Annotated in this window: 39 protein-coding genes and 1 tRNA gene (1 of these 40 only partly in view); 14 read left to right on the forward strand and 26 right to left on the reverse strand. The window is 72.5% G+C overall.

The annotated features are described in order from the left end of the window. Positions 1–293, reverse strand: the 5' end (the start) of a protein-coding gene (locus tag AOM02_RS11460; protein WP_062299294.1) for a nucleotidyltransferase domain-containing protein. 358 nt of this gene lie to the left of the window's left edge; the window shows 293 of its 651 coding nt (coding positions 1–293); its start codon is at positions 291–293; its stop codon lies beyond the left edge, outside the window. Between the two features lie 40 nt (positions 294–333). On the opposite strand from AOM02_RS11460, the gene AOM02_RS11465 reads away from it, so the two are divergent. The 4 genes from AOM02_RS11465 (at position 334) to AOM02_RS11480 (ending at position 4,770) form a co-directional block, all read left to right on the forward strand. Further along, positions 334–1,086, forward strand: coding sequence for an IclR family transcriptional regulator (locus tag AOM02_RS11465; protein WP_062299333.1), 753 nt, complete (start codon positions 334–336; stop codon positions 1,084–1,086). Between the two features lie 89 nt (positions 1,087–1,175). Next, positions 1,176–2,348 (forward strand): 4-hydroxybenzoate 3-monooxygenase, encoded by a 1,173-nt coding sequence (locus AOM02_RS11470; protein WP_062299295.1) that lies wholly within the window; start codon positions 1,176–1,178, stop codon positions 2,346–2,348. A gap of 210 nt (positions 2,349–2,558) precedes the next feature. Then, on the forward strand, positions 2,559–3,692 hold the full coding sequence (locus AOM02_RS11475; RefSeq protein ID WP_062299296.1) for an FAD-dependent oxidoreductase: 1,134 nt from the start codon (positions 2,559–2,561) through the stop codon (positions 3,690–3,692). 79 nt (positions 3,693–3,771) lie between these two features. Next, positions 3,772–4,770, forward strand: coding sequence for a cyclase family protein (locus AOM02_RS11480; RefSeq protein ID WP_062299297.1), 999 nt, complete (start codon positions 3,772–3,774; stop codon positions 4,768–4,770). A gap of 70 nt (positions 4,771–4,840) precedes the next feature. On the opposite strand, the gene AOM02_RS11485 is transcribed toward AOM02_RS11480, so the two are convergent. From AOM02_RS11485 to AOM02_RS11500, 4 genes are all read right to left on the reverse strand, one after another. After that, complete coding sequence (locus tag AOM02_RS11485) at positions 4,841–5,185, reverse strand: carboxymuconolactone decarboxylase family protein (protein WP_042214126.1); 345 nt, start codon at positions 5,183–5,185, stop codon at positions 4,841–4,843. 114 nt (positions 5,186–5,299) lie between these two features. Continuing rightward, positions 5,300–6,289 (reverse strand): fumarylacetoacetate hydrolase family protein, encoded by a 990-nt coding sequence (locus AOM02_RS11490; RefSeq protein ID WP_062299298.1) that lies wholly within the window; start codon positions 6,287–6,289, stop codon positions 5,300–5,302. Beyond that, positions 6,286–7,278 carry an amidohydrolase family protein gene (locus AOM02_RS11495; RefSeq protein WP_062299299.1) on the reverse strand — a complete coding sequence of 331 codons (993 nt, stop codon included), beginning with the start codon at positions 7,276–7,278 and terminating at the stop codon, positions 6,286–6,288. Before AOM02_RS11495 ends, AOM02_RS11490 begins: the two co-directional genes overlap by 4 nt. Further along, entirely contained in the window at positions 7,275–8,201 is a 927-nt protein-coding gene (locus AOM02_RS11500; protein WP_062299300.1) for a VOC family protein, read from the reverse strand. The genes AOM02_RS11495 and AOM02_RS11500 overlap by 4 nt, the downstream gene beginning before the upstream one ends. Positions 8,202–8,381: 180 nt before the next feature. On the opposite strand from AOM02_RS11500, the gene AOM02_RS11505 reads away from it, so the two are divergent. From AOM02_RS11505 to AOM02_RS11520, 4 genes are all read left to right on the forward strand, one after another. Next, positions 8,382–9,326, forward strand: coding sequence for a LysR family transcriptional regulator (locus AOM02_RS11505; protein WP_062299301.1), 945 nt, complete (start codon positions 8,382–8,384; stop codon positions 9,324–9,326). Between the two features lie 136 nt (positions 9,327–9,462). Beyond that, positions 9,463–10,227: an alpha/beta fold hydrolase gene (locus tag AOM02_RS11510; RefSeq protein ID WP_062299302.1), complete on the forward strand. Its 765-nt coding sequence runs from the start codon at positions 9,463–9,465 to the stop codon at positions 10,225–10,227. 1 nt (position 10,228) lies between these two features. After that, complete coding sequence (locus tag AOM02_RS11515) at positions 10,229–10,510, forward strand: muconolactone Delta-isomerase (RefSeq protein WP_062299303.1); 282 nt, start codon at positions 10,229–10,231, stop codon at positions 10,508–10,510. Positions 10,511–10,644: 134 nt separating this feature from the next. Further along, a complete protein-coding gene (locus AOM02_RS11520) occupies positions 10,645–11,184 on the forward strand; it encodes a hypothetical protein (protein ID WP_062299304.1) in 540 nt (179 codons plus the stop codon). 48 nt (positions 11,185–11,232) lie between these two features. Here the strand turns inward: AOM02_RS11520 and AOM02_RS11525 are convergent, their stop codons facing one another. After that, positions 11,233–11,964 carry a CPBP family intramembrane glutamic endopeptidase gene (locus tag AOM02_RS11525; protein ID WP_062299305.1) on the reverse strand — a complete coding sequence of 244 codons (732 nt, stop codon included), beginning with the start codon at positions 11,962–11,964 and terminating at the stop codon, positions 11,233–11,235. A gap of 405 nt (positions 11,965–12,369) precedes the next feature. Between AOM02_RS11525 and AOM02_RS11530 the strand changes: the two genes are divergently transcribed. Both AOM02_RS11530 and AOM02_RS14760 read left to right on the forward strand, forming a co-directional pair. Then, positions 12,370–12,654 (forward strand): ribbon-helix-helix protein, CopG family, encoded by a 285-nt coding sequence (locus AOM02_RS11530; protein ID WP_062299306.1) that lies wholly within the window; start codon positions 12,370–12,372, stop codon positions 12,652–12,654. An 8-nt stretch (positions 12,655–12,662) separates the two neighbouring features. Further along, entirely contained in the window at positions 12,663–12,869 is a 207-nt protein-coding gene (locus AOM02_RS14760) for a toxin (protein ID WP_439645406.1), read from the forward strand. A gap of 154 nt (positions 12,870–13,023) precedes the next feature. Here the strand turns inward: AOM02_RS14760 and AOM02_RS11540 are convergent. The 4 genes from AOM02_RS11540 to tmk all read right to left on the reverse strand — a co-directional run bounded on the left by AOM02_RS11540 (position 13,024) and on the right by tmk (position 16,542). Next, positions 13,024–13,096, reverse strand: a tRNA-Thr gene (locus AOM02_RS11540). A 60-nt stretch (positions 13,097–13,156) separates the two neighbouring features. Continuing rightward, complete coding sequence (locus AOM02_RS11545; RefSeq protein ID WP_062299308.1) at positions 13,157–14,704, reverse strand: alpha/beta hydrolase; 1,548 nt, start codon at positions 14,702–14,704, stop codon at positions 13,157–13,159. Positions 14,705–14,713: 9 nt separating this feature from the next. Next, positions 14,714–15,862 carry a DNA polymerase III subunit delta' gene (locus tag AOM02_RS11550; RefSeq protein WP_062299334.1) on the reverse strand — a complete coding sequence of 383 codons (1,149 nt, stop codon included), beginning with the start codon at positions 15,860–15,862 and terminating at the stop codon, positions 14,714–14,716. Further along, positions 15,859–16,542, reverse strand: a complete 684-nt coding sequence (tmk, locus tag AOM02_RS11555; protein ID WP_062299309.1) for a dTMP kinase — start codon at positions 16,540–16,542, stop codon at positions 15,859–15,861. Before tmk ends, AOM02_RS11550 begins: the two co-directional genes overlap by 4 nt. Positions 16,543–16,719: 177 nt before the next feature. Between tmk and AOM02_RS11560 the strand changes: the two genes are divergently transcribed. After that, positions 16,720–17,466 (forward strand): hypothetical protein, encoded by a 747-nt coding sequence (locus tag AOM02_RS11560; protein ID WP_062299310.1) that lies wholly within the window; start codon positions 16,720–16,722, stop codon positions 17,464–17,466. A 57-nt stretch (positions 17,467–17,523) separates the two neighbouring features. Here the strand turns inward: AOM02_RS11560 and AOM02_RS11565 are convergent, their stop codons facing one another. The 9 genes from AOM02_RS11565 to topA all read right to left on the reverse strand — a co-directional run bounded on the left by AOM02_RS11565 (position 17,524) and on the right by topA (position 26,210). Continuing rightward, a complete protein-coding gene (locus tag AOM02_RS11565) occupies positions 17,524–18,519 on the reverse strand; it encodes a Gfo/Idh/MocA family protein (RefSeq protein WP_062299311.1) in 996 nt (331 codons plus the stop codon). A gap of 40 nt (positions 18,520–18,559) precedes the next feature. Next, the gene (locus AOM02_RS14375) at positions 18,560–19,210 is read right to left on the reverse strand and encodes an ankyrin repeat domain-containing protein (protein WP_156156207.1); all 651 of its coding nucleotides are present in this window, start codon (positions 19,208–19,210) and stop codon (positions 18,560–18,562) included. Then, positions 19,207–20,025: an ankyrin repeat domain-containing protein gene (locus AOM02_RS14380; RefSeq protein WP_062299313.1), complete on the reverse strand. Its 819-nt coding sequence runs from the start codon at positions 20,023–20,025 to the stop codon at positions 19,207–19,209. The genes AOM02_RS14375 and AOM02_RS14380 overlap by 4 nt, the downstream gene beginning before the upstream one ends. Beyond that, entirely contained in the window at positions 20,022–20,567 is a 546-nt protein-coding gene (locus AOM02_RS11580; protein WP_062299314.1) for an RNA polymerase sigma factor, read from the reverse strand. The genes AOM02_RS14380 and AOM02_RS11580 overlap by 4 nt, the downstream gene beginning before the upstream one ends. A gap of 182 nt (positions 20,568–20,749) precedes the next feature. Next, positions 20,750–21,601, reverse strand: a complete 852-nt coding sequence (locus AOM02_RS11585; RefSeq protein WP_062299315.1) for an ankyrin repeat domain-containing protein — start codon at positions 21,599–21,601, stop codon at positions 20,750–20,752. A gap of 14 nt (positions 21,602–21,615) precedes the next feature. Then, a complete protein-coding gene (locus AOM02_RS11590; RefSeq protein WP_169746631.1) occupies positions 21,616–22,113 on the reverse strand; it encodes an RNA polymerase sigma factor in 498 nt (165 codons plus the stop codon). 104 nt (positions 22,114–22,217) lie between these two features. Then, positions 22,218–23,090 (reverse strand): endonuclease domain-containing protein, encoded by an 873-nt coding sequence (locus AOM02_RS11595; protein WP_062299317.1) that lies wholly within the window; start codon positions 23,088–23,090, stop codon positions 22,218–22,220. Between the two features lie 235 nt (positions 23,091–23,325). Beyond that, positions 23,326–23,544, reverse strand: coding sequence for a hypothetical protein (locus AOM02_RS11600; RefSeq protein WP_062299318.1), 219 nt, complete (start codon positions 23,542–23,544; stop codon positions 23,326–23,328). 11 nt (positions 23,545–23,555) lie between these two features. After that, entirely contained in the window at positions 23,556–26,210 is a 2,655-nt protein-coding gene (topA, locus tag AOM02_RS11605; RefSeq protein WP_062299319.1) for a type I DNA topoisomerase, read from the reverse strand. Between the two features lie 177 nt (positions 26,211–26,387). Between topA and AOM02_RS11610 the strand changes: the two genes are divergently transcribed. Continuing rightward, positions 26,388–27,242, forward strand: coding sequence for an inositol monophosphatase family protein (locus AOM02_RS11610; protein ID WP_062299320.1), 855 nt, complete (start codon positions 26,388–26,390; stop codon positions 27,240–27,242). Positions 27,243–27,419: 177 nt separating this feature from the next. On the opposite strand, the gene AOM02_RS11615 is transcribed toward AOM02_RS11610, so the two are convergent. From AOM02_RS11615 to AOM02_RS11645, 7 genes are all read right to left on the reverse strand, one after another. Beyond that, on the reverse strand, positions 27,420–28,121 hold the full coding sequence (locus tag AOM02_RS11615) for a hypothetical protein (RefSeq protein ID WP_062299321.1): 702 nt from the start codon (positions 28,119–28,121) through the stop codon (positions 27,420–27,422). A 444-nt stretch (positions 28,122–28,565) separates the two neighbouring features. After that, complete coding sequence (locus AOM02_RS11620; protein ID WP_062299322.1) at positions 28,566–29,291, reverse strand: anaerobic ribonucleoside-triphosphate reductase activating protein; 726 nt, start codon at positions 29,289–29,291, stop codon at positions 28,566–28,568. A gap of 452 nt (positions 29,292–29,743) precedes the next feature. Then, positions 29,744–31,267: a DUF7059 domain-containing protein gene (locus AOM02_RS11625; protein ID WP_228373839.1), complete on the reverse strand. Its 1,524-nt coding sequence runs from the start codon at positions 31,265–31,267 to the stop codon at positions 29,744–29,746. A gap of 38 nt (positions 31,268–31,305) precedes the next feature. Further along, entirely contained in the window at positions 31,306–32,664 is a 1,359-nt protein-coding gene (locus tag AOM02_RS11630) for a M20/M25/M40 family metallo-hydrolase (protein ID WP_062299323.1), read from the reverse strand. Beyond that, on the reverse strand, positions 32,661–34,175 hold the full coding sequence (locus AOM02_RS11635; protein WP_082105072.1) for an MFS transporter: 1,515 nt from the start codon (positions 34,173–34,175) through the stop codon (positions 32,661–32,663). Before AOM02_RS11635 ends, AOM02_RS11630 begins: the two co-directional genes overlap by 4 nt. Positions 34,176–34,436: 261 nt before the next feature. Beyond that, positions 34,437–35,363 (reverse strand): 2-hydroxyacid dehydrogenase, encoded by a 927-nt coding sequence (locus tag AOM02_RS11640; protein ID WP_062299324.1) that lies wholly within the window; start codon positions 35,361–35,363, stop codon positions 34,437–34,439. A 106-nt stretch (positions 35,364–35,469) separates the two neighbouring features. Continuing rightward, complete coding sequence (locus AOM02_RS11645) at positions 35,470–37,845, reverse strand: sodium-translocating pyrophosphatase (RefSeq protein ID WP_062299325.1); 2,376 nt, start codon at positions 37,843–37,845, stop codon at positions 35,470–35,472. A gap of 161 nt (positions 37,846–38,006) precedes the next feature. On the opposite strand from AOM02_RS11645, the gene AOM02_RS11650 reads away from it, so the two are divergent. Next, positions 38,007–38,564, forward strand: a complete 558-nt coding sequence (locus AOM02_RS11650; protein WP_082105074.1) for a sigma-70 family RNA polymerase sigma factor — start codon at positions 38,007–38,009, stop codon at positions 38,562–38,564. A gap of 1 nt (position 38,565) precedes the next feature. Beyond that, positions 38,566–40,389, forward strand: coding sequence for a hypothetical protein (locus AOM02_RS11655; protein ID WP_062299326.1), 1,824 nt, complete (start codon positions 38,566–38,568; stop codon positions 40,387–40,389). Positions 40,390–40,828: the final 439 nt, after the last annotated feature.

The following is a 40,828-nucleotide window of genomic DNA, read 5'->3' on the forward strand; positions in this document are numbered from 1 at the left end:
ACGGGCTGCAGGTCGGCGTCCTCCGCGGCGTCGGCGATCGGCATCACCCCGTCGCCGTCCGCGACCCACGCGCTGCACGTCGGCGGCAGCGCGTCGAGCAGCGCGCCCAGGTCGGCAGCGGTCGTGCTGACGTCGATGTTCTCGCGCTCACGTATCGGGGAGCCGAGCCAGCGGTCGAGGGCCGCCCCGCCCGACAGCCACCACCGGGCTCCGCTCGACCCGAGGAGCCCCGCCACGGACTCGGCGGTGAGGGGGGCCCACGGGGAGGCGGAAGAGGGGGTCGCCGGCGACATGGTCCGAGGCTACTCCCGCACGCTGTGGCATCCTGCCGCCGTGGCGAACTCCCCCTCCGGCGACTCGGTGACCGAGCGCCTCGTGCGGGTCCTCGAGACGTTCACGCCCACGCGCACCGTGCAGACCGCGGCCGAGATCGGCCGGCGCGCCGGGCTGCCGTCGTCCACCGCGCACCGCGTGGTGGGCGAGCTCGTGGACGCGGGGCTGCTCGACCGCGACGGTGAGGGCCGCATCCGCGTGGGCGTGCGCTTGTGGGAGCTGGCCACGCGCTCGTCGCTGCCGCTCCGCGTCCGCCAGGCGGCGCTGCCCGCGATGGAGCGGGTGCAGGCGCGCGTGGGCGAGCACACGCAGCTCGCGATCCTCGAGCAGGACGAGGCGCTGTTCCTCGAGCGGCTCAGCAGCCCGGACGCCGGCGCGAACATCACCCGGGTCGCAGGGCGGCTGCCGCTCCACGCATCGTCCTCCGGCCTGGTGCTGCTCGCCTTCGCGGACCCCGCGCTGCAGGAGCGGGTGCTCGCACGGCCGCTGCGGCGGCTGACCGCATCGACGCCCACCGACCCGGTCGCGGTGCGCCGCAAGCTCGCGGAGGTGCGCCGGCTCGGGCACGCGATCGCGCCGGGCTTCATCGAGGAGGTCTCGACGGGCGTCGCCGTGCCCGTGCGCGACGCCAACGGGCGAGCGGCGGCGGCGCTGTCGGTGGTGCTGCCGCGCGATGCGGCTCCCGGACCCGCGCTCGAGGAGCTGCATCGCGCCGCCCGGGACGTCGAGCGGGCGCTCGCGCAGCACGGCTGACGCAAGTAGATTCCCATTCATCGGGAATCAGGGGCCGCGGGGCGGTCGCCCGCCGCACAATGGCGACGCATCTTGTCAAAGGAGACATCATGACCACGACCGTGCGCACCCAGGTCGCCATCGTCGGCGCGGGCCCCGCGGGCCTCGTCCTCTCGCACCTGCTCGCCTCGTCCGGGATCGACTCGGTCATCCTCGACCAGCGCTCGCGCGCGGACATCGAGCAGACCATCCGTGCCGGCATCCTCGAGCAGGGCACCGTCGACCTGCTCGCCACGATCCCCGGCTCGCGCGTGCACACCGTCGGGCAGCGTCACGACGGGATCGAGCTGCGCTTCGAGGGCGAGGGGCACCGCATCGACTTCCCGGGGCTCGCCGGCCGCTCGGTGTGGCTCTACCCGCAGCACGAGGCGCTCAAGGACCTGCTCGCCGCGCGCCTGGCCGCCGGCCAGGACCTCCGTTTCGGGGTGACCGCGACCGCGGTCGAGGGCGCCGACGGCGTCCGCCCGCGCATCGTCGCCGTGGACGATGCGGGGGAAGGGCTGGAGATCGAGGCGGACTTCGTCGTGGGCGCGGACGGGTCGCACTCCGTGGTCCGCAAGGCGATCAGCGGGTCGCACGGCGGGTTCTTCCGGGAGTACCCGTTCGCGTGGTTCGGCATCCTGTGCGAGGCGGCCCCGAGCGCCCACGAGCTCATCTACTCGAACTCCCCGGACGGCTTCGCGCTCATCAGCCAGCGCTCCGCGACGGTGCAGCGCATGTACTTCCAATGCGACCCGACCGCCGACGCGGGCGCGATGAGCGAGGCCGAGATCTGGGACACCCTGCAGCAGCGCGTGCCCGGCACCACGCTCGTCGAGGGGCCGATCTTCCAGCGCGACGTGCTGCGCTTCCGCTCCTTCGTCGCGCGGGACCTGCGCCACGGCCGGGTCGCGATCGTCGGCGACGCGGCCCACACGGTGCCGCCGACCGGAGCGAAGGGCATGAACCTCGCCGTCGCTGACGTGATCCTGCTCGCGCGGGCGCTCGAGGCGCTGCTGCTCCGGTCGGACGAGGCGCCCATCGACGGGTGGGCCGACGCTGCGCGCGACCGCATCTGGAAGGCGCAGCACTTCTCGTGGTGGATGACGAGCATGCTGCACGTCGCGCCCGACGCCTCCGACTTCGACCGGCTGCGCCAGCTGGGCGAGCTGCGGTCGGTGGTCGAGTCCGAGGCGGGGCGGACCTACCTCGCCGAGGGCTACACGGGGTGGCCGCTCGCCTGACGCGAGGGCCAGGCGCCCCGGGGCGCCGCATCGTGACGGCGCATGACCGGTATCGCGGACCGCTGTTTCCGCCCGGACCGCTCCCTTCATAGATTGACAGCGATCCGCAACGTCGCCGCATCGCACCCCGGGAGGCCCCGTGACACCCCTCGCTCTCATGGCAGCCGGAGGACCGCCGTCAGCGCTCCGGGGGCGACGGGAGCGCCTGGGATGACGGCGATCGAGTCCGCGGTCGTCGCCGGCGGCGGCATCTCGGGCCTCGCCCTGTCCTGCCTGCTCGCGGCGGAGGGCGTCAAGGTCGACCTGCTCGAGGCGTACCGCACCTCGGCCCCCGTCGGCTCGGGCATCAGCCTGCAGGGCAACGCGCTGCGGATGCTGGACCGGGTGGGCGTGTGGGAGGAGGTGCAGCGCCACGCCTCGGTGTTCGATGCCCTGGTCCTGCGCGCGCCGGACGACGCGGGAACGGAGCTCTTCCGCGTCGACACGCACCGCTCGGGCGGACCCGAGTACCCGGCCGCCGCGGGGATGTACCGGCCGGACCTCGCACGCGTCCTCCGTGCCCGCGCGGACGAGCTCGGGGTCGCCGTGCACGAGGGCACCCGCGTCGTGGGGATCTCGCAGGATGACGACCATGCCCGCGTCACCGCGTCCAGCGGGCTCACGAGGGAGGCCGAACTCGTGGTCGGCGCCGACGGCCTGCACTCGACGGTGCGGTCGCTGCTCAAGATCCGCACCCGGCCGGAGATGCTCGACTTCGGCGTGTGGCGGGCCTTCGTGCCGCTGGCCCGGGGCGTGACCTGCACCGAGCTCATCTACGGCGGAGCGGCGTACTACTCGGGCTACTCCCCCACCGGACCCGACACCATGTACGTCTACATCGTCGACGACTACCGCGACCGCTCGCATCTCAGCCCCGACGAGATGCTCGAGGAGATGCGCGCGCTCGCATCGCAGTACCACGGCCCGTGGGACGAGATCGTGACGACCCTGACGAGCGCGTCCTCGCTGAACTACACGCGCATGAGCGCGCTCTTCCTGCCCGGGGACTGGCACCGCGGACGCGTCGCGCTGATCGGCGACGCCGCGCACAGCTGCCCGCCGACGCTCGCGCAGGGCGCGGCCCAGGGCCTCGAGGACGCCGTCGTCCTCGCCGACCTCCTTGCGAGCCGGGACCGCCTCGACGAGGACCTCTGGGACGAGTTCTACGCGCGCCGCGTGCCGCGGGCGCAGGCCGTCGTGGAGAGCTCGCTGCAGATCGCCGAATGGCGGCGCGAGGCGGACAAGAACCGCGAGTCCGCCGAGCTCATGACCCACGTCAGCAAGCTGCTCGCGCAGCCCCTCTAGCCATGCCCCGGTCGTCCAGCCCGGCCGAGGGGGCCGGGCACGATGCGGCCCCACCCGACGATGCGCTCGAGGAGACCCCATGACCGCGCCCAGCGAGAACCCCGCCGACCTCGATCGCGCCGACCCCGAGGGCGAGATCGGCACGCGCGCCCTCGCCTACCGCAACTGGGGCCGCTGGGGCGCCGACGACGTGCTCGGCACGCTCAACCACATCGACGGTCCGGCGCGCGTCGCCGCCGCCGCGCTGGTGCGGACCGGGCGCGTCATCTCGCTCGCGCAGCGGTTCGACACCGACGGGCCGCAGAAGGGCTGGCGGCGGCGCACCAACCCGGTGCACACGATGACCGACACCGGAACCGATGCGGAGCGTGGGGCGCAGGGGTTCCCGCACGGCATCGGCGGGGCGGACGACGTCATCTCGATGCCGCTGCAGTGCTCGACACAGTGGGACGGCCTGGGTCACATCTTCGACCACGGCGTGGCGTGGAACGGGCGCCGGGCCGGCGACGTCGTCACGAGCGAAGGCGACCGTGTCACGGGGATCGAGCACGCCTCCGACGTCATCGTCGCGCGCGGTGTCCTGCTCGACGTGGGCCGCGCGCTCCGCCCGGACAGCGGCGAGCTCGAGGACGGCTACGCGATCACCGTCGCGGACCTCGAGCGGACGATCGCGGCCCAAGGCGGCTCGAGCATCGTCCGGCGTGGCGACATCGTCGTGGTGCGCACCGGGCAGTTCAGCCGCACGCGTCGCGAGGGCTGGGGCGACTACGCCGGCGGGCCGGCACCGGGACTCTCGCTCACGACCGCCGGATGGCTCCACCGCACCCGGATCGCCGCGATCGCGACCGACACCTGGGGTTTCGAGGTCCGTCCCAACGAGTTCGACGCGCCCTCGTTCCAGCCGCTCCACCAGGTCGTCATCCCCAACATGGGGCTGACGATCGGCGAGATGTGGAACCTCGACGAGCTCGCCGACGCCTGCGCGGCGGACGCGCGCTACGAGTTCCTCCTGTCCGCCGCCCCCTTGCCGATCACGGGGGCGGTGGGTTCGCCCATCAATCCGGTGGCGATCCTCTGACCGGCTGCTCTGCCCGCGGACACGACGAAGGCGGGGACCGGAGGGATCCCCGCCTTCGTGAAGGTGGTGCTTAGGCCGGGACGCCGGCGAAGGCCTCGACGGCCTTGCGGGCCTCGTTGCCGTAGACCGCCGAGGGGCCGCCGCCCATGAGGATCGCGACGCCGATGGTCTCGTAGACCTGCTCGGGCGTGGCGCCGGAGGCGAGGGCGTCCTTGACGTGGCAGGTGATGCAGCCGCCGCAGCGCACCGAGATCGCGATCGCGAGCGCCAGGAGCTCCTTGGTCGACTTGGGCAGCGCACCGTCGGCGAGGGCCGCGTGGTGGAGCGAGAAGAAGCTCTTGATGGTGCCGGGGATGTGCTCGCCGAGGGCGCCGATGCCGCACATCACGTCGTCGTAGTGCTCCTGGTGGTTCATCGTGGACCCATCCTTTCGGGGTATCGGAGCCGGCGGTCTCGCCGGCGTCGGGGTACGTGTCCACGGTAAGCAACAGATGTCAAGGAGTCTCGGGACCATCGTCCCCGCGTGCCCTCAGCGGGCGCGCAGGCGGGCGGCGCGACGCCGAGCGGACGGGATCGGAGGCTGGGTCGCGCGGGGCTCACCGACGACGTTGACCGTCTCGCCGATGCCGTCGACGGCGATCCGCACGGTGTCGCCCGGCCTCAAGGCAGGAGGGTCGATCTCGCCGGTGCGGCCCCACGCCTCCGCGAGGCAGCCCTGGCCCGCGGTCCCCGAGGCGAGCACGTCGCCCGGCGCGACGCGCGAGTCGCGCGACGCGTACGCGATGAGCTCCGGGAACGTCCAGGCCATCCGCGACAGGTTGTCGCTGCCGAAGGCCACGCCGTTGACCTCGACCGCCACGTCGACGTCGAGGAAGCCGTCGTCCGTGAGGCGGCCGGAGAACTCGTCCGCCGTCACGATCCAGGGCCCCAGCGTGGTGCCGAAGTCCTTGCCCTTGCACGGTCCGAGGTTGACCTTCATCTCGCGCGCCTGGAGATCGCGCGCGCTCCAGTCGTTGAAGATCGTGTAGCCGAAGATCTGGTCCGCCGCACGCTCGACGCTCATGTGCCGGCCGTCGCACTCCCGGGTCGCCCCGATCACCACCGCGACCTCGAGCTCGAAGTCCAGCCGCGACGTCCGCGGGGGCACGATCGGCTCGGTCGGGCCGATCAGGGTGTGCGGGTTGGTGAAGTAGAAGGTGGGGGCCTCGTACCACTCGTCGGAGACCGTCGCGTCGGGCGACGCCCCCTTGACCATGCCCTCGACGTGCTCCTCGAAGGTCACGAAGTCGCGGACGCTCCGTGGGACGAGCGGCGGCACGAGCCGCACGGTGTCGAGCGGCCTCCACTCCGAGCGGTCGGCCTCCTCGAGCACCTCGCGTCCGAACGCGAGCGTCGTCGGCAGGCCGGCCTGGATGAGGACGTCGACGGGCCTGCCCTCGGGCAGGGGCACGGCGTGGCCGTCGTGGATGAAGCCCGCCTCGATCGTGCCGTCGCGCCGCTGCCATCGTGCGATCCTCATGACCTTCCCTCCCCGTGCTCCGGGACGAGCTCGGGCGCGCGCAGCAGGACCCCTGCGTTCGCGACCACGCTCGCGGCGATCGTCTCGACCTCGGCCGTCGATCCCGAGTCCCACCCGCGGTAGTTCGTGCCGAACACCAGGCGGTCCGGGTTCGCGACCGCGCGCAGCAGCGCCAACGACTCCTCCGAGTTCACGTGCGTGTCGAACCACAGCCGCGAGAACTGCGCATCGAACTCCTCGACCGTGATCGGCGAGCGGGGCAGCGCCGCGAACGCCCGCAGCCGGCCGTGCTGGAACGCGAAGCTCCCGCCGCCGTGGCTGACGTACACGTCCAGACGCGGGTGACGGAGCAGCACCCTGCCGAAGAGCAGCGACGCGACCGCGAGGGTCTCCTCGTGCGGGTACCCGAGGGTCACGTGCCAGTCGAAGCGGTCGAGGCGGGGATCTCCCGGCGGCCCGTCGACGCCGGGCACCGTCGAGTGGACGAACAGCGGCACGTCGAGGTCGACGCAGGCCTGGTAGAGGTCGTCCAGGTCGGGGTGGTCCAGCGACGCCCGGGCGTCGGTGCCGATGTAGGCGCCCACGAGCCCCAGCTCGCGCACCGCGAACTCGAGCTCGCGGATGGCGGCGGCGACGTCCACGGTCGGCACCGCGGCGAAGCCCTTGAGCCGGTCCGGCTGCTGGGCGCACCAGTCCGCCATGAGGGTGTTCGCGGAGCGGAGGAACGGCTGTGCGACCTCGGTCGGGGTGTGCGTGAGCAGCCACAGCGGCGACAGCGACAGCACCTGGACGTCGATCCCGTCCTCGTCGAGCGAGTCGACCCGCTGGCGCGACGTCTCGGCGAGGCTCGACTTGGGTCCGATCGGCCAGCGGTAGCCGCCGACGACGATCTCGTGGCGTCCCTCCCCGACCTTGCGGATCTCCGGCCCGAGGGCTCCGGCCGTGCCCAGCAGCTCGTCGAAGAACAGGTGCGCGTGGACGTCGATCACTGGTGCGCCTCGGCGGGGTACGCGTGAACGGAGCTCTGGGGCGGCAAGGGTCGGAACTGGTGGCCCCAGATCTCGCTGCGGTTGCCCCAGCGCCGGTCGATGCGCCGCATGCTCCAGGCGTCGTCGTCGTCGATCACGAGCGAGTCGGCGCCGAACTCGAGGTCGAAGCCGCTCGGTGTGCGCGTGTAGAAGGACAGCTGCTCGTCGCCCGCGTGCCGCCCGAGGCTCGCGCTGATCTCGTAGTCGCTGCGCTGCGCCAGGTCGTAGGCGCGGCCCACATCGTCGATGTCGGTGCTCTCCACCATCACGTGGTTGAGCCCGAGGGAGCCGGGGATGCCCCAGATCGCCAGGCTGTGATGCCGTGGGTTGCAGCGGAGGAACGCCATGGGGCCGATGCCGACGTCGACGATGTCGCTGCACTTGAACCCGAGGGTGCCCTCGTAGAACTGGCTCGCGATCTCCAGGTCGGGGACGATGAGCACGGCGTGTCCGAGGCCCTGGTCGCCGGTGATGAACGATGACGTCGCGCGCTGGCCGCGGAACGTGCGGTCCATGTGGCCCGGGCCCCAGAAGAGCTCGTGACGCACCCCGAACGGGTCGCTGAACGACGCCAGCGCGCTCACGCGACGCTCGTCCGCGAGCTCGGCGGGCTCCTCGATCACCTCGACGCCCTTGCCGCGCAGGTCGTCGATGGCGGCGGCGAACTCGGTCCGGTTGGACGTCTCCCAGCCCAGGTGGAGCAGGCGGTCGTCGGGGCCCGGCACGATCCGCATGCGGTACATGCGGTCGTCCCAGCGCAGGTTGACGGCGCCGGACTCGTCCTGCTCGCTCTCGAGCCCGAACACCTCCGTGGCGAACCGTGGCCACTCGTCCGCGCGCGGCGACTGGAACGCCACGTAGCCGAGACTGTGGATGGGGGTCATCGAGGCCTCCTGCCGTCGGTCCATCGACGGCGCTGGTCGCCATCGACGTCGCTCATGCCCGCACGCCGAGGCGTTCCGGGTGCCACCACCGTAGGAAGCCGTGACGGGTGCGCGGAAATGGTTCTTCGCGATGCCCGCTATCACCGACTGCTACGCTCCCCGCACGACAAGGAGGACGCCGTGGTCGCCAGACTGGAATCGATCGATCTCAACCTTCTCGTCGCGCTCAACGCGCTGCTCGAGGAACGCCACGTCACCAACGCGGGCGCGCGGCTCCACATCGGCCAGTCCGCGATGAGCGGGATCCTGCGCCGCCTGCGCGGCTACTTCGGCGACGAGCTGCTGGTGAGGGTGGGCAACGAGCTGCAGCTCACCCCGTTCGCGGAGAGTCTGAGGCCGGCCGCGCGGGCCGCCTACGACGCCGCGAGCGAGCTGTTCTCGGGCGGCGTCGAGTTCGACCCGCTCGCCTCGGAGCGCGTGTTCAGCATCTGCGTCTCCGACTACTCGCTGTCCCGCCTCGGCCCCCCGCTGATGGAGATCCTGCGGGACGAGGCGCCGCACGTCGGCGTCTCGTTCGAGCCGACGCCCACCACGTTCATCCGGGATCCGGACGGCGCCCTGCTGCAGTGCGACGTGCTGGTGCTGCCGGTCGTGTACCTGCCGGCGTATGCGAGCGCGTCGATGCCGCTGTTCGACGACGACTTCGTGGTCGTGACCTCGAGCGCGCATCCGTTCGCGCAGCGTGCCGAGCTCACGATGGAGGACCTGCAGGGCTCCCCTCAGCTGCACGCGGAGCTCGGACCGCGCAGCCAGCTGCGGCCGCTGGCGGGCGTCGACGCGCACCTCGCGCTCGGCACCACCGGGCCGCATGCCTCGGTGCACTCCTACCTGGCGATGCCCTATCTGCTCCGTCGGAGCGCCCACTGGGCCCTGATGCCGCGATCGCTGGCGGCGAGCGCGTGCGACTCGGAGGACTTCGCGGTTGCCGAGACGCCGTTCGAGAGCGAGACGTTCACGGAGCACGCGTTCTGGCACCCCTCGCGCCAGCGCGATACCGGGCTCGCCTGGCTGAAGGGGATCCTCGGCCGTGTCGCCGAGTCGGAGGCCTCGCGCGCCCAGGCCTGACGGCCGCATCGACCGCCTCTCCGGCGAACGGACGGCCCCGTGCCCGGTCGATTCGGCGCGGGTCTCGACCCAGGGGCATCGGATCTGTTAACAATATTGTCGACAGAAGCGCCGGGGTCTCGATGGGGAGGTGCGCGTGGCGACGTTCGTCCTCGTCCATGGAGCGTGGCACGGCGGGTGGTGCTGGGACCGGGTCGCGGAGCGGCTCCGCCGGCAGGGCCATGAGGTCCACGCCCCCACGCTCACGGGCCTGTCCGAGAGAAGCCACCTGCTCTCCCCGGTCGTGGGGCTCGAGACGCACGTCGAGGACGTCATCCGGCTCATCGACATCCTCGGGCTGAAGGACATCGTGCTCGTCGGGCACAGCTATGCGGGCCAGGTCGTCAGCGGCGTGGCCGACCGGCGGCCCGACGCGATCGCGACCCGCGTGTACCTCGACGCCTTCGTCGCGCAGGACGGGGAGGCGGCACGGGAGCTCCTTCCCGAGACCGTCGCGCACCACTGGGCGGAATCGGCCGCGGAGCGGGGCTTCGGGTGGCTCGTCCCCGTGCGCGACCTGACCGTGCTCGGAGTCGACGACCCCGCCGATCGCGACTGGCTCCTGCCTCGCCTCACCGCCCATCCGTGGAAGACCTACACCGACGCGCTCCACCTCGGCCCCGACGTGGACCGGGTACCGGCAGCGTTCATCGAGTGCGTGAGCTGGATGCGCGTGTTCCGCGGCCAGGCCGACCGGGCACGCGCCCGCGGCTGGCCGGTGCACGAGCTCGAGACGGGGCACGAGGCGATGGTCACCGCGCCGCAGGCGCTGGCCGACGTGCTGATCGGGATCGCGTCCTCGTCGAACCCGCCCTCCGGCGCCGGCGACGCCGCGTCCGCCCAGACGAGCAGGGTGGGCTGACATGGAGTTCCTGGTGCGGTCTGAGAACCGCCTCCCGGCAGACACCCCGGCCGAGCGGCGCGAGGAGCTGAGGCGCGCCGAGCGCGCCCGCGCCCTCGAGCTGCGCGCGGAGGGCGTGCTGAAGAGGCTGTGGCGGGTCCCCGGCCGCAACGCGACGATCGGGTTGTACGAGGCGCCCGATGCGACGGCCCTGCACGCCGCGCTGATGTCGCTGCCGATGGCGCCGTGGCTCGACGTGACGGTGGAGGCGCTGGCGACCCACCCCCAGGAGCAGACGCCCTAAGCAGGGACGACATCCCGGCGGCACCGCTTCCGCGCCCGGCACTCCGCGTGCGAGCCTTGTCGTGCGGAACCCCGCCGACCTTCCGTTCCCCCCCTATGCCAGCCGCCCCGACGGCGGCGGGAAGCGAGTCCAGCATGGAGACGTACTCGACCATCCTCGTCCTCGTCATCGCGGTGCTGCTCGTGCGCGAGCTGAGGGCCGGCAACCAGATCGCGCAGTCCGACCCGAGCGTCCGGCTCGAGTCGGGCCAGCGGTTTCGAACGCTGCGCATGCAGGCCCTGGAGCCCGTGCTCGCGCTGGTGATCATCGGATCGATCCTGGTCTCGGACCTCGAGCGCGCCCCGGTCCACGCGGTCGTCGCGGCGGTCGGCGGCGTGGCGGGGTACCTCTTCGGCTGGTACCGCGCGCGCTCCACGTACGTCGCGTCGTACCCCGCGCACCGCGGCATCGTCCTGCGCTACAGCATCGAGTCGTTCGTCGCACTGGGGCTGCTGGTCGTCATCAAGGTCGTCGCCGAGCAGGACCTGCTCCCCGACGGCGAGATCTTCCGCAGCATCGTCGCGGCGCTGCTCGGCTTCATCGTCGTCGAGTCGATCGCGCGCGTCGTCACGCTGGTGCGCTTCTACCGACGGGACACGGTGACCGCGAAGGTCGAGGACGAGGTCACGGAGTAGCCACGGCGGTTCGCCGACCCTCGACCGGGCTCAGGCGGGCATTCCCGCCTACGCGGTGAAGACGAACACGACCGCGACCGCGCCGAGCACGTACAGCACCAGCAGGCCCGCGCCCGCGACGCGCGGAGTCGTCGTGCTGCCCCCTTGATGCGCGAGCGTCGCGAAGTCCCAGAGCGCGTGGAGCACGACGGCGACGAGCAGGCTGCCCGTCGTCATCAGGGTCACGAACAGGACCGTGCCTCCGAAGAAGGACAGGACGACCTGGCCGATCATCGCCGGCCACGGCATCCCGACCAGCACGTTGATGGCGTGGAGCAGCGCGAACAACGCGGTCGAGAACACCCACACCGACGTCAGCGACCAGCCGGCCTGCTGTGCCGCCACCACGAGCAGGCCCCTCGCGAGGAGCTCCTCTGCGGCACCGACCATCGCCGTACCCACCGCGAGCAGGACCGTCCGGCGCGATCCCAGCGCGGAGAAGTCGACGCGCGCGATGGAGACCGCGCTCAGCACGAGGAACAGCGCCGGCACCGACAGCGCCCAGGCGGGCCCGGTCCGGGCCTGGCTCAGCACGTCCGGCCACCACCCGAGGACGGTCGTGACGCCCGCCAGCAGGACGAGTCCCGCGCCGATCGGCACGATCAGCGCGCGGACCACCGCCCCGCCGCTCGTCACCATCCGCAGGTAGTCGACGCGGCCCACGCGCCACAGGATGCCCACCACGAGGAGGTAGGCGACGAACGCGACGGACGCCGCGATGATCGGTGGCAGGTCGGCCATGCGTCGTCCCCGTTCCCTCAGCATCGGAAGCACCCTCGGGCGTGCTGCCCATCCTGGCATCGGGATGCTGGCGATGGCCGGAGGCGCCGCGCCACGCGGCACCGATGCCGGGGTCGCGGGGCCCGGCCATGCACCAGTCGCCGCTCCGTCTGAGGTGCTCGGTGCTCAGGATCGCGGGAATCTGGCACTGCGCACCTCCCAGCGCGCAGCGCGCGGCGGCGGGAAGGGATCGGCGGCGGGAAGGAATCGGCGGCGGGCGGTTTCCGAGGGAGCCGCCGGTGGTGTGATGTGTCGGGACATCGTTCATCGATGTCTCGGGTCATGGGCATCAGAGTTCGGGCAAGCGGCGGGCAAGCGAGTCCGGACCCTCTTGCCGCGGTCCGATTTTCGTATGACGATATTCGCATGGTCGAGAACGAGAGCATCGACGGCACTCCTGTGACCGAGGAGCAGATCGAGGCGTGGGCGGCCGAGGCGGAACGCGGTTACGACGTCGACGCGCTCAAGAGGCGAGGCCGTGGCCGCCCCGGCCGGGGCGCGGAGGCATCGCAGGTCGTCGCGCTACGCCTCACGCCTGAAGAGGTCGCCGCGCTCGACGCTCGTGCCGCACGCGAGCACAAGACGCGGTCCGAGCTGATCCGCGAGGCCCTCACCGCGCTCGACGCGTCAAGGTCCATCCGTCCGCACTGAAACACGGCATCGCGGCCGAGGACTCCATCCGCGCGGCCGAATGGCCGATCTGGATCGAGGATCTGGACGATGACTCGCCAGCCCGCCAGCTGCGCCTTGGCTTCGATACCCGAGGTCGGCTGCTTGAGACCGTGGTGCTCACGTTCGACTCGGGCAACGAGCTCATCATCCATGCGATGAAGGCCCGTCCGCCGATGCTCGATCTGCTGCCCTGACCTCGCGCCTCTCGCTTCCCGTGAGGTGCTCGGTGCTCAGGATCGCGGGAATCGGGCACTGGGCACCTCCCAGCGCGCGGAGGCGGGAGGCCGCGGCTACGGGGGAACGCGAAACGGCCCGGCTCCCCTGAGGGAGCCGGGCCGTTTCCGAACGAGCCGCCTGTGGGAATCGAACCCACGACCTATTCATTACGAGTGAATCGCTCTGCCGACTGAGCTAAGGCGGCGGTGCGATCCCGAAGGATCGCGTCCATGCCCCTGAGGGCACGGAAAGACATGATAGCGCCTCAGCAGCGCTTTCCTGAAACCGGCATCTCGCCGTCCACGAGGTAGCCGTCGACCGCCTCGATGATGCACTGGTTCGAGCGTCCGTACGCGGTGTGACCCTCCCCCTCGTACGTGAGGAGGGTGGAGCTCGCGAGCTGATCGCTCAGCGACTCGGCCCACGCGTAGGGCGTCGCCGGGTCGTTGGTGGTGCCGATCACCAGGATGGGCGCCGCACCGTCCGCCGCGTCGAGCGCCGTCACCGGCTCCTTCCCCACCCACGGCCAGCCGTCGCAGCCCAGGGACGAGGCGAACCACCAGCCGAACGTCGGCGACGCCTCCTCCATCAGGTCACGGAAGTCCGCGCGCGAGTCGACGGTGAACTGCTCGGGATCGCCGCCGTCGAGGCAGCCGATCGCCGTGAACGCCCACTGCGAGTTCGACAGGTAGTCGCCGGTGCTCGGGTCCTTGTCCAGGTAGAAGCCGGCCAGCTGGTAGAAGATGTCCGCCGTGCCGCGGCTGATCACCTCGTCGAGGCCCGCCTCGAGGTAGATCCACGAGCCCTCGTCGTACATCGTGATGACCATGCCGTAGATCATGAGGTTGCCGTTGACCGGGTCGCCGTCGAGCGACTCGTAGCCCTCGTCGCGGGCGTGGATCGCGATGTCGTAGAACTGCTGACGCGCCTGCTCCGGCGAGCCGGTCAACGGGCAGGTGTCCTGGTCGAGGCACCAGTCGATGAAGTTCATGAGCGCGCCCTCGAAGCCACGCGCCTGGCCGGCCGCCTGCTCCTCGACGGGGAGGGTGAAATCGACCGCGCCGTCGAGCACCATCCGGCCCACGCGGTCGGGGTAGAGCTCCGCGTACACGGCGCCCAGCTGGGTGCCGTAGGAGTAGCCCAGGTAGTGCAGCTCCTCGTCGCCGACCAGCGCGCGGATCACGTCCATGTCGCGCGCGGCCGACGAGGTGTCGACGTTCTCGATGAGCGGGCCGCTGAGCTCGCGGCAGCCCTCCGCGAAGTCTGCGGTCGCCTGCCGTGCGTCGTCGATCGCGGCCTCGGTGTCGAGCGTGAGGTCGGTGAGGTAGTACGCGTCGATCACGTCGGCGTCGCCGCACGCAAGGGGGCTGGACTCCCCCACCCCGCGCGGGTCGAAGCCGATGATGTCGTACGACGCCAGCACATCGTCCCCCGCCATCGCCACGAAGGACTCGGTGAGGTCGAGGCCGCTGCCGCCGGGCCCGCCCGGGTTGATGAGGAGGCTGCCGATCCGCGCGTTCGCGTCCGTGGCCGGCGAGCGGTTGATCGCGAGGTCGACGGTCTGGCCGCCGGGGTCGGTCCAGTCCAGCGGGACCTGGATGGTCGCGCACTCGAGCGCGCCGCACGTCGACCACTTCACGGTCTGGTCGTAGACCGGCGAGTCGTCCGGCGCGATGTCCGAGGTGGGCGCCTGGGACAGCAGCGACGTCGCCGAGGGATCCGAGGGCTCGATCTGCGTCTTGTCGGCGGTGCAGGCCGCCAGGAGGAACGATGCGGAGACCACGGCGGCGATCGCGGCGAGGGGACGTCTCATCCCGACACCCTAACGACGGCTCGGCGTGCGGGGACGCAGGTCGAGCGCCATCGCCTCGAGCGCGAGCAGGGGCGCGACGTTGCCCGCGAGACGCTCGCGCGCGGTGCCGAGCGCGTCGAGGCAGCGCATCGTGTCCGCGAGCGTGGTGCGCGCGGCGAGGTCGCGGACGTGGCCCTCGTGCGCGAGGTTGACGAGCTGCACCGTCGCACCGGTCTGAGCGACGGCGACGTCGCGGTAGAGCGACATGAGGTCCGTGATCGCACGGTCGAGCACGTCGCGCTTGTGGCGGGTGGCGCGGCGCTTCTGGTCCTCCTCGAGCTGGCGCAGCTGCGCGCGCAGCGCGGGCGGGATACGTCCGCCGTCCTCGACGCCGAGGGTGGTCATCAGCTGCGCCTTCTCCTCGGCGTCGCGCTCCTCGGTGGCGGCCTTCGCGTCGGCGTCGGCGACCTCGACGAGGTCGGCCGCGGCGAAGATCGCGTCGCCGACGCCGCGGATGTCCGTCGCGAGGGCGAGGACCTGGTCGCGCCGGGCGCGGGCCTCGGGGTTGCGCGCGAGGCGGCGGGCGATGCCGATGTGGCTCTGCGCCGCGAGCGCGCACTCGAGCGCGAGCCCGGGCTCGACTCCGTCGCGCTCGGCGAGCAGCCGTGCCACGTCCGCGGGGTCCGGGGTGCGCAGGCCGACGATGCGGCATCGGCTGCGGATGGTGACCGCGACGTCCTGGGGGCTGGGCGCGCACAGCACCCAGACGGTGCGCGGGGGCGGCTCCTCGATCGACTTCAGGAGGACGTTCGAGGTGCGCTCGGTCATGCGGTCGGCGTCCTCGACGACGATGACGCGCCACCGGCCCTGGCTGGGGGACGTCGCGGCGAGCCCGATGAGGTCGCGCACCTCGTCGATCGAGATGGTGACCTTCTCCGTCGCGACGAGCGTGACGTCGGCGTGCGAGCCCGACAGCGCCGTGGTGCAGGCGCGGCACTCGCCGCAGCCCCCGCGCTCGCACTGGAGCGCGGCGGCGAACGCCCGCGCCGCATAGGAGCGGCCCGAGCCGGGCGGGCCGGTGATGAGCCACGCGTGCGTCATCGAGCCCGGGTCGTCGATCGCGGCGCGCAGCGGCCCGACCTGATGCTCCTGCCCGACGACCTCGTCCCAGACGCTCACGGCGTGCCCCACGGCTCGATGCCCAGATCCGAGCCGGCCGCCGCATCGGCCTCGCGCGCGGCCTTGGTCGCCATGGCCTCGAGCACCGCGACCGCCACCGAGCCCTGCACGGTCTCCACGGGGCGCGCCGCGTCGACGACCGCGTAGCGTCCCGGGTCGAGCGCCGCGCGCGTGAGGAAGGCGGCGCGCATCTCGGCCGCCTTGGCGATGGTCTCCCGCTCGACGCGGTCGAGGTCGCGGCTCATGCGTGCCGGGTCCGGCTCCATGTCGAGCACGATCGTGAGGTCGGGCAGCAGCCCCTCGGTCGCCCACAGCGAGATGCGCTCGACCTCGTCACCGAGCCCGCGCGCCCCGCCCTGGTAGACCACCGACGAGTCGAGATAGCGGTCCTGCAGGACCACGGCGCCGTCCTCGAGCGCCGGACGCACCTTGGTGGCGATGTGGTGGGCGCGGTCCGCCGCGTAGAGCAGCGCCTCCGCGCGGGGCGCGACGTGGTCGCCGTGCATGATCGCCTGGCGCAGCTCGACCCCCAATGGGGTGCCGCCGGGCTCGCGCGTGGTCAGCACCTCGCGACCGCCGCCCGCGTCCGAACGCAGATACTCCGCGAGCAGGTCGACCTGCGTGGACTTGCCCACGCCGTCGGCACCCTCGAACACCACCCAGAAGCCCGGAAACGCCATGGGATGAATCTACCGGGAGGGTCTGACGGGCCACGCCCGGGACGATGCGCGACGCCGCCGACGCCGCATCGTCCCGCCGACTTCCCCCGGGTGCCACGGAGGCTGTAGATTCTGCTCGCCCGGCACCGCATCTCCGCAGGTGACACCGGGCTTTTCTTGACTCTGAGGGGACCACCCGTGCACCAGCGCACCCTTGCGACGGCGGCGAGCGCGGCCGCCGCCACCGCCGCCCTGCTCGCGACCGCGAGCGCGGCCTCGGCCGAGGACGCCTCCCCGTCGCCCTCGCCGTCCGTCTCGGCCACGCCGGTCGCGGCAGCGGTGGCGACCACCGAGATCCACGCGAGCCTCCTGGCGATGCTCGCCTCCACCGGCGCCGACATGGCCGTCAAGATGTTCTCCGTCGACGACGTGGTCGTGGGCGACGGTCCGGAGCTCACCGCCGTGGACCTGGACCCGGACTTCACCGAGGGCGACATGTGCGGCGATCTCGAGATCGACATCGACCTCACCACGAGCACCGTCGCCGTCACCGGTACGGGCGACGCGTGCGAGGTCAGCCTCGCCGGCGTCTACGTGTTCTTCTACAACGGCCCGGTGGTCGAGGACGTCACCCTGGTGAGCGACGGCTTGTTCGGCGGCGTCGACTTCTTCCAGGAGGCGCAGGCGTGGGACTTCGGCTTCGACGCGGGCTGGGGCGACCCGGCCTGGTTCGACTTCGAGCTCGACGAGGAGCCCACGACCTCCGCGGTGCTGGGCGGCACCTCCGTGCTGTCGCTCACGTTCGGCGACGAGCTCATCGAGGACTACGACTGGGGCTGGTCGGGCTCCGGCCCCGACGACCTCGTCGAGGAGGTCATCGAGAAGAGCGCCTCCGCCGCGGACGCGGCGGCGCCGGTCGCCGCGACGCCCAGCTTCACGGGCTGAGCACGCCCGCTCGGCACGATGCGGCGGTCACGCGACCGCCGCATCGTGCCCGTGCGATCACACCTCGTTCGGGTAGCGCAGGCCGACCTGCATGCGGACCTCGTCCAGGATCTCCATCACCTCGATGGACTGGTCGAGCGTCATGAGCGGGCTCTCGGTGTCGCCCGCGTGGATGCGGCGCGCGACCTCGGCGGCCTCGAACTGGAAGCCGTTGGGCAGCGTGCCGTCGTACGTCCACGACGTGCCGTCGAGGCGGGTCACCGTGAACGAGGTGGGCGTGTAGAACGTGTCGTGCACCTCGATGCGCCCCTCGGTGCCGCCGATGAGCGCGACGCACGGCGTGCGCGCCTCCATCGTTGTGGTGAGGATTGCCTGCGCGTGCTCGTAGTCGAAGATCATCGACGCCTGGCCGTCGACGCCGGTCTCGCGGAGCCGGCCCGTCGCGGTGATCTTGTCCGGCACGCCGAGGATGTCGTGCGCGAAGGCGATCGGGTAGACACCGAGGTCGAGCAGCGCGCCGCCCGCGAGCGCGGGGTTCCACATGCGCTCGACGTGGGTGAGGAGCTGGCCGTGGTCGGCCTGCAGGGAGACGATGTCGCCGATCTCTCCGCGCGCGATCAGCTCGCGGAGCGCGTGGACGTGGGGCAGGTGCCGGGTCCACATCGCCTCCATGACGAACACGCCCTTGGCGCGGGCCGCCTCGACCACCTCGCGGGCCTGCCTGGCGTTCTGCGTGAACGCCTTCTCGCACAGGACGTGCTTGCCTGCCTCGATCGCGAGCAGCGTGTGCTCGTGGTGGTGGCTGTGCGGGGTGGCGACGTAGACGACGTCGATGTCGGGGTCGGCCACCAGCTGCTCGTACGAGCCGTAGGCGGTCGGGATCCCGGCGGCGTCGGCGAAGGCCTGGGCCCTCGCCTCGTCGCGCGACCCGACCGCGACGACGGACGAGTCCGTGTAATGCGTGACGGCGTCGGCGAGCTTGCGGGCGATGCCCCCGGCGCCGAGGATCCCCCAGCGGACGGCGGGCGCGGACATGGGCAGCGGTGCACTCATACGGCCAGCATAGGGGGACGATGCGGCGGTCCGGCGGGCGTCAGCCGAGGCCGTCGATGTAGGCGACCATGTCGTCCCGCCCGAGGTCCGCGGCACACGCCCGGCCGCGCGACAGCTCGTACTCGCCCCGCGCGAGGAACCAGTCGACGGAGTCGAACTGTCCGGCGCACACGGCCTGGTCGATGGGACGCCACCCGTCGGCGTTCGTGACGTCCAGGTCGGCGCCGGCCGCCTCGAGAAGGTCGAGGGCGCCGAGGTTGCCGAAGACCGCCGCCATATGCACGGGCGAGCTCTCGTACGCCTCGCCGTCGAGGATGTCGGGGTCGGCCCCCGCGTCGAGGAGCGCGGCCAGCGCCTCCGTCCCACCCCCGTAGATCGCGAGATGGGTCGCGGTATCCCCCCTGGTCTGACGCGCGTCCGGGTCGGCGCCCGCCTCGAGGAGGAGCCGCACCATCTCCGCGGCGTCGGCGCGTGCCGCCACGTGCAGGGCACTCGCCCCCGCAGGGGCCGCCTGCGGGTCCGCGCCCGCGTCGAGTGCCGCACGCGCCGCGTCGACGTCGCCGAGCACCGCCGCGGCCTTGAGCGCGAGGGTCGGCGTGAGCTGCTCGTCCTCGGCGGTGCAGGCGGCCACGGAGAAGGTTCCGAGCGCGAGCATCACCGCCGCGCCGCACCTCATGATCGTGCGCATCATCCCTCCACCCCCGCCGCGGCCCTGATGGCGTCGACGATCTCGACGGGCGTGCCCTCCCGGTCGACGAGCTCCGCGAGCGGGACGCCGTCGATCACCACCGTCGGGTCCGCCCCCTCCTCGAGGAGCACCGCGACGGCGCGGTGCTCTCCCGCACGCGCCGCGTCGTCGAGCGCGCTCCACTCGCCCGGCACCTCCAGCGGGTACCCGCGCCGGGCCAGCAACGTCACCACGTCGGGCTCGCCCCGGGAGGCAGCCATGCTCATCACCTCGACCTGGTCGATCTCGACCGGGGAGGTCTCGAGCACGTGTTCCACCACGTCCGCGCCGCACGTCGTGACAGCGGGCTCGATCGCGACGTCGAACGAGATGTCCGAGACCGGCGCACGCCGCGCGCCCACGTCGTCGAGGATCGTCAGCGCCTCGAGGTCGCACCGGGCGACCGCGGACTCGACGTAGTACTGCCCTTCGACCGGGATGTGGAGCGGGTAGGCGCCGAGCTCGAACAACTTCCTCATGGCGTCGTGGTCGCCCGCGACGATCGCCTGCTGGACCTGCGGCTCGAGCGGCTCGTCGTAGCTGATCTGCACCGCCGTCGGATCCGTGTGCGCGGGCTGGATGTTCGACGCGCGCGACGAGGTGCCGAGGAACCATCCGCCCAGGCCGAGCACCGGCACCAGGACCGCCACCACGCCCGCGGCCCGGCGGCGGCGCACCTTCGCGATGCGTCCGCGCGCCGCCGCGGCCCCCTCGGGCCCGAGCCGACCTGCCATCGCGGCGCCATGGGATTCCAGCTCGGTCAGCAGATCCCCGGTCATCGTGCTCGCCTCCCCTCGGCCTCGGTCACCCTCACCTGGTCGTCGTCCGTGTCCTCCGCGTCGAGCGCCTCATGCCAGGGCCCGAGCCGCTCACGGGCCGTATGCAGGTACTTCTTCACCGCACCCTCGGTGAGGCCCATGCGCTCCGCGGTCTCCGCGACGGTGAGGTCGTCGAGGTAGCGCAGCGCGACCGCCACGCGCACGCGCGGCGGCAGGTCGCGGATCGCCGCCGCCACCTCGTCGGATCCCGCGATCGCCGCCTCGACGTCCTCGCCGCCGCGCTCGACGAGCGTGTGCATCGCCCTGCGCCACCGCGTGGCCCGCCGCGCGGCGTCGATGGTGAGGGTGCGCATCGCGGCCCGCACGTAGGCCTCGGCGGAGTGCACATCATCGATGCGACGCCACCGCGAGAACGTCTTCACGATGGCCGCCTGGACCATCTCCTCGCCCTCGGCCTCGGAGCCGGTCAGGAGGAACCCGTACCCGCACAGCCGCGGCAGCGCGGTCCGGTACAGCTCCTCGATCACCTCGGCATCGGCCATGATCTCCCCTCCCCCCATCTAACGCCGACCTCCATGCGGAGGGTTGCGTCGGGGGCGCTAGGAAGACGCCCGGGCAGGAAGGTCCGGGGACGATGCGGGGGAGGCGCTCCCCGCATCGTCCCCTCTCCCGGTGCGGGCGGCCGGCGACGTCGCCGTCGTCCGTGCGGTCCACCGGGAAGACTTCACGGCCGGCCCCCGTGAAAGCTGCGCGCGCACGCCTCGCGCCCAGCCGGGTCGACGCTCTCCGCTGGGAGGGAGCAGTCGGCCGCGTCGGGCAGCTGCGCGAGAAGCAGGCCGAGCCGCTTGCCGTCGCGCGTCCGCAGGCGCGTGTCGGCGCCGAGCTCGACGAGAGCGTTCGCGGTGTCGGCGCGTCCCGCACGGATCGCCGCCTCGAGCGGGCTCGGGTCGGTGGCGCCGTCCTCGCCGTCGATCGGCAGGCCCAGGCCCGCCAGGGTGCGGACCGCGGTCGGCGAGCCCTCGCTGGCAGCGAAGACCATCAGGTGCACCGGAGGCACGTTCGAGGGCGTGTCCGCGTACAACGTGCGCACGACCACCCCCGGGCACCGGCGGATCGCGGCGGTGAGCGCGGCGTCCTCGCGGGCGGTGTTGTCGGCGAAGCGGCGCGCTCCGGCGTCCGTGAGCCGCCGCAGCATGGACAGGTCGCACGCAGCCGCGGCCAGCCTCACCGCCTCCGTGGGGCGCGCCTCCTCGAGCTCCGCGAGCGCGCCGTCGGCCACGAGGGCATCGACCTGGGCGCCATCGCCCGCGGCGATCGCGTCGACCAGCTGCGCCTCGAGGGACACGGGTGGGTCGAGCACACGGATCACGCCCGCGCCGAGGAGCGCGGCGATCCCGACCGCCAGGACGACGCGCAGCACGCGCCGTCGACGTCGCACGTTGATCGCGACCGCGTCGAGCCCCGCGAGCGCGCGCGCGGCGCGCCCGCGCATCGTCCCCGTCGCGTCGGCCGCCGCGAGCGTGAGGGCCTCCGCCACGCTCGTCGGCGTGGTCCACGGGTGGGGACGGTCCTGCATCGGGCGGCTCGACCCTAGGGCGCCCCCCGCGTACGGGGCCGGCGAGCGGAGATCTCGACGACCTCGGCCTGCTCGAACGCCCCGTCGCCGCCATCAGCCTCGCCCTCGACCCCGAGCGCCCGGCCGAGCGCGAGGGTGCCGTCGCGCACGGCGGCCGATGCGGTGGCCTCGGGGATGCCGAGCGCCGACGCGATGTCGCCGGCCGACAGCCCGTCGACGAAGTGCAGCACCGTGGCGGCCCGTTGCCGTGGGGCGAGCCCGCCCAGGGCCCGGGCGAAGCCCGCCGCCGGGACGATGCGGTGCCGGTGGCGGCGTGCGCGGTGCACGTGGAGCTCGGCGATCGCGGCCCGAGTCCGGGACTCGACGGGCCCCGTCCCCCGCGTCGTCATCGCGTGGACCGCGGCCTCGCGGAGCAGCCCTTCGGCCGCGTCCGCGTCGCCCTCGAGGAGGTACGCATCGGCGCCGAGGCGCGCTCGGGCGCCCTCAGACAGGCCCGCGAGCGTGCCGTCCATCGTGCCCCCTCCGAGCACCACGGTCCCTCGCCCGGCGAAGCGCCGCAAGGCCACACCACCATCTTCTGCCACACGCCACCCGCCTCCGCCACACATGCGATCGCTCACGTCAGCCCATTTCGACGGTTCCGTGTGGCGGACGATGCTGGCGGTGCGGAAAACTGCAGGATCTCACGCACATCAGCAAGTACTTTGTCGGGCGCCTGGAGCACCTCGGAAGCCGGATACCTCAGCACCGTCAGCCCGAGGCGGGCCGCAGCACGATCGCGACGTCGGTCCTCGGCGAACGCCGCGGGGTCGGAATGGTAGGACCGGCCATCCACCTCGATGATCACCCTGCGCTCGACCACGAGATCGACGCGGCCAATCGTCGCGATGTCGACCTGCGACGCGACTGCAAGGCCCGCTTCCATCAGCGGGACCCGCACGACGGTCTCGGCCGGCGATCCGCAGGCCGGGTCGATGACACGGCGAATCCAGGTGCTCCCGATCCCCCCGTCCGATCCTGCGGCCACGACGTCGTCGACCGACAGCAGACGACGATGGACCAAGGCGTCTGCGGGGACGAGCCACTCATCACGCGGAAGGCATCGCGCGGCGAGCTTGAGCGCGTGCGCGAGCGGCGATCGCCACGGCTCACGGTCCTCGCGGTGGAATCGGACACCGTCACGCGGACGCTTGTCCGTGGCACGCCGCGCACGGTCGCGCGGCAGCGCGAGATGCACTGCATCTGTGTCCCTGAGCAACGGCAGGTTCGACCGCCTGATCAAGGTGATGCAGGAGACCTCGCAGCGGTACAGCGCCGCCATCACCTGAGCACGCGACGTACCGGGCAGCACGTAGCAGCCCCGAAAGGGTCGAGTGATCACACCTCTGCTCAGCGCGCCGTAGAGGTCGTCCACCGACACTCCGCGCCCCAGCAACGCCTCGCGACGCGCCGCTCCGCCGAGTCTCGCAAGCACCGCGACGGGATCCATGCCGCAAGCCTCTGCGGTCGGGAGCCGTCCCGCGAGGGGCACTCGAAGCACGGTGTGCGTGCGCCGATGCGCGCCTGACCGTGGACATCGGCGCCGCCGCATCGTCCCGCCTGTGGCTCGCCGGGGAGTGGCGCCGCCGTCCCACGCTCCGCCACACAGCGCCACCGTGCGCCACACATGCGACCGGTCACATCTCGCCACATCGATGCCGATGGGTGGCGGAGCGCTGTGGAGGCTAGAGGTCGCCCTGCCTGGGGCCGAAGCGCCCGCCGAGGATGCCGCCCAGGAAGGCGAGCGCGGCGATGATCGGCACGCTCACGTCGAAGCTGAAGCCCATGACCGAGACCGAGCCCGAGTCGACCGTCAGCACCACGGCGCCGAAGCCGAGCACGAGCCCCAGGTAGCCCAGCCACCGCATGTTGACGGAGCGCTCCGCGCCCTTGCCCTCAGCCATGTCGCCTCCGGTCACTTCTTGCGCGTGGTGGTCTTCTTGGCGGCGGTGCGACGGGCCGGCTTCTTGGCCGGTCCCTTCGCGCGCTTCTCCGCGAGCAGCTCGATCGCGCGCTCGGGCGTCACGGACTCGACGGACTCCGTCTTGGGGATCGTCACGTTGGTGACGCCGTCCGTGATGTAGTCGCCGAAGCGTCCCGACTTCGCGACGATCGGCTTGCCCGAGGTCGGGTCCTCGCCGAACTCCTTGAGCGGCGGGGTGGCCGCGCGGCCGCGGCCGCGCTTGGGCTGCGCGTAGATCGCGAGCGCCTCGTCGAGGGTGATGTCGAGCAGCTGCTGCTCGGACTCGATGGTGCGCGAGTCCGTGCCCTTCTTGAGGTACGGGCCGAAGCGGCCGTTCTGCGCGGTGATCTCCTCGTTGGTCGCCGGGTCGACGCCCACGACGCGGGGCAGGCTCATGAGCTTGAGCGCGTCCTCGAGGCTGACGGTCTCGAGGTCCATCGACTTGAACAGGCTCGCCGTCTTGGGGCGACCCTTCGCGTCCTCCGGCAGGACCTCGGTGACGTACGGGCCGAAGCGGCCGGCCTTCGCGACGATGTCGAGGCCGCTGACCGGGTGCTGGCCGAGCACGCGCTCGTCCCCGCCCTGGTTCGCGAGCAGCTCCTCCGCCTTGGCGACCGTGAGCTCGTCGGGGGCGAGCTCGTCGGGGACGGAGGCGGTCTGCTTCTCGCCGTCGCGCTCACGCTCGAGGTACGGGCCGTACTTGCCGACGCGCAGCGCGATGCCGTCGCCGATCTCGAACGTCGAGTTCGCGCGGGCGTCGATGTCGCCCAGGTCGTCGACCAGGCGCTTGAGGCCCTGGCCGCGGCCGTCCTGGTCGTCGTCCTCGCCCGAGCCGAAGTAGAACTCGCTCAGCCAGTCGATCCGGGACACGTGCCCGGAGGCGATCTTGTCGAGCCCCTCCTCCATGTCCGCGGTGAAGTCGTAGTCGATGAGCCACGCGAAGTGCTCCTCGAGCAGGCGGATCATCGCGAAGGCGAGCCACGTGGGCACCAGCGCCTGCTTGACCACGTTGACGTAGCCCTTGTCGATGATGACGTCGACCATCGCGGCGTACGTGGACGGGCGGCCCAGCTTGCGGTCCTCGAGCTCCTTGATCATCGAGCCCTGAGTGAACCGCGGCGGCGGCGTGGTCGCGTGGGTGAGCGGCTCGATGCCGTCGGCGTCCACCTTCTGACCCTCGGCGAGGACGGGCAGGCGCGACTCCTTCTCGACCTTCTGCTCGTCCTCCTCGTAGCGCGCCTTGTCGCGCGACTCCTCGTACAGCGCCATGAAGCCGGGGCTCGTGAGGATGGTGCCGGAGGCGGAGAACTCGACCGCGTGGTGCGCGGCCGTGGTCGCGCCGATGCGCACCGTCGAGGTGGTGCCCACCGCATCGGCCATCTGCGAGGCGAGGGTGCGCTTCCAGATCATCTCGTACATGCGGAACTCGTCGCCGGTGAGCTCGGCGCGCACCGAGTCGGGCGTGCGGAACGAGTCGCCGGCGGGGCGGATGGCCTCGTGGGCCTCCTGCGCGTTCGAGTCCTGCGCCGCGTAGATGCGCGGGCTCGCGGCGACGGCGTCCGCGCCGTACAGCGCGGTGGCCTGCTTGCGGGCCGCACGGACCGCCTCGCCCGACAGCACGGGCGAGTCGGAACGCATATAGGTGATGTAACCCTTCTGGTACAGCGCCTGCGCCACGCCCATCGCCTGACGCGCGCCCAGGCGGAGCTTGCGGCTCGACTCCTGGATCAGCGTCGACGTGATGAAGGGGGCCGCGGGGCGACGCTTGTACGGGCGGGAGTCGACGCCCGCAACGGAGAACGATGCGTCGGCGAGGCCGGCGGCCAGCGCGCCGGCGAGCGCGCCGTGGACGTGGGCCACCTTGTCGTTCTTGAGGCGGCCGTGGTCGTCGAAGTCCTTGCCGGTCGCGACGCGCTTGCCGTCGACCGTGGTGAGGCGCGCCTCGAAGCTGCGGCCCGCGTCCTTGCCCTCGGTCGCGGTGAACGTGCCGCGCAGGTCCCAGTACTCGGCCGACTGGAACGCCATGCGCTCCCGCTCGCGGTCGACGACCAGGCGGAGCGTCACCGACTGGACGCGGCCGGCGGACAGGCCCGACTGGATCTTGCGCCACAGCACGGGCGAGACCTCGTAGCCGTAGAGGCGGTCGAGGAGGCGGCGGGCCTCCTGCGCCTCGACGAGCTCCATGTCGACCTCGCGCGGGTTCTCGAGCGCCCGGCTGATGCCCTCGCGGGTGATCTCGTGGAACGCGAGGCGCTTGACGGGCACCTTGGGCTTGAGGACGTCCAGCAGGTGCCAGGCGATCGCCTCCCCCTCGCGGTCCTCATCAGTTGCGAGGTAGAGCTCGTCGGCCTCCTTGAGGCGCTTCTTGATGTCCGCGACGATCTTCTTCTTGTCCGAGCTGACGACGTAGTACGGCTGGAAGCCGCCGTCGATGTCGATGGCGAACTTGCCGATGTCGGACTTCTTGAGCTCGGCGGGCAGGTCGGAGCGCTCGGCGAGGTCCCGGATGTGACCCACCGACGACACCACGTCATAGTCGGCGCCCAGGTAGCCGCCGATGGTGCGCGACTTGGTGGGCGACTCGACGATCACGAGCTTGCGGGTCATGGAACCTTCTCTCTGGGATCAGCGTCCCGGCGGCGTGACCTGCCAAAGACGCACTCAATATACATATGGGTTCTGACGGCGCGAGCGGGACCTGGGGAGGACCCGGCGCATGAACGTCGGGTGTCCGCGCATCGTCCCTGCACCATCGCGTCGGGGCCTCGTGGTTCGATGGGGCGCATGGAGCCCATCCTCGATGCCGCCTCGCGCGCGGCCGTCGGCGAGGCCATGCGCCGCGTCGCGGACGCCGAGATCCGCCCCCGCTTCCGCGCCCTCGCCGAGCACCACGTCCACCTCAAGGGACCTGGCGACTTCGTCACCGAGGCCGACCTCGAGGCCGAGCGCGTGCTCACGCCGATCCTCCAGGAGATCCTCGACGTCCCGGTCGTGGGCGAGGAGGCGACCGCGGCGGACCCGTCCGTGGCGGAGGTGCTCGCGACCGAGGGCACCGCCTGGACGGTGGACCCGGTGGACGGCACGGCGAACTTCGTGGAGGGGTCCCCCACGTACGCCGTCATGGTCGGGCTCGTCGAGGACGGGCTGCCCGTCGGCGGGTGGATCCTGCAGCCGGAGACGGGGCGGATGTTCGAGGCGCTGCAGGGCGTGGGCGCGTTCGTCGACGGCCGATCGCTGTCGGCGGGCGTCGAGGCCACGCGCGGTGCCGAGGCCCGCGCCTCGCTGCGGGGCGAGGAGCCGCGCGGCGCGGTGTCCGTGCGGTACGCGGTCGAGGACGTGAAGGCCGGCCTGCTCGCGGCCGAGCCCGAGCTGGGCGGCTACGACGAGCTGCGCATGTGCGCCGGCTTCGACTACGCGGACCTGGTCCTGCAGGACGTCGGCTTCCTCGTCTACACGCGCGCCAAGCCGTGGGACCACGTGCCGGGCGCCGCGATCGCCGCCGAGGCGGGCTTCACCGTGGGCCGCATCGACGGGTCCGGGTACCGCCCGGCCATCGAGGCGGGTGCACCGCTGCTGGCCGCGCGCACCGATCGCTGGGAGTCGATCCGCGAGGTGCTCGCGAGGAACCTGGGGCTGTAGCGGCCGCTCCACCGGCAGGCTCCCGGCTTCGGGGAAGTGAGCTGAGGCGTCGCTGGCTTCCCCGCAGGAGTCAAGAACCTCGCGGAACCGTCGGTGAGCTCCCCGGTACGCGCACGCCTCCCGACACGACGAAGCGGGCGGGTCCCGTAGGACCCGCCCGCCTGTCAGATGCGACCGTCAGACGGTGACGAGCTCCGGCTCGTCGGCCTTGACGGCGGCGCGGGCGGCGTCACGCTTCGCCACGTCGCCGGAGATCCAGAAGGTCGCGGCGCCGAGGGCGAGGAAGATGAGGCCGAGGCCCGCGATCAGGCCCGAGATGCCGAGGCCCAGCTTGAGGGTCGACGCGGTGACGGAGCCGACACCCAGCTCGCCGAAGAGGCCGTGGGCCACGCCGGTCCACGCCTGGCCGCGCACCTGCATCGCGATCTCGTTGCCGTACTCGAAGTCGGCCCAGTACTGGCCGTCGACCGGGACGTCGTAGGTGCCGGGCTCGTAGGTCTCACCGAGGTACTCGGTGGTCTCCGTGACCGTCACGGTCTGGGTGCCGGTGAGGATGTGGGTGGCGACGGTGGCCATCTGGTACATGTACTCGGTGCCGGTGTTCACGAGCGGGTCGTTGGGGTCGAGCTCGGACTCGACGACCTTGTAGCCCCACTCGTTCTCGAGGCGGTCCAGGATCGCCTCGGCGCCCTCGACGGAACCGTGGTCGGTGAGCTGGCCGTTCTCGTCGTAGGCGAGCTCGACTGCCTGCGCCTCGGAGAACTTCTGGAGCGAGTTCTGACCGGCGGCGACCTCCGAGTACGCGAAGCCTGCCGCGCCGAGGAAGCCGAGTCCGGCGATGGCAAGGCCGGCGCCGACGATACGAAGCTTGGTGACCATGATGATTCCTTCCGGGGAATTGTTGAGCTGTCACGCATTACCCTTCCGCGTCCGCATGCCGCCTCCGTGGGACGTTGGCCCCGAATCGTGTAGGAAACCCGGATCCGTTGATAACGGTTTCGTAAAATCTCGCTACCTAGCAGGCACTTTGCCGCCTTGAGTTAGGCCCTAGGGCCTAGGCGGCAGGGCCGTCCACGGCCGCGGGGCGCCGCAGGACCATGCACGTGGCCGCATGCACATCCGCTCGACCGCGCGGCGCGGCCGAGTTCACCTCGCCCCCCGGCGCCAAGCCCTAGGGCCGGGGATCGTGTCGCTTCAGGCGCGCCCAAGGGACTTGCGGTGCCGATCCGTGTCGCCGCGGCCGGGAGACCGGTCCGCCGCCGCATCGTCCGGGCACGCGAAAGCCCCCGCCGCGCAGGCGACGGGGGCTTCCGGAGTCTGGGGTCAGCGGCGCGCGAGGTCCGGCAGGTCCTCGTGCGTGATGACGTCGTAGAGGCCGCGGCCGCGAAGTGCGCGGCGGTAGCCGGCCGAGGCCGTCGCGCGGCGGGGCTGCTGCAGCACCGGCGCGTGGAAGCCGCGGTGGATGATCGTGCGGACGGTGTCGAGGATGTCCTCGCGAGTGTGGACGGTCGGGTCGACGGTGAACTGCACCTCGTAGTCGACGCCGGACTCGTGAATGGACTCGAGCGAGGCCCACGCCTGCGTGCCGGCGGTGTCGCTGCCGGTGATGTGCGTGTACATGTCCGGGGTGCCCTTGAGGTCGAAGCCGACCCAGTCGACCTCGGGAAGGACGGACGCGAGGCGGCCCGGGTGGGCGCCCATCGTGTGCAGGCCCACGGAGTAGCCGAGCGCGCGGACCTCGCGGATCGCGGGGATGAGCCCGTCCTGGGCGGTCGGCTCGCCGCCGCCGAACACGACCGCGTCGACCGTGCCGCGGTGCGACTCGAGCTGCTCGAGCACGCGCTGCCACGTCACGCGGCCCTCGCCGGTCGGGTCGTGGCTCTCGGGCGTGCCGCAGTAGGCGCACAGCCACGGGCAGCCCTGCAGCGTGACGGTCGCGGCGATGCGGCCGGGCCACGCGTGGGTGCACGAGGACAGGAAGTCCGCGATGACCAGCCCGTGCGCGGACTGGATCGCGATGGCGGAGGTGTCGAGCTCGGTGGTGGTCATGGGGATTGCCTCCTGCGTCGGCGGTACCGCGGGTTCTCCGCGGCGTCCATTTCTGACGGCCGGTTCGGACGTCTTCAGGGTGCGCCGACGCGGCGTCGTGAGACGCGCCGACACACCGTCGTGTGGGATTTCGTTGGCGAGCGGGCGACGGGGGTCCATCTGCGCCACCTCGGCATGACCATTCTCACCCCGCGAGGGGTCTGTCGGGACCAGTCGAGACCCCTCAGCCTCTGCTCCCGGCGCGAACGTCGATGTCACCCCTCAAGGGTAGTTTTGCCACCTGGTGACCGCTTCGGACCAGGGTCCCGTATCTGGTGTGGTCGACCCCAGGACGGGACCAACGTCAGGCAAAGAAGCCGCGCGGGAAGTCCAAAATCGCGGGCCTCCCCCTTGACCGTGATCGCCCTGGAAAAGGCCGTGAGATTGGCCACGCGGCGGGCGTGTCGGCGCCGCTACTCCAGGAAGCCGTCGGCGACCAGCTCGCGCACGGCCGGCACCAGTCCCGCGACCAAGCGGCCCGCGTCGACGTCGAGCAGCGCCGCGAGCGCATGCGCGATCTGGCCGGCGGTGAGCTCGCCGTCGCACGCCCCCACGAAGCCCGCGAGCGCGGTGTCCATCGACACCGACCGGCCGAGCCCCGCGCCCTGGCGCAGCAGGATGTACGACGGGTCGGCCTGGAGCACCGGTCCGTAGGACTCGCGGGTCACGTCCGCGGCGGCGGTCCACGCGGTGTCGAGCAGCGCGTCGTCGGACAGTGCCGTGACCCGGTCGTGAGCCGCGAGCGCCCGGAAGAGGTAGCCGCCGAAGGGCTCCTGCAGCGGGCCCTCGTGCTGCTCGAGCCGATGCAGCGTCGGCGTGCCCGACACCGGCCGGCGCAGCAGCACCATGCCGAAGCCCACGGCGCGCACCCCGCGCGTGTCGAAGTCCGCGAGGTACGCCTCGTAGGCGGCCTCGAACTCGGCTCGGCCGCGTTCCGGCGTCACGCCGGCGTCGCGCAGCCACGTCTCGGCGTACTCGGCGGCGTCGAGCTCGTCGCGCTCGATCACCCACGCGTCGAGCGGCCGGCCTGCCGACGCCGACGCGTCGAGCCACGCCTCGAGCCCCTCCGACCACGACTCCCCGTGGATCTCCCAGTTGCCCAGCATCTGCGCGACGCCGCCGGGCGCGAGCACCGACCCGACCGACGACACCAGCGACGACACGATCCCGTCGCCCGGCATGCCCGACGCGCGGTACTCGAAGCTCGGCGCCCCCTCAGGCGTGATGACGAACGGCGGGTTCGACACGACCAGGTCGAACTCCTGCCCGGCGACCGGCTCGAGCATCGAGCCCTCGCGCAGGTCCCAGTCCCCCGCCGCGTTCAACGCCCGATTGAACTCCGCGAAGCGCAGGGCGCGCCGCGAGATGTCCGTCGCCACCACCGTCCGCGCGTGCAGCGAGGCGTGCAGCGCCTGGATCCCGCATCCCGTGCCCAGGTCGAGCACGCGCCCGACCGGGGCGCGCATCGTCATCCCTGCCAGCGTCAGGGACGCCCCGCCGATGCCGAGGACGTGGTCGTCGCGCAGGCGGGCACCCGTCACGGCCTCACCCTGGTCGGAGGCGACCCACCACGCCGACTCCCCGTCCGGCCCTAGCGCCGCGTATGGGCGCAGGTCGACAAGCGCCCGGGCCTCACCGCCCGACAGCTCGACGAGCCCGAGCCGCGCGGCGCCCTCGGCACCGACCGACGGCAGCGCGGCGTCGACCTCGCGAGCCGACACCGCGTCTCCCAGGAGGAACAGCCGGGTGAGCGTCGCCTCCGGCGTGAACGATGCGCGGGCCTCCCGACGCGCGGGCAGCACCTGCTCGCGGGACAGGGCTCGCATAGCGCGCTCCCCCACGACCGCCTCGACGGCGTCGACGGTCCAGGAGGAGAGGTCGGCGCGGAGCGCATCCGCGGTCGCGGGATCGGGCAGCGCGGGAACGTCGAGGCTCACGCCTCCGAGGCTAGTCGCCGGGCGGTCCGCGCGAGGCGTCAGGCCAGCCGGTCGGACGTGAGCAGCGCCCGGTAGAAGGCGACGCCGCGGCCGAGCGACTCGACCTCCACCTTCTCGTTCGGCCCGTGCACGGCCTCGCGCTGCGGCTTGGTCATGCGCAGTGGCGCGAAGCGGTACGTCGCGCCGGACATGGGCGCGAGGAAGCGCGAGTCCGAGGCCGCGAGCATCACGTACGGGATGGTGAGCGCGTCCGGGTACGACGCCCCGACCGCCTCCACCAGCGACGCCCACCGCTCATCGTCCGCACGCGGGGACACCGGCGAGGGCTCGGACGGCGTCTCCACCTCGATCGTGACCCGCGGGTCGCGCACCACCCGGCGCACGTGGTCGACCGCCTCGTCGACGCTCGACCCGACGGCGACGCGGATGTTGAGCACCGCGGTCGCGCGGGTCGCGAGGACGTTGTGGGCGGGGCTGCCCTCGAGCTGCGTGATCGCGACGGTGGTGCGCACCATCGCGGCGAGCTCGGGGCTGAGGCGCGGCATCACCCGGGCGAGCACCCCGCGGAGGGAAGATGCGCGGCGCAGGAGCGCGCCCAGTGGACCGCGCAGGCGGCCGGCGACGAGTTCGAGCATCTCGACGGAGACGTCGTTGACCTCGGACGGGTGCGGGTTGTCCTCGATGCGCGCGAGCGCCCGCGCGAGGATGCCGGGCGCGGACTCGCGCGGCGGCGTGGATGCGTGGCCGCCGAGCCCCTCGACCGTGAGGCGGAGGTCCACGATGCCCTTCTCCGAGACGCCGATGACGGCGGCCTCGCCGGACAGGCCCGGGAAGGCGCCGACCGCGACGGCGCCGCCCTCGTCGAGCACCATCCACGGCGTCACGCCGCGCGAGGTCAGCAGCGCGGCGGCGGTGGTCGCGCAGTCGCCGTACGACTCCTCGTCGGCGCCCATGAGCAGGTACAGGTCGTGCGCCGGCGCCCAGCCCTCGGCGAGCAGCGACTCGACGGCCTCGAGCATGACGGTGAGCGCGCCCTTGTCGTCGAGCGCGCCGCGGCCGAAGACCCAGCCGTCGACGATGGCGCCCTCGAAGGGCTCGTGCTCCCAGCCCTCGGCCTCGCAGTCGCGCGGGACGGGGACCACGTCCTGGTGGGCCATCAGCACCACCGGGCGGTCGGCGGCGGCTCCGGGGATGCGGACGAGCAGGCCGGCGCGGCCCACCGCCTCGACCTCGTGCCCGAAGACGTGCGGATAGAAGCCGCGCATCGTCTCCTCGAGCGCGGCGAAGGTCGCGGCGGTGGCCGCGTCGTGCGGCCCCGCGTCCTTCGGCGTCACGGTGGGGATGCGGATGAGCGCGGCGAGGTGCTCGGCGACCGTCTCGGCCGTGGGGACCGTCATGCGCGGCCGTCCTTGGGGTCGAACAGGTCCACGCGCGACGCGACGACGTCCGGGCCGATCGCCTCGAGCGGCGCGGCACCCTCCTCGACCTCGACGTTCGTGGTGAAGGCCACCTTGGGCACCGCGAACAGCGCGAGGGCGGCGACGATGGCGGTGCCGCCGCAGATCGCCCACACGGTGATGTAGCCGGACAGGGTGCCCGCGGTCGACTCGCCCGAGCCGCCCGCCGCGACGCCCGAGACGAGCGCGATCGCGAACGCGGTGGACGCGAAGGCGCCGCCGATAGTCTTGGTGGTGTTGGTGAGGCCCGTCGCCATCGCGGTCTGATGCGGCGGCGCGGCGGAGGCCGCGGCGGCGGGCAGGGCGGCCACCAGCGCCCCGGAGCCCAGGCCCGCGACGACCATGCAGGACACCACCACGGCGGTGCTGCCGTGCAGCGGGATGAGCGCCAGGTAGCCGCCCGCGACCAGGAACGATGCGGCGATGAGGACCGCGCGCGGGCTGTACCGGGTGCTGAGGCGGGCGAAGAGCAGCGCGCCGACGAGCAGCGACATCACGTAGGCACCGATGAGGTACGACGCGGTCGCGGAGGTGAGGCCGAGCCCGTAGCCGACCTCGTCGGGGTCGGTGCGGGCGAAGGTCGACAGCGGGCCTTGGGCGCCCAGCACGCTGACGCCGAACAGCGTCGCGGTGAGGATGACCGGCCACACGGTCGGGCGCTTGAGGAGGGCGATGTCGACGAGCGGCTCGTCGGTGCCCTGCTCGACGCGGACGAACAGCCACATCAGCGCGAGCCCGATCGCGACCATCACGACCACCCACGGCGAGAAGCCGTCGAGGCGGACCAGCGACAGGCCGCCCATGAGCGTGAGCAGGCCGAGCGTGAGGATCACGGTGCCGCGGGTGTCGATGCTGCCGCCCGCGCGGACGCCCGTGTCGGGCACCTTGAACAGCACGACGACGAGCGCGATCGTCACCATCGCGGCGGGGACGCTGAGCGTGGCCCACAGCGGCAGCATGCCGCCGAGCTGCCCGCCGGCGAGCGCGCCGAGGATCGCGCCGGCCTGGAGCGCGGCCACGATGATGCCGGCGCCGCGCCGGGTCAGCGCCGCCCCGTTCTCCTTGTCGCGGGCGCGCGAGTGGATGATCGCGACGTTGAGCGGCAGCCAGACGACGTAGAAGCCCTGGATCGCCCACGCGAGCACGAACAGCGGGAAGCTCGGCGCGAACGCGAGCGCCCAGCTCGACAGCGCGGTCACGATCAGCGACGCGATGAGCACCTTGCGGTGGCCGATCATGTCGCCCAGGCGCGCGAGCACCGGGACCACGATCGCGCTGAGCAGCAGCTGCGCCGCCTCGAACCAGTTGACGTCGGCGTCGTGGATCCCCAGGTGGCGGGCGATGTCGGTGAGCAGGGGCGTGTAGTACCCCTGCAGGACGCCCGACGTCCCCTCGACCACGACCAGGGCGCCGACGACGCCGCCCGCGAGCTTGACGTTCCTCGATGCCATGGCGGCATGGTTCCAGACCCATGTGTCGGCGACGTTGCACGGCGCGGACCGGGGCGCCGCATCGTGACCCGATCGAGACGCGCGCGAGGTGCGCGCGAGCGGCGCGCGAGCGGCGCGCGAGGCGATGGTCTCTCTCCCGTGTGTCAGGAATAGCTGAAATAGCCCGCGCCTCGCGTCGGCGCCAGCCTTTTTACCAGGGGATTCGCTATACGTCGCGGTGCTGTTTCACCTCACGCTGGAACACGCGGGAGAGACATCCGCTCAGGAGCGCGGCGACGCCCCCTCGCGAAGCGCCTCGAGGAGCCCGTCGACGAGCTCGAGGTCGCATTCGAGCGTCGACCCGCCCAGATGCGGCGTGATGACCACCTGCTCGAGCGCGAGCAGCGGGTGGTCGGCGGCGAGCGGCTCGTCGCCGTGCACGTCGAGGCCGGCGCCCGCGAGGTGCCCGGACCGCAGTGCGTCGAGCATCGCCGCCTCGTCCACCACCGGTCCACGCGCGGTGTTGACGAGGATCGCGCCGGGCCTCATGCGGGCGAGCTCGGCGGCGCCGAGGGTCCCGCGGGTCATCTCGTCGAGGGGCAGCAGGACCACGAGGACGTCGGACTCCGCGAGGAGCGTGTCGAGGTCGACCTGACGCGCGCCGGTGCTCCCCGCGACCGCGGGCAGCTCGCGCGCGTCCGTGAACAGGGTCCGTGCCTCGAGCGCGCCGAGCATGCGCAGCAGCGGCGCGCCGATGCGACCCGCGCCCAGGACGCCGACGGTCGAGCCCGCGACGTCGCGGCCCGAGTACGGCACCTTGAGGTCCTCGTACGGCCAGCGCCCGGCGCGGACGGCGGCGTCCGCCGCCGGGACCCGGCGCATCGTCGCCAGGATCAGCGCGAGCGTGTGCTCCGCGACGGTGCGCCACAACCGGCTCGACTCGAGCACGGCGAGCCCTCGGTCGCGGGCGTGCGCATGGACCGCGGGCGGGGCAAGGTGGACGGCGACGGCGCGCAGGCGGGGCGCGGCGGCGAGCTCGTCGACACCAGGTGGCCCGTAGGCGAGGAGCCCGTCCGCGGCGGCGAGCGCCTCGGCCCGCGCGGGACCGGTGCGGGGCAGCGGCGCGACTTCGGCCCCGGCCTCCAGGGCCGCCAGCGCTTCGGGGTGCAGCGACATGTCGACGAGGACACGAGGGCGCGAGGGGGTCATCGCGTCAGCATGGCACGGCCCCACCCGGGCACATGAAGGCGGCGCGGCGCCCGCCCCGCTTGGGGGGCTTGAGGCAGGCGCCGCGCCGCTCGGGGGCGCGCCGACCCTAGCGCTGCTCCCCGCCCGCGGGCGTGCCCGCGGTGGTCGATGCGGCCTCCGCCGCCTGGTCCTCGTCGTCCGAGACGGACGGGGCGTGCCCCTCCTCGGCTGCCGCCGCATCGGCCTCGCTCGCGATGCCGCCGGCGTGCGCGCGACGCGATGCCAGGCCCACGGCGGTGACGGCCACGATGGCCGCGACGCCGGCGATGAGCCCGCGCATCCACGGGTTCGCGGAGTCGCCGTACGTGAGCAGCACGACCGCCGGCGCGATGAGCAGCGCGACCAGGTTCATCACCTTGATGAGCGGGTTGATCGCGGGGCCAGCCGTGTCCTTGAACGGGTCGCCGATGGTGTCGCCGATGACAGTGGCCTCGTGCGCCGGGGAGTTCTTGCCGCCCCAGTAGCCGTCCTCGACGATCTTCTTGGCGTTGTCCCAGGAGCCGCCCGCGTTCGCCAGGAACACCGCCATGAGCACGCCGGTGCCGATCGCGCCCGCGAGGAAGCCCGCGAGCGCGCCCACGCCGAGCGCGAAGCCCACGAAGATGGGCGCCATCGCGGCCAGCAGGCCGGGCGTCGCGAGCTCGCGCAGCGAGTCGCGGGTGCAGATGTCGACCACGCGTCCGTACTCGGGCCGCTGCGTCCGGTCCATGATCCCGGGCATCTCCCGGAACTGGCGGCGCACCTCGAACACGATGGCGCCGGCCGCGCGGGTGACCGCATCGATCGCGAGCCCCGAGAACAGGAACACCGTCGCGCCGCCGATGATGACGCCGACGAGCGTGAGCGGGTGGATGATCTCGTAACTGAAGCCGGCGGCGGTCTCGGCGGCATCGGAGAGCGCGTTGGTGACCGCGTCGGAGTAGCTGCCGAACAGCGCGGTCGCCGCGAGCACCGCGGTGGCGATCGCGATGCCCTTGGTGATGGCCTTGGTGGTGTTGCCGACGGCGTCGAGATCGGTGAGGGTCTTCGCGGCCTCCTCGTCGACCTCGCCGGACATCTCGGCGATGCCCTGGGCGTTGTCGGAGACCGGCCCGAACGTGTCCATCGCGACGATCACGCCCACCGTGGTGAGCAGCCCGCAGCCCGCGAGCGCCACGAGGAACAGCGCGAGGGTGACGGAGCCGCCCGCGACAGCGAACAGCACCACGATCGCGCCCGCGATGACGGTCGCGGTGTAGACGGCGGACTCGAGGCCCACGCCGATGCCGGCGAGCACCACCGTCGCGGCGCCCGTGAGCGACGTGCGCGCGACGCGGCGCGTGGGCCGCTGCGCGGTGTCGGTGAAGTAGCCGGTGATCCACAGGATGAGGCCCGCGAGGCCGATCCCGACGAAGACCGCGACCATGGAGACGATGCGCGGGTCGCCGGACTCCCCCTCGACCGAGGCGCCGTTGAGTTCGGCGAACGACGACGGCAGGTAGACGAAGGCGGCGATCGCGGCGAGCACCGCGCCGACCGCGGCGGCGGTGTAGAAGCCGCGGTTGATGGCCTTGAGGCCGGGCTCGTTGCCGCGGATCTTGGTGATAGCCACGCCGAGCGCCGCGACGAGCGCGCCGATCGCTGTGACGATGAGCGGGAAGACGAGGCCCTGCTCGCCGAAGGCCGCCTTGCCCAGGATGAGCGCCGCGACGAGCGTGACGGCGTAGGACTCGAACAGGTCCGCGGCCATGCCCGCGCAGTCGCCGACGTTGTCGCCCACGTTGTCCGCGATCGTCGCGGCATTGCGGGGGTCGTCCTCGGGGATGTGCTTCTCGACCTTGCCCACAAGGTCCGCGCCCACGTCCGCGGCCTTGGTGAAGATGCCGCCGCCGACGCGCATGAACATGGCGAGCAGCGCCGCGCCGAAGCCGAAGCCCTCGAGCACGGCCGCCGCATCGTCCCGGTACAGGAAGACCACGGCCGCCGCGCCGCCCAGGCCCATGCCGACCACGGACATGCCGACCGCGCCGCCGGTGCGGAACGCGATGCGGGCGCCCTCTGCGCGTCCGCCCTCGCGGGTCGAGGCGGAGGCGACACGCACGTTCGCGCGGACGGCGAGCCACATGCCCATGTAGCCGATGGTCGCGGAGCAGCCCGCGCCCAGCAGGAAGAAGAGGGACCGGCCGACGCGCACGCCGGCGTCGCCGGGCAGCAGGAACAGCAGCGCGAACACCAGCGCCGCGAACAGCGCGAGCGTGCGCAGCTGGCGGCTCAGATAAGCCGAGGCGCCCTCCTGCACCGCGGTCGCGATGTCGTTCATCGACTCGGTGCCGTCCGGCGCCTGCAGCACGTTGCGTCGCAGGAACCAGGCGGCTATCAGCGAGATCGCGGCGATGATCCCGATCACGACCACGATGGTCGCGCTGCCCGAGCTCACCTCCACCGCGGTTGCCGTGGCGTGCATACGTCCTCCTTGACGTTCTCCCCGACGCGACTCCGTTGTCGCGACCGCAAGGGGTACCAGGCCACTCTAGGGGACAAGGTCGGCGCGCCGTCGAGTGCCGCCCCAACGTTTCTGCGACCGTGCACGTCACCATTGCAGGGCACGACGAGGTGGGGGACCTGATGGGCGACTGGCGGGAGACGATGGCGCAGCTGGTGCGCGATCGCGAGCGCGCGCTGCTCGGATACGCGTATCTGGTGTGCGGCGACGGCGTGATGGCGCAGGACCTGGTGCAGGACGCGCTGGTGAGGACGTTCTCGCGACCGCGGCCCGGGCTGACCGCGGTCAAGGCCGAGGCCTACGTGCGGCGCGCGATCACCACGGTGTACATCGACGGCTACCGGCGCGACCAGCGGTGGAGGAGGGTCCAGCACCTGTTCCGCCCGGCCGCGCCGCTGACGGACCCGCTCGCGGGCGTCGAGGCGGGCGCGGACGTGCTGGAGGCGCTCGCGACCCTCGCGCCCCGCGAGCGGGCCTGCGTGGTGCTGCGCTTCTTCGACGACCTCACCGTGCCCGACATCGCGCAGCACCTGGGCCTCGCGCCCGGGTCGGTGAAGCGCTACCTGCATGACGGCCTCGCACGGCTCGAGCTGCTGCTCGGCCCGCTCGAGGACGGCACCCGCGACCAGGCGGACGACGAGACCGACGTGGCAACGCGTCGGCGGACGGAAGGCGGCTGACATGAAGCTCTCGGATGCCCTGCGGGGCGCCGCGGACCGGGCCCCCCTCGACGGGCTCGCGGTCGACACCCGGCGCGCGCAGCGACGAGTGACCACCCAGCGCGGCCTGCGCACCGGCTCCGGCGGCGTGCTCGCCGGCGGCATGGTCGTGGTGCTCGGCTTCGGCGTGTCCGGTGCCCTGGGCGGCTCGAGCGCCTCCAGCGGGGACGATGCGGGCCGGGACGAGGCCGCCGCCGTCACCGAGGACTCGGCCGGCATGGCGGGCGAGGCGGACGGCGGCGCGATGGCCGACTCGTCCGCGCTCGCGTGGGGCATGTGCGGCGAGCCTCTCCCGGACGCGACCGTCGGGGGCGAGGACCCGATCGCGACCATCGACGCGTACGTGAGCAGCACCGAGGTCGCCGACGGGGTGCTCACGTTCGGCGCGGGCCTCGCCTCGAGCATCGACGCGACGGTCGAGACGTTCGGCATGTCGGGCGTGGTGCTGTGGGACGGCATCGTCGTCGGGACCGTCGACGCCTCGACGCCGGCGGGCACCGTGGCCGAGGGCGACTCGTACGGGGACCAGCTGATGAGCGACGCGATCGGCATCGCCGAGCGGGAGGTCGAGCTCACGAACTGCTGGGACGGCGCGCCGCTGCCGGCCTCGAAGTACGAGCTCGTGCTCACGCAGGAGCTGTGGGAGGTGCGGCCGCTGGATGAGGCGGGCGACCACGCTGACTCGGACTCGGGCGCGGAGCCGGACGCGGAGCCGGGCGAGGAGACCGACGCCGGCATCGCCGCGGACGCCTCGATCCGGCTGGTCTCGGAGCCGATGCCCTTCACCGTCGCCGGCGACCCGGCCGACGACCCGTTCGCGGACTACCTCCGCGTCGACGAGCCCGAGCCGATGCCGACCACGCCGGACGACGAGCCGACGATCTCCGAGCCGACGGTCAACGAGGACGCGCTCGACGCCGACACCGCGCGGGGGCTGTACCGCGACGGCCTCACCGGCGCCTGGGACATGGCCCCCGGCACGCAGCGCTGGATCGTGTCGGGCGACTCGAGCGGCGACCTCGCGACGTCATGGTTCGGCTGCGCGTGGGAGGGCGACGGCGGCTTCCCCACGAGGTCCTCGGAGATGGGCCTGCTCGATGTCGCGGTCGATACGCCACCGACGATCGACGTGAGCTACGGCTGGATCGTGGACGGCAACCCCGCGCTCGAGAGCCGCGTCACGAACGTCTCCGCGTGGGACCTCGACCGCTTCTGGGACGCGGGCAGCCTGCAGCTCGCGCTCGTGCGCGACGGCCGCGTGGTGGCCGAGGCGTACCCGGTGAACCCCTACCAGCAGGGCGTGGTGAGCATCGCCGAGTCCGCCGCGGGCGCCGACGGCGCCGAGGACTCGGCGATCGCGATCGAGCCGTACGGCTACGGCGACGGCGGCCTCGCGCGCGGCGAGTCGATCGCGTCGGAGCTCCTGTGGCGCGACGTCAACGGCTGCTGGTCCGACGCGGGCCAGTCGGCGGTCGAGCCCGGCACCTACACGCTGCTCGCGATGCACTACCTCAGCGTCGGCGGCGGCGACGTCGTGTACATGGACGGTGCGGACGAGGCCCTGCTCGAGGAGCAGGAGGCGCGCGACCGCGACCTCGGCGGCACGCTCGCCGACGACGGCCCGCTGCTGATCGAGCCCGACTCGACCGATGGCGGCCTCGCGGGCGGCGGCTCGACCGGAGGCTCCACGGGCAGCGCGATCGCCCCGGCCCCGGACGTCTACGAGGTCTACGACGCCGTCGACTTCCAGGTCTGGACGTCGCTGGGCACGCTGACGGTGCGCTGATTCGCCTGCTATCTCGGGTTACCCGTGTGGGCTTTGTCACAACTCACGCACAAAGGCCACAACACGCGCCACGCTGTTATGGAAATGCAACCGATTCGCCGTATTGAATCGGGGTACGCGGATGCCGATGGTGTTGGCGTATGGACTTCCTGACAGCGGCACGATCCCTCAGCCGTCCGCTGGCAGGAATACCGTCGGCGGCGGTCCGACCCCCCTCAGCTCGGGCCGCCGCCGACACCTTCCTCCCCGCCCGAGCGGACGCCTCCCTCCCCCTCACCTCGACGGTCACGGTGACGGCGTCCCGGGCATGGATCACGCACCGCACGAGCGCGCCTCCCGCGCGCCCCGCCGCCGCGGCCGCCGTCGCGCACACTCCGGCCGGCGAGCCCGGCGACGCCCGGGCCTGCGCCGCGCGCGCCTCGCGCGCCCCCGCCAGGGC

Origin of the sequence: Demequina maris, from assembly GCF_000971155.1 — a bacterium.
GTDB lineage: Bacteria > Actinomycetota > Actinomycetes > Actinomycetales > Demequinaceae > Demequina > Demequina maris.

Excerpts from the sequence above, each read along its gene's own strand:
- AOM02_RS11470 (WP_062299295.1), top strand. The coding sequence starts at position 1,176 with ATGACCACGACCGTGCGCACCCAGGTCGCCATCGTCGGCGCGGGCCCC.
- AOM02_RS11475 (WP_062299296.1), top strand. The coding sequence starts at position 2,559 with ATGACGGCGATCGAGTCCGCGGTCGTCGCCGGCGGCGGCATCTCGGGC.
- AOM02_RS11480 (WP_062299297.1), top strand. The coding sequence starts at position 3,772 with ATGACCGCGCCCAGCGAGAACCCCGCCGACCTCGATCGCGCCGACCCC.
- AOM02_RS11485 (WP_042214126.1), bottom strand. The coding sequence starts at position 5,185 with ATGAACCACCAGGAGCACTACGACGACGTGATGTGCGGCATCGGCGCC.
- AOM02_RS11490 (WP_062299298.1), bottom strand. The coding sequence starts at position 6,289 with ATGAGGATCGCACGATGGCAGCGGCGCGACGGCACGATCGAGGCGGGC.
- AOM02_RS11500 (WP_062299300.1), bottom strand. The coding sequence starts at position 8,201 with ATGACCCCCATCCACAGTCTCGGCTACGTGGCGTTCCAGTCGCCGCGC.
- AOM02_RS11515 (WP_062299303.1), top strand. The coding sequence starts at position 10,229 with ATGGAGTTCCTGGTGCGGTCTGAGAACCGCCTCCCGGCAGACACCCCG.
- AOM02_RS11520 (WP_062299304.1), top strand. The coding sequence starts at position 10,645 with ATGGAGACGTACTCGACCATCCTCGTCCTCGTCATCGCGGTGCTGCTC.
- AOM02_RS11525 (WP_062299305.1), bottom strand. The coding sequence starts at position 11,964 with ATGGCCGACCTGCCACCGATCATCGCGGCGTCCGTCGCGTTCGTCGCC.
- AOM02_RS11530 (WP_062299306.1), top strand. The coding sequence starts at position 12,370 with ATGGTCGAGAACGAGAGCATCGACGGCACTCCTGTGACCGAGGAGCAG.
- AOM02_RS11545 (WP_062299308.1), bottom strand. The coding sequence starts at position 14,704 with ATGAGACGTCCCCTCGCCGCGATCGCCGCCGTGGTCTCCGCATCGTTC.
- tmk (WP_062299309.1), bottom strand. The coding sequence starts at position 16,542 with ATGGCGTTTCCGGGCTTCTGGGTGGTGTTCGAGGGTGCCGACGGCGTG.
- AOM02_RS11565 (WP_062299311.1), bottom strand. The coding sequence starts at position 18,519 with ATGAGTGCACCGCTGCCCATGTCCGCGCCCGCCGTCCGCTGGGGGATC.
- AOM02_RS14375 (WP_156156207.1), bottom strand. The coding sequence starts at position 19,210 with ATGATGCGCACGATCATGAGGTGCGGCGCGGCGGTGATGCTCGCGCTC.
- AOM02_RS14380 (WP_062299313.1), bottom strand. The coding sequence starts at position 20,025 with ATGACCGGGGATCTGCTGACCGAGCTGGAATCCCATGGCGCCGCGATG.
- AOM02_RS11580 (WP_062299314.1), bottom strand. The coding sequence starts at position 20,567 with ATGGCCGATGCCGAGGTGATCGAGGAGCTGTACCGGACCGCGCTGCCG.
- AOM02_RS11585 (WP_062299315.1), bottom strand. The coding sequence starts at position 21,601 with ATGCAGGACCGTCCCCACCCGTGGACCACGCCGACGAGCGTGGCGGAG.
- AOM02_RS11590 (WP_169746631.1), bottom strand. The coding sequence starts at position 22,113 with ATGGACGGCACGCTCGCGGGCCTGTCTGAGGGCGCCCGAGCGCGCCTC.
- AOM02_RS11595 (WP_062299317.1), bottom strand. The coding sequence starts at position 23,090 with ATGGATCCCGTCGCGGTGCTTGCGAGACTCGGCGGAGCGGCGCGTCGC.
- AOM02_RS11600 (WP_062299318.1), bottom strand. The coding sequence starts at position 23,544 with ATGGCTGAGGGCAAGGGCGCGGAGCGCTCCGTCAACATGCGGTGGCTG.
- topA (WP_062299319.1), bottom strand. The coding sequence starts at position 26,210 with ATGACCCGCAAGCTCGTGATCGTCGAGTCGCCCACCAAGTCGCGCACC.
- AOM02_RS11610 (WP_062299320.1), top strand. The coding sequence starts at position 26,388 with ATGGAGCCCATCCTCGATGCCGCCTCGCGCGCGGCCGTCGGCGAGGCC.
- AOM02_RS11615 (WP_062299321.1), bottom strand. The coding sequence starts at position 28,121 with ATGGTCACCAAGCTTCGTATCGTCGGCGCCGGCCTTGCCATCGCCGGA.
- AOM02_RS11620 (WP_062299322.1), bottom strand. The coding sequence starts at position 29,291 with ATGACCACCACCGAGCTCGACACCTCCGCCATCGCGATCCAGTCCGCG.
- AOM02_RS11630 (WP_062299323.1), bottom strand. The coding sequence starts at position 32,664 with ATGACGGTCCCCACGGCCGAGACGGTCGCCGAGCACCTCGCCGCGCTC.
- AOM02_RS11635 (WP_082105072.1), bottom strand. The coding sequence starts at position 34,175 with ATGGCATCGAGGAACGTCAAGCTCGCGGGCGGCGTCGTCGGCGCCCTG.
- AOM02_RS11640 (WP_062299324.1), bottom strand. The coding sequence starts at position 35,363 with ATGACCCCCTCGCGCCCTCGTGTCCTCGTCGACATGTCGCTGCACCCC.
- AOM02_RS11645 (WP_062299325.1), bottom strand. The coding sequence starts at position 37,845 with ATGCACGCCACGGCAACCGCGGTGGAGGTGAGCTCGGGCAGCGCGACC.
- AOM02_RS11650 (WP_082105074.1), top strand. The coding sequence starts at position 38,007 with ATGGGCGACTGGCGGGAGACGATGGCGCAGCTGGTGCGCGATCGCGAG.
- AOM02_RS11655 (WP_062299326.1), top strand. The coding sequence starts at position 38,566 with ATGAAGCTCTCGGATGCCCTGCGGGGCGCCGCGGACCGGGCCCCCCTC.